Annotated in this window: 40 protein-coding genes and 2 pseudogenes (1 of these 42 running past the window's edge); 29 read left to right on the plus strand and 13 right to left on the minus strand. The window is 37.5% G+C overall.

Annotation, left to right across the window (positions count from 1 at the left end; translation table 11 throughout):
• The first annotated feature begins 865 nt into the window (after positions 1-865).
• The 4 genes from ACFIKY_RS06565 (at position 866) to ACFIKY_RS06580 (ending at position 14,738) form a co-directional block, all read left to right on the plus strand.
• Complete coding sequence (locus ACFIKY_RS06565) at positions 866-6,688, plus strand: autotransporter outer membrane beta-barrel domain-containing protein (protein WP_375661562.1); 5,823 nt, start codon at positions 866-868, stop codon at positions 6,686-6,688.
• Between the two features lie 1,124 nt (positions 6,689-7,812).
• A complete protein-coding gene (locus ACFIKY_RS06570; RefSeq protein ID WP_375661563.1) occupies positions 7,813-10,290 on the plus strand; it encodes an autotransporter outer membrane beta-barrel domain-containing protein in 2,478 nt (825 codons plus the stop codon).
• Positions 10,291-10,964: 674 nt separating this feature from the next.
• Positions 10,965-13,376: an autotransporter outer membrane beta-barrel domain-containing protein gene (locus ACFIKY_RS06575; protein WP_375661564.1), complete on the plus strand. Its 2,412-nt coding sequence runs from the start codon at positions 10,965-10,967 to the stop codon at positions 13,374-13,376.
• A 144-nt stretch (positions 13,377-13,520) separates the two neighbouring features.
• Positions 13,521-14,738: an autotransporter outer membrane beta-barrel domain-containing protein gene (locus ACFIKY_RS06580; RefSeq protein WP_375661565.1), complete on the plus strand. Its 1,218-nt coding sequence runs from the start codon at positions 13,521-13,523 to the stop codon at positions 14,736-14,738.
• Between the two features lie 257 nt (positions 14,739-14,995).
• Here ACFIKY_RS06580 and ACFIKY_RS06585 read toward each other — a convergent pair whose 3' ends face one another.
• On the minus strand, positions 14,996-15,733 hold the full coding sequence (locus ACFIKY_RS06585; protein WP_375636406.1) for a hypothetical protein: 738 nt from the start codon (positions 15,731-15,733) through the stop codon (positions 14,996-14,998).
• A gap of 73 nt (positions 15,734-15,806) precedes the next feature.
• On the opposite strand from ACFIKY_RS06585, the gene ACFIKY_RS06590 reads away from it, so the two are divergent.
• The gene (locus ACFIKY_RS06590; RefSeq protein ID WP_375661566.1) at positions 15,807-17,954 is read left to right on the plus strand and encodes an autotransporter outer membrane beta-barrel domain-containing protein; all 2,148 of its coding nucleotides are present in this window, start codon (positions 15,807-15,809) and stop codon (positions 17,952-17,954) included.
• A gap of 1,614 nt (positions 17,955-19,568) precedes the next feature.
• Here the strand turns inward: ACFIKY_RS06590 and ACFIKY_RS06595 are convergent.
• Both ACFIKY_RS06595 and ACFIKY_RS06600 read right to left on the minus strand, forming a co-directional pair.
• The gene (locus tag ACFIKY_RS06595; protein ID WP_273788300.1) at positions 19,569-19,973 is read right to left on the minus strand and encodes a flagellar protein FlgN; all 405 of its coding nucleotides are present in this window, start codon (positions 19,971-19,973) and stop codon (positions 19,569-19,571) included.
• A gap of 2,733 nt (positions 19,974-22,706) precedes the next feature.
• Positions 22,707-22,937: a hypothetical protein gene (locus ACFIKY_RS06600; RefSeq protein WP_375661567.1), complete on the minus strand. Its 231-nt coding sequence runs from the start codon at positions 22,935-22,937 to the stop codon at positions 22,707-22,709.
• Positions 22,938-23,365: 428 nt separating this feature from the next.
• Between ACFIKY_RS06600 and ACFIKY_RS06605 the strand changes: the two are divergent.
• A pseudogene (locus tag ACFIKY_RS06605) lies at positions 23,366-23,724 on the plus strand (integrase); the annotation flags it as partial.
• Between the two features lie 78 nt (positions 23,725-23,802).
• Here ACFIKY_RS06605 and ACFIKY_RS06610 read toward each other — a convergent pair.
• The 5 genes from ACFIKY_RS06610 to parA form a co-directional block, all read right to left on the minus strand.
• Complete coding sequence (locus tag ACFIKY_RS06610; RefSeq protein WP_375636402.1) at positions 23,803-24,021, minus strand: EexN family lipoprotein; 219 nt, start codon at positions 24,019-24,021, stop codon at positions 23,803-23,805.
• Between the two features lie 3 nt (positions 24,022-24,024).
• Positions 24,025-24,291 (minus strand): EexN family lipoprotein, encoded by a 267-nt coding sequence (locus ACFIKY_RS06615; protein WP_375644940.1) that lies wholly within the window; start codon positions 24,289-24,291, stop codon positions 24,025-24,027.
• 188 nt (positions 24,292-24,479) lie between these two features.
• The gene (locus ACFIKY_RS06620) at positions 24,480-24,716 is read right to left on the minus strand and encodes an EexN family lipoprotein (protein ID WP_375644939.1); all 237 of its coding nucleotides are present in this window, start codon (positions 24,714-24,716) and stop codon (positions 24,480-24,482) included.
• Between the two features lie 1,153 nt (positions 24,717-25,869).
• Positions 25,870-26,100 (minus strand): plasmid partition protein ParG, encoded by a 231-nt coding sequence (locus ACFIKY_RS06625; RefSeq protein ID WP_015856697.1) that lies wholly within the window; start codon positions 26,098-26,100, stop codon positions 25,870-25,872.
• The gene (gene parA, locus ACFIKY_RS06630) at positions 26,097-26,726 is read right to left on the minus strand and encodes a ParA family partition ATPase (protein WP_375636396.1); all 630 of its coding nucleotides are present in this window, start codon (positions 26,724-26,726) and stop codon (positions 26,097-26,099) included. Before parA ends, ACFIKY_RS06625 begins: the two co-directional genes overlap by 4 nt.
• A 1,001-nt stretch (positions 26,727-27,727) precedes the next feature.
• Here parA and ACFIKY_RS06635 point away from each other — a divergent pair.
• Positions 27,728-28,057, plus strand: a complete 330-nt coding sequence (locus tag ACFIKY_RS06635; RefSeq protein WP_375636395.1) for a TIGR01244 family sulfur transferase — start codon at positions 27,728-27,730, stop codon at positions 28,055-28,057.
• A gap of 159 nt (positions 28,058-28,216) precedes the next feature.
• Positions 28,217-28,444, plus strand: a pseudogene (locus ACFIKY_RS06640) (D-alanyl-D-alanine carboxypeptidase); the annotation flags it as partial.
• Positions 28,445-28,725: 281 nt separating this feature from the next.
• On the opposite strand, the gene ACFIKY_RS06645 reads toward ACFIKY_RS06640, so the two are convergent.
• The 3 genes from ACFIKY_RS06645 to ACFIKY_RS06655 all read right to left on the minus strand — a co-directional run bounded on the left by ACFIKY_RS06645 (position 28,726) and on the right by ACFIKY_RS06655 (position 31,943).
• Entirely contained in the window at positions 28,726-28,866 is a 141-nt protein-coding gene (locus tag ACFIKY_RS06645) for a hypothetical protein (RefSeq protein ID WP_375636393.1), read from the minus strand.
• A 1,230-nt stretch (positions 28,867-30,096) separates the two neighbouring features.
• Positions 30,097-31,098: a bifunctional riboflavin kinase/FAD synthetase gene (locus ACFIKY_RS06650; RefSeq protein ID WP_375636391.1), complete on the minus strand. Its 1,002-nt coding sequence runs from the start codon at positions 31,096-31,098 to the stop codon at positions 30,097-30,099.
• Positions 31,098-31,943, minus strand: coding sequence for a TIGR01459 family HAD-type hydrolase (locus ACFIKY_RS06655; RefSeq protein WP_375636389.1), 846 nt, complete (start codon positions 31,941-31,943; stop codon positions 31,098-31,100). The genes ACFIKY_RS06650 and ACFIKY_RS06655 overlap by 1 nt, the downstream gene beginning before the upstream one ends.
• Positions 31,944-33,182: 1,239 nt before the next feature.
• Between ACFIKY_RS06655 and ACFIKY_RS06660 the strand changes: the two genes are divergently transcribed.
• Together ACFIKY_RS06660 and ACFIKY_RS06665 are read left to right on the plus strand one after the other, a co-directional pair.
• A complete protein-coding gene (locus tag ACFIKY_RS06660) occupies positions 33,183-33,542 on the plus strand; it encodes a helix-turn-helix domain-containing protein (protein WP_375636387.1) in 360 nt (119 codons plus the stop codon).
• Between the two features lie 513 nt (positions 33,543-34,055).
• Positions 34,056-34,181 carry a hypothetical protein gene (locus ACFIKY_RS06665; protein ID WP_375636385.1) on the plus strand — a complete coding sequence of 42 codons (126 nt, stop codon included), beginning with the start codon at positions 34,056-34,058 and terminating at the stop codon, positions 34,179-34,181.
• A 190-nt stretch (positions 34,182-34,371) separates the two neighbouring features.
• On the opposite strand, the gene ACFIKY_RS06670 is transcribed toward ACFIKY_RS06665, so the two are convergent.
• Positions 34,372-34,608: an EexN family lipoprotein gene (locus tag ACFIKY_RS06670; RefSeq protein WP_375636384.1), complete on the minus strand. Its 237-nt coding sequence runs from the start codon at positions 34,606-34,608 to the stop codon at positions 34,372-34,374.
• 1,061 nt (positions 34,609-35,669) lie between these two features.
• Positions 35,670-36,410 carry a hypothetical protein gene (locus ACFIKY_RS06675; protein WP_375636382.1) on the minus strand — a complete coding sequence of 247 codons (741 nt, stop codon included), beginning with the start codon at positions 36,408-36,410 and terminating at the stop codon, positions 35,670-35,672.
• 396 nt (positions 36,411-36,806) lie between these two features.
• On the opposite strand from ACFIKY_RS06675, the gene ACFIKY_RS06680 reads away from it, so the two are divergent.
• The 19 genes from ACFIKY_RS06680 to ACFIKY_RS06770 all read left to right on the plus strand — a co-directional run.
• Complete coding sequence (locus ACFIKY_RS06680) at positions 36,807-37,133, plus strand: TrbC/VirB2 family protein (protein WP_375653154.1); 327 nt, start codon at positions 36,807-36,809, stop codon at positions 37,131-37,133.
• Positions 37,134-37,442 (plus strand): type IV secretion system protein VirB3, encoded by a 309-nt coding sequence (locus tag ACFIKY_RS06685; protein WP_273788309.1) that lies wholly within the window; start codon positions 37,134-37,136, stop codon positions 37,440-37,442.
• Between the two features lie 22 nt (positions 37,443-37,464).
• Positions 37,465-39,819 carry a VirB4 family type IV secretion/conjugal transfer ATPase gene (locus ACFIKY_RS06690; RefSeq protein ID WP_375636421.1) on the plus strand — a complete coding sequence of 785 codons (2,355 nt, stop codon included), beginning with the start codon at positions 37,465-37,467 and terminating at the stop codon, positions 39,817-39,819.
• Positions 39,816-40,337, plus strand: a complete 522-nt coding sequence (locus ACFIKY_RS06695; RefSeq protein WP_375636378.1) for a type IV secretion system protein VirB5 — start codon at positions 39,816-39,818, stop codon at positions 40,335-40,337. The genes ACFIKY_RS06690 and ACFIKY_RS06695 overlap by 4 nt, the downstream gene beginning before the upstream one ends.
• A complete protein-coding gene (locus tag ACFIKY_RS06700; protein WP_375661568.1) occupies positions 40,324-41,310 on the plus strand; it encodes a type IV secretion system protein in 987 nt (328 codons plus the stop codon). The genes ACFIKY_RS06695 and ACFIKY_RS06700 overlap by 14 nt, the downstream gene beginning before the upstream one ends.
• 197 nt (positions 41,311-41,507) lie before the next feature.
• Complete coding sequence (locus tag ACFIKY_RS06705) at positions 41,508-41,810, plus strand: hypothetical protein (protein WP_015856709.1); 303 nt, start codon at positions 41,508-41,510, stop codon at positions 41,808-41,810.
• Positions 41,764-42,468, plus strand: coding sequence for a virB8 family protein (locus ACFIKY_RS06710; protein WP_273788313.1), 705 nt, complete (start codon positions 41,764-41,766; stop codon positions 42,466-42,468). The genes ACFIKY_RS06705 and ACFIKY_RS06710 overlap by 47 nt, the downstream gene beginning before the upstream one ends.
• Positions 42,465-43,331, plus strand: coding sequence for a P-type conjugative transfer protein VirB9 (gene virB9 / locus ACFIKY_RS06715; RefSeq protein WP_375636374.1), 867 nt, complete (start codon positions 42,465-42,467; stop codon positions 43,329-43,331). Before ACFIKY_RS06710 ends, virB9 begins: the two co-directional genes overlap by 4 nt.
• Positions 43,324-44,484: a type IV secretion system protein VirB10 gene (virB10, locus tag ACFIKY_RS06720; RefSeq protein ID WP_375636372.1), complete on the plus strand. Its 1,161-nt coding sequence runs from the start codon at positions 43,324-43,326 to the stop codon at positions 44,482-44,484. Before virB9 ends, virB10 begins: the two co-directional genes overlap by 8 nt.
• Positions 44,481-45,551: a P-type DNA transfer ATPase VirB11 gene (gene virB11 / locus ACFIKY_RS06725; protein WP_375647473.1), complete on the plus strand. Its 1,071-nt coding sequence runs from the start codon at positions 44,481-44,483 to the stop codon at positions 45,549-45,551. Before virB10 ends, virB11 begins: the two co-directional genes overlap by 4 nt.
• A 65-nt stretch (positions 45,552-45,616) precedes the next feature.
• Positions 45,617-45,832: an antitoxin VbhA family protein gene (locus ACFIKY_RS06730; protein ID WP_375620165.1), complete on the plus strand. Its 216-nt coding sequence runs from the start codon at positions 45,617-45,619 to the stop codon at positions 45,830-45,832.
• A gap of 10 nt (positions 45,833-45,842) precedes the next feature.
• Positions 45,843-47,477, plus strand: coding sequence for a BID domain-containing T4SS effector (locus tag ACFIKY_RS06735; protein ID WP_375661569.1), 1,635 nt, complete (start codon positions 45,843-45,845; stop codon positions 47,475-47,477).
• A gap of 154 nt (positions 47,478-47,631) precedes the next feature.
• On the plus strand, positions 47,632-49,548 hold the full coding sequence (traG, locus tag ACFIKY_RS06740) for a Ti-type conjugative transfer system protein TraG (protein ID WP_375636367.1): 1,917 nt from the start codon (positions 47,632-47,634) through the stop codon (positions 49,546-49,548).
• A 1,022-nt stretch (positions 49,549-50,570) separates the two neighbouring features.
• Positions 50,571-50,774 carry a hypothetical protein gene (locus tag ACFIKY_RS06745; protein ID WP_375636365.1) on the plus strand — a complete coding sequence of 68 codons (204 nt, stop codon included), beginning with the start codon at positions 50,571-50,573 and terminating at the stop codon, positions 50,772-50,774.
• 10 nt (positions 50,775-50,784) lie between these two features.
• A complete protein-coding gene (locus ACFIKY_RS06750; RefSeq protein ID WP_375661570.1) occupies positions 50,785-52,383 on the plus strand; it encodes a BID domain-containing T4SS effector in 1,599 nt (532 codons plus the stop codon).
• Positions 52,384-52,696: 313 nt separating this feature from the next.
• On the plus strand, positions 52,697-53,866 hold the full coding sequence (locus ACFIKY_RS06755) for a BID domain-containing T4SS effector (protein WP_375647472.1): 1,170 nt from the start codon (positions 52,697-52,699) through the stop codon (positions 53,864-53,866).
• A gap of 321 nt (positions 53,867-54,187) precedes the next feature.
• The gene (locus tag ACFIKY_RS06760; RefSeq protein WP_375661571.1) at positions 54,188-55,018 is read left to right on the plus strand and encodes a BID domain-containing T4SS effector; all 831 of its coding nucleotides are present in this window, start codon (positions 54,188-54,190) and stop codon (positions 55,016-55,018) included.
• 325 nt (positions 55,019-55,343) lie between these two features.
• Positions 55,344-56,627 (plus strand): BID domain-containing T4SS effector, encoded by a 1,284-nt coding sequence (locus tag ACFIKY_RS06765; protein ID WP_375661572.1) that lies wholly within the window; start codon positions 55,344-55,346, stop codon positions 56,625-56,627.
• A gap of 202 nt (positions 56,628-56,829) precedes the next feature.
• On the plus strand, positions 56,830-57,671 hold the 5' portion of the coding sequence (locus ACFIKY_RS06770) for a BID domain-containing T4SS effector (protein ID WP_375661573.1). Its footprint extends 1,069 nt past the window's final position; 842 of the gene's 1,911 nt are visible here — the first part of the coding sequence; its start codon is at positions 56,830-56,832; its stop codon lies off the right edge, out of view.

Here is a 57,671-nt window from a genome sequence, read left to right on the forward strand (position 1 = left end):
ACTGTCTCACAATTTCTCCCTTCATGGTGATGTAAGCTATCAACAAAAGCTTCAGAAAACTGGTATAAGTGGTGCAAGCTTTTCAGGTGGAATACGCTATCAGTTTTAAGACAAGGCTGTAAAAATAGCCTATCATTCTATTCAATTTAAAAAAAGGCAGCACAATGTGCTGCCTTTTCGCTTTATATAAATCCTAATGACACTAAAACTACCCCCTCCCTTTTTATCAAGAAAAATATAAGGTATTTTTATCCAGAATATATTAAAACCCACAAATAATGAACGCGGAAACTTTTTAATAACAGTGCAATTTTATTGACCAAAGTACTATTCATTTAAAACCTTAACATGAATCTCTTTATTAATTACGTTTTTAAACTTAAGATATGTCTGTTTTACCGCCCTCAATAAGATAAGCGATTATCAGAAACTTTCTCCTCATCTGAAAACTCAAACAATTTTTTGTCTATACAATATTCAAACAAGAAAAAACACAAAAAACTATAAACGATAGGATAGTAAAATATATTTTTGTATTAAGTGAAAATATCTTCAAATAATTATCATAAAATATCTTAATAGTCATAAAGAACTCTCAGTAATTATCAAAAATTATTTTTATTATTTTATCAAGATATAAAAATAATCCCACTACAAACAGAAAATAAATAAACTCATTTAATAAAAAATAAACTATACATAATATACATTTTCATGAAGATTATTTAAAATATTTGACAGAAAAATTAAAATAACTTACCGAGTTAGAGGTAATGTAACAACACTAAGAACAGTAACTCATTTTCTATTCTTCTTATGAGGTCGGTGGGGAAATGAATATTGGGGACTTCAAAGGAGAATACGGATGTATAAAAAATCCCTTTTATCATATACAGCAACAGTCGCGATCATACTCTCTAGTATCTATTCCAATGCACATGCTGAATCTCTTGAAGCTTCAGGAGAAGGACCAGCCGTCACCGGAGAAACCGGTAAGTCCTATGAAATTCTTCATGCAAAAGAAAGTGGCAAAATCACTGGTGAAAATTTAACAGTAACCGGAAATAAGGATACCGACGAAGGCTCATCCACATCTTCTCCAGGATCATCTTCTCTAGAATCACCCGCTGCTGTAACAGCTGAAGGCGAGAACAGTATGATCACTTTAACGGGGGATAAAACAACCATTAAAGGAACTGATTTTAACATTAACCTTGGTCTTGAAGCAAAAAACAACGGTATAATCAAAATAACCGGTGGAACAGTAAATGCGAAGGAAATGGCATTATTTTCAGGTAACGGCGGACATATTATAGTTGAAAATGTCGTTCTAACAACGGAAGATGACGAAGGATTAGGTGTCGTCGTCGCTAGTGGAGATAAAAGCACGATTGAACTACAAGGAAATACAAAGATTGAAAATGCTGTCGTTGGATTAACTGCAAATAACGATAGCACGATCAAAATGACCGGAGGGTCTATTACAGCTTCTGGAGGGGGGGCTGCTTTCTTAAACAGTAAGGGCGATGCAAACGAACTGAACGGAGTGACGATATCCAGTCATAATGAAGTACCACTGCTATTCGGAATCAGTGCAAACAAAAGCATGGTAACTTTAAAAAATGTAACAGTCACTCAAGCAGAAATAGGCATATTTGCGAATGATTCTAAACTAGAAGTTTTTGGAGGAGAATTTAATGGAAAAAACCAAGGAGTATATGCTCTAAATGGTGGTACCGTTATTTTAAATAAAGGCGAAAAAGATGGTGCTACAATTACATCAACTGATGGAACAGGACTCGTTACAGAAGGTAAAAACTCTACAATCAAGATGACTGGAGGAACAGTAACAGGAAATCAAGCAGCATTATCTGCATTTAACAGTGGACACATCGAGGTCACGGATGTTTCTCTAAAAACAAATAGCAAAGGAGTTGGTGCACAATCTACCGGTCCTAACAGCACGATTGAATTGCACGGAAACACAATAGTTGATGATGCTGTAATCGGACTTTTTGCACAAGACGGCGGTGCAATCAAAATGAGCGGTGGTTCTATTACAGTATCCACAACTGGCAAATCTACAGTTGGTGCGAACTTCTCAAACAATAGTAAAGGAAATAAGCTTGAAAATGTGACAATATCAAAAAAAGAAGGTGATACATCCTCATTATTGGGAATAAGCGCCATCGATAACAGTCAAGTTACGTTAAAAAATGTAACCGTAAAACAAGCAAAAAAAGCTATTTTTGCGAGTAATTCTGAAATAAACGTATTTGGAGGAACATTTGAGACGGAAAATGACACAGTGTATGCTTTAAACGGTGGCAGCATCACTTTAGCTAAAAATGGAAACGATGGTACTACAATTATATCAACTGATGGAAATGGGCTCCATGCAGAAGGTGAAAACTCCATAATAAAAATGACGGATGGAACAGTAACCACGAAGAACTACGCATTATTTGCAGAAGATAAAGCACATATCGAGGTAGAAAATGTTACTCTAAAAACGACAGGGGACAAAGAAGGAGCTGGTGCAATTGCTATTGGTGACGACAGCGTCATTAAATTACATGGAAATACAACTGTTGATAATGCTATAATTGGACTCTTGGCACAAGACAATGGTGCAATTAAAATGACCGGAGGATCCATTACAGCTTCCAAGATTGGTGCTTACTTCGAAAACACTGAGAGCGAAAAGAACAAACTGGAAGGTGTGACGATATCGAGCGGTAAAAACGATGCGCCACTAATCGCTGGAATAGAAGCAGACAAAAACAGTACAGTCGCTTTAAAAGATGTAACCGTTACGCAAGCAACCAGTGCCATAATTGCAAATGATCACTCGACAATAACAGTCTCTGGAGGATCATTTGAAGCAAAAGGTATAACAATAGGTGCCGCAAACGGCAGCACCATTACTTTAACCAACGAAGCGCAAATTACCTCATCTGAAGACTATGGACTCTATGCAGAAGAATCCGGTAGCACCATCACAATGACAAAAGGAAACGTTACGGGGAAAGGTGTGACATTGGCTGCAGAAAATGGCGGACATATTACGGCCACAGATGTTACTCTAAAAACAACAGATGGCGATGGTATCGGTTCAGGTGCTGATGGCTCTAATAGTGTAATTAAGTTGCTTGGAAACACAACGATTAGTGATAGCAACATCGGAATTGGAGCAAGAAATAGTGGCGCAATCAGCATAACTGGGGGATCCATTACAGCTTCCAAGATTGGTGCTTACTTCGAAAACACTGAGAGCGAAAAGAACAAACTGGAAGGTGTGACGATATCGAGCGGTAAAAACGATGCGCCACTAATCGCTGGAATAGAAGCAGACAAAAACAGTACAGTCGCTTTAAAAGATGTAACCGTTACGCAAGCAACCAGTGCCATAATTGCAAATGATCACTCGACAATAACAGTCTCTGGAGGATCATTTGAAGCAAAAGGTATAACAATAGGTGCCGCAAACGGCAGCACCATTACTTTAACCAACGAAGCGCAAATTACCTCATCTGAAGACTATGGACTCTATGCAGAAGAATCCGGTAGCACCATCACAATGACAAAAGGAAACGTTACGGGGAAAGGTGTGACATTGGCTGCAGAAAATGGCGGACATATTACAACCACAGATGTTACTCTAAAAACAACAGACGATGGTATCGGTGCAGGTGCTGATGGCTCTAATAGTGTAATTAAGTTGCTTGGAAATACAACGATTAGTGATAGTGCAATTGGTCTTCACGCCCAAAGCAATGGCGCAATCAGTATGAAGGGAGGAAGCATTAAAGCTTCTGTAGCTGGTGCTGTCTTTTCTAAAAGTGAGAGCGAAGAAAACTATCTGGACAACGTGATAATATCAAGTGGTGAAGGCGGTGCGCTGCTAGGCTATGGAATAGAAGCAGAAGAAAAAAGTAAAGTCACTTTAAAAAATGTAACCATCTCTGATGCAATTAATGCCGTAGCTGCATATGACAATTCTACAATTAAAATCTCTGGGGGATCATTTAAGGCGGAAGGTGAAACAATATATGTAGCAGATAGCGGCACCATCAATTTAGACGATGCTGCACAAATTACCTCATCTAATGGTTATGGACTCCATGCAGACGGTTTAAACTCTACCATCACAATGAATGAAGGACACGTCAAAGGGGACCGTACAGCATTGAGTGCGGAAGATGGTGGTCATATTACGGTCACAGGTGTTACTATCACAACAGAAAAGCACCTTAGCGGATTAGGTGCAAGTGTTATCAATTCTAATAGTATGATCGAATTGCATGGAACAAATATTAGAGACACTTCGACTGGACTCCTTGCACGAGACGGCGGCGTAATCAAAATGAATAAAGGAACCATTACAACTTCTACAGGGGGAGCCACCTTTAATAACAGTAAAAGCAACGAAAACAAATTGGAAGATGTGACAATATCGAGCAATGGAAAAGGTAACTCGGTAATATTTGCAGGATTAAATTCCCAAGCAAGTAATGTCACTTTAAAAAATGTACACATTACAAAAGCATTCATCGGCGTAATTGCAATGGATCATTCTCAAATCACAATCTCTGGAGGATCATTTGCTGGAAAAAATGTGGGGATACGTGCAGAGAGTGGAAGCACCATTACTATAACCGAAAACGCCCAAATTACATCATCTAATGGTTATGCCCTCCATGCAACCGGCTTAGACTCCAGCATCACAATGATGACAGGAAGTATAACAGGAACAGAGGCAGCATTAGCTGTTGAAAACGGTGGACATATTGATCTGACGGGAATTTCTGCAAAAGCAGAGAAAAACGGCATAAAATTTGAAAATCCTGTGGAAAATACAACCTCAGAAGTTAATTTAACTAACGCAAAGCTTCACGTTGAAAACGGTGTTGGAATTAACGTAGATGAATTAACCGGCACCGTCAATCTTGGCAATAAATCAGAAATCCGTGCTGATGTTTTATTAGTAACCAAAAATTCAACTGAAGAAAATAATTTAACTTTTACACTCAATTCTGATGACTCCATATTAGAGGGTAGAGCAAAAATTATTAACAGCCCTAAAACAATCTTTAATTTGCAAAACAATACACAATGGATTGTAAAAACCAGTACAAATGAAAAAGATGATGATGGCAATCTCCTTGATATTGCTCAAAGATCTCGTTCTGATGTTTCCAAGCTTAACCTCAACAACAGCTCCATTATTTTTGAGAAACCAACAGAAGAGCATTATCACACATTGCACATAGGATCTGGAAAACCAGACAACACAGCAGTCTACAATGCAACGGGAGACGCAAAGATTTACTTCAACATTGCTTGGAGTGATGGCGTAGCAAGTGCCGATCAAAAAAACGATAGGCTTCTCATTCACGGTGATGTCTCAAGCAACACAACAGTTTATATCAAAAGCGATTCAGGGGATAAAAATAGTGTAGTAAATGCTGCTGATCCTTCGAATATCGGTGGACTTTCGCTTATTCAAGTCTCTGGGAAAGCACAGGAAGACTCTTTCAAACTGGCAAATGGCTATACCACAAGAGGTCGTTTACCTTATAAATATACGCTGACTGCTTATGGACCAGACTCAAGCCATGGACAAGCCGATATTGCGCAAAACCTGTTTGATGAAAAGAATGAAAATTTCTGGGATTTCCGCTTACACAAAGAAATTCTTGAAACTGGTTCAGGTTCTGGTGTGGACACTCTTGTACCACAGACAGCAAGCTATATAGTTATGCCAAATGCTCTCTTTCACGCTGGATTAACAGATATAGCTAAGCAAGACGAGTTTTTAGCTAATATGAGAATATCCACCATAGGACAAGAACAAGGGATAAAGAACGCATTCTTCTTATACACCTATGGAAATACAGCTACCTTATCTTCCAAGCGTGGTCCTCTGAAATATGGTTATGGTGCTGATATTCGCTATGCTGCTCTCCAAGCCGGTGTCACATTGGCAGCAATTGAAGGGCAAAATACCACAACACATCTGGGACTGGGGGGAACCTATGGACGCCTCTCTTTCACTCCAAAAGATATAGAAGATGCAGGGAAGAACACGCTGGATAAATGGGCCATTACAGCCTATGGTAGTATACAGCATAACAATGGTTTCTACATTGATGCACTCTTGTCCTACGGTATCCTAAAAGGGCATATCGCCAATGCTCTCAGAGGAAATACCGCAAAGTTGAACGATGCCAAAATGTTGAGTGTTTCCACCACTATTGGCAAAGAGTTTGCAACCGGAATGGAAGGTTTAACATTTGAGCCACAAGCACAAATTGCCTATCAACATTTGATGTTTAACACCATTGAAGATGCTGATAATTTTACTGTTGATATGAACAATCCTTCTCAATGGTTAATCCGTGTTGGTGGGCGTTTGACCAAAACCATTTCCACTGAAAACAACCGTCCTATGTCTTTCTATGGAAAAGTAAACTTGATCAAAACTTTTGGTGATGATGGTACCATTCATATTGGTAGAGACTTTGACCTTGATCCTATGGGACCTGCAATTGAAGGCGGCATTGGCATCAATGCACAACTGTCTCACAATTTCTCCCTTCATGGTGATGTAAGCTATCAACAAAAGCTTCAGAAAACTGGTATCTCTGGTGCGAGCTTTTCAGGTGGAATACGCTATCAGTTTTAAGAAAAGACTGTAAAAGTAGCCTATCATTCTATTCAATTTAACAAAAAGGCAGCACAATATGCTGCCTTTTTTAATCTATGTAAGCTACTATTCTTATTCCCTGAAACTTTTTTCTTTCTCCTCAATGATCTCCTTCCCTCCTATTTACACGAATCGCGCAGCATATTCATTATCGAATTTGTCTATAAAGCTAAGCAAAGTATATTTTTAGACAATATTAAAGAAAAGGACATTGGAAAAGATAATGATAAAAGAAGCTCTCTCTTCGTACCTTTAATCTGTTTCTTCAATCCATTAGCTTAACACCACCTGTAAGGATTCATTTATATTTCCATGTAGCGTTTTTTAGGCAAAGCATTTTGACAATGCTTATCCCTCTCATTCCATACAATATATTGATTTATAAAGATAATTATTTATTTTGCATGTTAAATGAGAGTCCCGAATATCGTAGAATTCTCTCATTTCAAACTTGTTTCATGTTGAATCAATTAAAAATTTTCTTGCACGTTACAAGCGGGGCTAGCGTGTGGAGAAAAGTTATATAAGAAAAGCTTAAGAAGCCCTATAATGAACTGTCTCAAGAACCAAGAGCTTGTCACAAACATTGGGAGCTAGCAAAGTGTGTGATGGGCTTGCTCTTTTATTAAGCTTAAAGGTATCAGCTTGCTCCTTCGTAAGCGTAAAGATGATGAGACTCTATGAGCTTTGGTACCCTTAAGGAAAAGTATCTTTAAAGAAAGCCTGTGAATAGCCCCCTCATCTCTTCTTCTTATAGCAGAGAAAATTTGCTGATCGTTTTGGTGAGTGCACAAAATAATACATCTCAACGCTATAGAGCTTTTATAACGATTATCCTTAATAGACAATTTTAAATATCATACTTCATAGTGTTTTTAGCATAAGCTTGACCAAGCTCGGTTTTATGAAATCCATCTTCGCTGCATTACGCTTTCTATTTTAAAATCTCTTCTAAGACCAATTTTTAAACGATAAATAACAAAACATAATATTCGTTTTGTTGTTTACAATAAAAACATAATAATATAAAAACTGATTGGGTACTTGCGCCATCAGGGGAATGAAGTAAGCATCAAAGCATACCAAATACTAAAGGCATATCTATGTGTAAGAAATATATTTATAAGAAAAATTTTTTGTTATGTACAATTGCTGGAACTTTCATTTTTTCTCATTTTGCTCCAACTTATGCAAATAGACAACCTCCTGAAATTATTAGTGAGTTTAAGCTGGAAAAAGGAGAAGAAAAAACTCTTAATAACGTTTTTATCCGCAATGGATTGAGCGCAGTGCACGCCTCTGAAAAAGCAATTGCCACAATTACGAACTCAACAATACATTCAGCTTCGTTTGCTTTTGCTGTATCACAAGGTGGACGTATTAATGCTAAAGAAGTAAAAGCCAATGCCCTGTATACTGGTCTATCGATTTCAAACGGTATCATTAACATTGAAGATTCATTCATAGAAAGCAAAAAACAATCCGGTATTGTTTTTCATAGCATTTTAGATTATTTTCTGAAAGATGGTGAAGAAGTTATCAATAAGGCAATTCTTAACAATACAAAACTTCTTGTGAAAAATGGTGTCGGTATTTTAGGACCATCATCTTCAAAGTCTGTTGCCGAGGTTCAACTTAGAAATTCAGAAATTCGTTCTGATGTACTATTACAAAATAATGTAAAAAAGAAAACAGATTCAGATCCTCATCCTGTGACTTTTGTATTAACCGCCGATAATTCGATTATGGAAGGAAGAGCAAGAACCTTAGCAGTAAATACAACTGTTTTTAATTTAAATAACAATAGCAAATGGTATTTAAATGTAAGTCAATACGACATAAATCGTGATTTTAGTTCATTTAATTATGCACTCCATGATATTAAGCAACGAGCACTGTCTACCGTTTCAGTACTGAACTTCAATAATAGCTCTATTGTGTTTAATGCACCACATAGGCTGGCAAAGAGTCAATATCAAACCTTGAGTGTAGGACGAACGATTGAGCTCCCTAATCCACACGAAAACAGGGATCCTACTATAAAAACCGTTTATAATGCAGTAGGCAATGCAAGAATTTATTTCAATACAGAATGGAGTGATGGTTTAAAAAGAGAACAACAAAAAACTGACCGCCTTCTTGTCCATGGAGATGTATCAGGCACCACAACAATTAGTTTCAATAGTCTTTCAAAAGGTGCGCCATCAAAAGAAGAAGCTTCTATTCCCGCGAATATGCGTGGACTGTCGCTCATTCAAGTATCTGGAAAAACAAATGAAAATGCCTTCAAACTAGCAAATGGCTATGTCACAATGGGCAGTTTGCCTTATAAATATGTCTTAAATGCCTATGGACCGACATCACGTCTTGGAAAAGCAGAGAGCACACAAAGCCATTTAGGAGAAGTAACTCAACAATCAAAAGAAAAGTCCTCAAAAACCGACACGACCCCCGTTGTATTAGGTGGTGTAGTTTTAAAGATTGAGGATAATATAAAAGGTGAATCAACACCAAATTCTGAGCAAATAGGGAGCACACAAAACCATTTGAGAGAAAATCAGAATTTCTGGGATTTCCGCTTGCAAAGTGCAACGCTCGATGATGAAGGAAAGATCAGAGCTCTCGTTCCTCAGGTGGCAAGCTATTTGTCCATGCCTAACGCACTATTCTCAGCTGGACTGGCTGATGTAAACAATCAAAACACTTTACTGAACACGATACAAGAAACAGGCTTTGAGAAAAAAGATCATAAAAACAAAGGAATCTTTTTCTCGACTTATGGCAATAAGATGACATTATCCTCTCACCGTACGCCATTGCAATATGGCTATGGTGCCGATATTCACTATGCAGCTTTACAAGCAGGATTTACATCAGTAGCTCTAGAAGATCAAAACATGACCACCAATTTGGGTCTTTTCGTGACATATGGGAAATTAGCTTTCACCCCAAAAGATATGGAAGGTGCTGACAAGAGTACACTCAATAAATGGTCAATTTCTGCATATAGTGGACTGCGCCATAATAATGGTACATATATCCATGCTCTCTTTTCCTATGGAATGCTCAAGGGAGATATCACCACAGCTCTCATAGGAAAGACTGCAGAATTGAAAAACGCTGATACATTCAGTGCATCGGCGACCATTGGACAAAAGTTCGAAACCAGTACAAAAGGATTGGTCTTTGAACCACAGGCACAAGTTGTTTATCAGCGTCTCATGCTTGGCACATTCTCAGATGTCGATGGCTTTGATGTAGATATGGGAAATCCTCATCAATACTTAGTGCGTGTTGGTGGGCGCTTAACACAAACGACGATTTCTATTGAAAAAGGCAGTATTCTTTCTCTCTATGGTAAATTGAATATTATTAAAGCTTTTTCTAACAATGACACTATACAGATTGGTGAATCATTCCACTTTGATTCTATGGGAGCTTCTGTTGAAGGTGGACTTGGTGTGAATGCACAATTATCACAAAATATCGCCCTTCATGCTGATGTTAACTATCAACATAAGCTTCAAAAAACTGGTATATCTGGAGCAAGCTTTTCAGGCGGAATACGCTATCAGTTTTAAGAAAAGGCAAAAAACAATTTATAGTCTATTCATTTTTAATAAAAAAGCAGTACGAATGTACTGCTTTTTTTGCAATCTATAGGAAAGAGCCATCAATAACGGTTCTTTCTATACAGCTTTCTTTAAAGGATTAGTTTCATTCAAACAAAATGCAACAAAATTCTTTATCTCTCAATGACTGTTGAAGTCTCAAGAGAGCCGCCTTTTTGACTTATAAAAATCGAATGGATTCAATAAAAATTGTTGTATATCGATAAAAAATACAAAATATTTTAGCTTTTTTACATCAAAAAAATTCATAGTGAATAATTCTATATACAAGAAAACCAACTGAAAGCTTTTTGTAAATGCACAACAAATCTTCTCCAAAAACTTTGTAGAGTTTTCATAACAACAGCCTTAAGCAATAAACATCCTTGCAAAATATTTTGATCCTTAGCACTTTAAAACAAAAATACTTATCAAGCTAGGTTTTCTGAAATCCATCTTCGCTGCATTGCGCTTTATATTTTAAAAGCTCTTCTAAGATCAATTTTTAAACGATAAATAACAAAGCATAATATTCGTTTTGTTGTTTACAATAAAAATATAATGATATAAAAACTGATTGGGTACTTGCGCCATCAGGGGAATGAAGTAAGCATCAAAGCATACCAAATACTAAAGGCATATCTATGTGTAAGAAATATATTTATAAGAAAAATTTTTTGTTATGTACAATTGCTGGAACTTTCATTTTTTCTCATTTTGCTCCAACTTATGCAAATAAACAACCTCTTGAGATTCCTACGGTCCAAGTAGCTAATGGAGAAGAGAAGAGCCTTCATAATGTTTTTGTTCGTGGTAAGTATGATGCCGTGATTGCTAAGAAAGGTCATATTACCATTACAAACTCAATAATGCACTCAGGCTTTACTTTGCTTTCTGCAACGTCAGGTGGTCAAATTAATGCCAAAGGAATTGTGGGAGAGGCAGAAGGGCATGGTTTGTCACTCACAAACGGCACAATCCATATTGAAGATTCAACATTAAAGGTCATAGGCCACAGCAGAGCCTATGGTATCAATTTTGGTTATATTTCAAGTTCTACAATAAAAGAAGGAGAAGAAGTTGTAAACAAAGCAATCCTTAATAATACAAAACTTCTTGTAAACGACGGTGTAGGTATTTTCGGACCTTATTATCCCAAAACGAATGCAGTGTACCTTAAAAACTCAGAAATTCGTTCTGATATGTTATTAAAAAATGAAGTCTCACCCTTCTTCGAGGTTCAACCTGCTACTTTTACATTAGAGGCTGATAATTCGATTATGGAAGGAAGAGCAAAAACGCTTCCTCAAAATACAACGGTTTTCACCCTAAACAATAACAGCAAGTGGCATTTAAAAATTAGTCTATTTGAGTTGGAAAATAGTTTTAGTCTATTTGATTATAAGCTCCTTGATCTTAAGCAACGAGCACAATCTATCGTTTCAGTCCTAAACCTTAATAATAGCTCTATTATATTTAATGCACCGCATAAACTAGCAGACAATCATTATCAAACCTTGCATGTAGGAAAACATCCACAAAAAGCAGAGCAAAACAGAAGCTCCGATGCAACAACGGTTTACAATGCATTGGGCAACGCAAGAATTTACTTTAATACAGAGTGGAGTAATGGTCTTACAAAAGAACAACAAAGAACTGACCGTGTTCTCGTTCATGGTGATGTCTCAGGTACCACAACGATCTATTTCAACAATCTTTCAAAGCATGCAGAACCATTCGATGATGAAGAAGATTCAATTCCTTTGAATATGCGTGGGCTCTCACTTGTTCAAGTTTCTGGGCAAGCAAATGAAGATTCCTTCAAACTTGCCCATGGCTACACCACAATGGAGGGCTTACCTTATAAATACATACTCAATGTTTATGGACCAACATCCAGCCGTGGGACAGCCGATAAGACACAAAGTCATTTAAGCGGAATATCACAAGAATCAAAACAGAAAGATGCACAAAATACCAATGCATCATCCCTTAAAAAAGAAAACAATGGACAAGCTCCCTTGGAAGAAAATGAGAATTTCTGGGATTTCCGCTTGCAAAGTGCGACTCTCGATGATGAAGGAAAGATCAAAGCTCTTGTTCCTCAAATGGCAAGCTATTTGGTTATGCATAATGCAATATTCTCCTCTGGCTTGGCTGATATAAACAATCAAAATACACTATTAGATAATATGCACTCAATAGTTTTCGGATTAGAAGGTCATAAACAGAAAGGGATATTCTTATCGACTTATGGAAACAAGATGACGTTATCTTCCAGCCGTAGTCCATTGGAATATGGTTATGGTGCAGATGTTCGTTATGCTGCTATCCAAGCAGGCATGACATTAGCAACGTTAGAAAATCAAAATATGACCGCGAATCTTGGTCTTTTAGGCACATATGGAAAGCTTTCTTTTGCACCAAAGGATATGGAAGGTTCTGACAAAAGCATACTAGATAAATGGTTCTTTACGGCATATGGGAACCTCCACCATGACAATGGTCTCTATGTTAATGCACTTTTCTCTTACGGCATTTTAAACGGACATATTACAACAGCCCTTATCGGCAACGCCACAGAGTTAAAGAATACGGATACATTAAATATATCAGCTACCGTTGGACAAAAACTAGCAACTGGTGTTGAAGGGGTGTCCTTTGAACCACAAGCACAACTTATTTATCAACACATTGCATTTGGCACTCTTTCAGATATTGATGGCTTCCAGGTTAATATAAAGACCCCTCATCAATGGTTGGTCCGTATTGGAGGGCGTTTAACGAAAACAATGCTTCCCATTGAAAAAGATCGTGTTCTTTCTTTTTATGGTAAATTGAATGTCATCAAAGCTTTTGGTGAAAAGCGCACTATCGATGTTATTGAATCTTTCTATCTCGATTCTATGGGCTCTTCCCTTGAAGGTGGGCTTGGCATTAACGCGCAACTTTCTAAAAATATCGCACTTCATGCTGACGTTAATTACCAACATAAACTTCAAAAAGCTGGTGTCTCTGGAATTAATTTTTCCGGTGGAATGCGTTATCGCTTTTAAAAATCTTAGCTCTCTATTTTGACGCATAAGCAGCGCTGAGATGAAAACAGTGCTGCTTATATTTTACTACATTACAAAAATTGTAGTGTGTCAAAAAGTGGTTCATTTTTAGCAAAACAAAAAAATATCTTAAGGAACATCTCTATGCATAAGAATCTTTTATGTACAGCCGCTTGTGCTTTGTTTTTTTCTTCTTTTAATTTTACGTCTACCAGTACCGCTTCTGGCTTAAACCCTCAAACACGCCATACCATTGATTTAATAAACACACCAACACAAGCATCGAAAACGACTCTTAACACATCCGCAAAAGCTCATGTGAAATTACCCATAAAAGTTAGGAGAACCGCTACCGCTGATACCGAAAGCACCTCTAAACTTACAGATAATGAAGCAGCCGCAACTTCTGCTTCTCTTGATTTGGCAGAAAAAAGAACAATTCTTACGCCACAAAAAGAAAGCTCTTTAGTCATGCCTATCGCGATGTTTTCTGTCGGTTTTTCTGATGTCAACAATCAAAATATCTCGTTAGACAATATGCAAATAACAATGTTTGAACCCAAAGATCATCCAGAGAGAGGCGTTTTCTTATCCACTTATGGCAATAAGAGCACCTTTTCTTCCAGCATTCAAGCAAAACAAGATGGTGTTCAAGCAGATATTCGCTATGCTGCATTTCAAGCAGGGGCAACATTAATAGCGCTAAACGATCAAAATATCAGCAGCAATTTTGGTCTTTTCGGAACATATGGGAAATTGTCTTTTACTCCTAAAAACAAAGAAAGCTCTCATAAGAAAATGCTTGATAAATGGTCACTCACCGCATATGGAAATATTCAACATAACAGTGGCCTCTATGCAAGTGCATTTCTCTCTTATGGAATTTTCAAAGAAAATAACACCACAGCTTTCATCAAACATACCTCAAAAGTAAATAATAGTAAAACATTAGGGGCCGCTGCAACTGTTGGTCAAAAACTGTCAACCAGTTTGAAAGGTGTAATCCTAGAACCGCAAGCACAACTTGTTTATCAGCGTCTCATGCTTGGCTCTTTCTTAGATGACGATAACTCTAAAATAGACATAAGCAAACCTCATCAATGGTTGCTCCGTATTGGCGGACGTTTGACGCAAAACAAAGGCCATGCCCTTTCCTTCTACGGCAAACTGAACGCGATCAAAACTTTTAGTGAAAACCTTCCGCTTGCTGCTATGGGATTTTTAATCGAAGGTGGTTTTGGTATTCAAGCGCACTTATCTGAAAATATCGAGTTTCATAATGATCTCAGCTATCAACATAAATTTAAAAAAGATGGCATATCTGCAATAAATATTTCCGCTGGAATGCGTTATCACTTTTAAAAATACTGGTATTCCTATCTTGAAATATAAAGCACTCTCATTATGTTTCGTTTTGTCTCTTACAAAAGAAACATAATGAGGTCAAAGTTTTATCTTTTATGAGAGAGGGGAAATATTTAGGAATACATCCATATGAAAAAAAGTTTTTTACTATACACAGTTTCTGGAGTTCTGTTTTATTCTTCCACCAGCTTGTCTTATGCTCTTCATGATACGAATGCACAACCTACGATAGATCTCCCGTCTCCACAACCCGCTCATTCAAATGCATCATCTTCATATCCACCTTTAACATCTAGCTCTACAAGAACGATCATAACCCCTCTTGTTACAAAGAGTGAATCTACAACGCCTACTCCTACGAGCACTCTACCTTCCACAACCCAACTTGAAGGAAATTTAGTTGGAAATACAATTTCTTCTTCAAAACAAAACTCTGATCTTAGCCAAGGAAGTACACAAACATCAAAGACTAAAGTGGCAAAAGGTGTACAATCTAACCCTACAGCCACACAAGATATTCTTACACAATCTCCAACGACAGAAATAGCTCCAACAGCAGGAATGGAAGCAAAATCTAGAAGACGTTCAGGTGTTCTCACCTCTTCTACAGACTCTTCCAGAAAAAAAATGCCCGAAAATTCTGTTGTATCATCACAGTCAGAACCTCCACAACCTGCACCCAGTTTACGACCAACACTTACAAACTCAGAACCTATAAGAGTGGAACTTACAAAACCAACAACAGAGCTATCGCCAACGCCTAAAGAACCAGAACTCGCACAGCCAATATCTTTAAGACCAGAAACTGGAAAACCAGCATTATCGGTACCGCCAAAATCTGTAAAACCAGCGCCCGTACAATCTGCCTCTGCACAAAAAATATCTGAAAAATCAGAGCTTGAAAAACCAATATCACCAATAAAACAACCTGAAAAGTCTACACAAATTGAGGATATAAGCTCTAGAGTTGAGGCTGAAAACGGTAAGACCATAACGCTACATAACAAAAAAATTCAAGACAATGGTTTTGCTGTACATGCAGAGGGAAATAATTCAAAAGTCAACATGATAGGGGGAACAGTTGATGCGCGTTTTGTTGCATTGAGTGTATCAGATGGTGGAGAAATTGATGCTACAGGTATTACTGTAACAGCAGAAACAGCTGGTTTGGTCAACATAGAAGGAACAATCAAACTGAAAGATTCAAGCGTACATGTCACGGGCAATCATGAAGCGGACGGTATTATTTTCCGCAACAATCCGTATAATGCCCCTAGAAAACGATATACACGCAATGCTGAAAGGAATGCCAACGCCGTTCAAGAACAAGATTTAGCCAATATTGCCGATAAAGTAACTCTAGAGAATACAAAGATTTTCGTTGAACATGGTAGGGGTATCAACCTTTATGGAACAGGCATAAACGGTGAAGTCAGCCTTAAAAATTCAGAAATTCATGCCGATATTTTATTAAAAAATATAAAAAACGAAAATGCTTTCACAAACACCCTTACACTGGTTTCTAACCACTCTTCTTTAGAAGGTCGAGTAAAAACTTCTAAAGATAATAGAACTGTTTTTGATCTAAAAGAGGGGACGAAATGGCTTTTAAAGGCGAATAAAAACGCTGGAAATAATGATAATGTTTCAGATGACCGTGTACAGTTTGGTGTTGATGAAAAATCATACTCTAACCTTTCTGGATTGCGCCTTACAGATAGTGTCATTATGTTTGACAAGCCAATGGAGGGACATTACCAAACTCTGTTTATAGGACCTAATCTTCCGAAAGCAGATGGAACAGCTCATACAACAGCGGTTTATAGTGCAACAGGTGTTGCAGAAATTTATGTAAATACTCAATGGGATAAACATTCTCCTATCACGGAGCAACAGACCGATCGCATTGTGATTAATGGCGATGTCTCAGGCCGTACTGTTGTTCACATCAATCTCCAAGAAACAGATAAAAAAACAACCGATAGCTCTGCTGTTTGGGGAGAACACATGGCGTCACTTCCTTTAGGGACACATGGGATTTCAATCATTCAAGTTTCCGGACAAGCAAACGAAAATTCCTTCACGTTAGCAGGAAACTATATGACAATAGGGAAACAGCCTTATAAGTATGTACTTACAAGCTATAAACCTGGGACATCTCATGAGAGCCAAAATCTTTTTGGTAAGAACAGTAATTTCTGGGATTTCCGCTTACAGAATGCCTACATTGATAAGGATAAAAAAGTTCGAGCACTTTTACCACAGGTAGCAAACTATTTAACCATATCTAATACTTTATTTTCTGCTGGATTTACTGATGTAAACAATCAAAACACGTTGTTAGACAATATGCGAACAACAGTATTTGGGGCAGACGACAATAAAAAGAATGGTATCTTTTTCTCTTCCTACGGCGAGAAAGTCACCTTATCTTCCAACCGCGATCCACTGCATTATGGTTATGGTGCTGATGTAAACTATACTGCTTTACAACTGGGTGTCATATTAGCCGCCTTGGAAGGCAAAGACATAAGCACACATTTTGGTTTTGTAGGAACATACGGGAAACTTGCCTTTACGCCAAAAGAGATGCAAGATTCTGAAAAGACGACACTTGATAAATGGTCTCTTGCCGCTTACAGCGGCATCCAACATAGCAATGGTATATATGTAAACACCCTTCTTTCTTACGGAAAGTTAAAAGGAAATATTACCACAGCTCTTGTTGGAAATGCCGCACAACTGGATGGTACGGAGATGCTTAATATATCTGCAACCATTGGTCAGAAATTAGCGACCAACACAAAAGGATTGGTATTTGAACCACAAGCACAATTCATTTATCAAAATCTCATGTTTGATATCTTCTCAGATGCCGATGGCTTAAAAGTAGACATGGGAAACCCGCATCAATGGTTGATGCGTATTGGTGGACGTTTAACAAAAACTATAATGGCTGTTGAAGAAAGTAAGGCTGTTTCCTTCTATGGTAAAGTAAATGTTATCAGAGCTTTTGGTGATGGAAAAACAATAAAAATTGCTAATACCTTTCATGTTGATCCTACCGGCTCTTCAGTTGAAGGAGGCATGGGGGTGAATGCATATCTTTCTCAAAAAATCGTACTAAACGCCGATATCAGCTATCGGCAAAAACTGCAAAAAGCCGGTGTATCTGGCACCAATTTGTCTGGCGGGATACGTTATCGTTTCTAAAGCAGAAGCTAATTTTAATTTAAATAAAATGGCAGCACAAAGTGCTGCTTTTTTATTTAAACTTATATTTTTTAAATTCTCAAAAATCATTATCACATTAAAGAAGATTTTGACTTATAACTTTTCTTTTGCATATTGAATAAAAAACTGAATACCATAGCATTCTCTCATCAAAACACCCCATGCATAAAGTTTTATGTCTTACACCACACCTCAAGCGATGATGTTTTTACAGCACAACAGAATAAGCATTCATGCGGATTTAAAAAAGTTAGCCCCTTCTTCGCTGTAGACGCTCCATTTATTTTAGATGATGTACATTTAATATACCTGCTATAAAAACTTGCTATCTGTTATAAATTCTTAAAAGCGTGTTTTTCCTCTAAAATCTCAATGCCACACCAACTCCACCATAAGACAAAATATTGATTTATAAAGATTGTTCATTGTTTTGCATGTTAAATGAGAATCCAGAATAGCGTAAGATCCTTTCATTTCAGACCTGTTCCATGTTGAATCAACCAAAATCATGTCTCTTGCAAGTTACAAGCGGGAAGAGCCCTTGTGGATAAAAAACTATTAAGAAAGGATTAAAAATGCCCCTGATGAACCGTCTCAAGTGCCAAGAGCTGTAGCAACACCCACGAGCTGGCAAATATGCACCAGCTTACTCCTTTATGAAGCGTAAAAATCGTGGTGCTCTATAGATTTACCGTTATACCATTCACGGACACCACCGTGAAATGGGATTGGGTGCCTTAAGAGATGTTTCTTTAAAAAAGCACGTGAATTGGCAACACAATGACGTTCTGTTTTACATGAGGGGCGCGTGCCCCCATTAAAGAACGAGAGAAACTGAAGCGTGAAATAATGCGTGATCTTCATCATTTAACAGATAGTGCTTTAGATGCTTTTGAACAAAATAAAGCTAAATTAAAGGATGGTGGTACAGAGGAAAGCTGATTTCTAGCCCTTTATTCTTTCCCAATAAGATCGCCTCCCCATTTAAAATATTACGCCAACAAAGATATAAGCAATCTATTCACTCAAATCTGGATGCTCTCTCCAATCTGGCATACAAAAACTAAAAACAGCAGAAGAAAATATTAAACCGCTTTAATTTTTGTCTCAAACATATAGATTTAAACAACTAACCGCTTCATATCACCACACTTCAAAGGACAGTGCTCTATAAGGCTTATAGGCAATATTCATCACATACTCTCAAAAGACTAATGCATAAAACCTTACATTACCATAGCTCCAAGCAAGCTGTTTTTAAGGCATCACGGGCTGGTCTAAATATTCCCTTGATCGCCTCCCTAAACTAAAAAATGAAGCTCCCTATTAACTCAGTCTGCAAACAATACTCCGTAAATATTCCCCCTTCTCTTAGTCCTCTCCCAGCTAGCTTCCCACAGCACGCAGTTCACATCACTACACCTTAAAAGACACTGTTTTAAGAACAGCGTTTTACAGTACAACAGGATAATAATTTAAATACCCAAATGCGCTTAAAACAAGTCTACTCACTAAACGCATTATTTATCCAAATAAACTGATCTACCTAATCATTGTCATCACTTAGAACAGCCAATATTCATCAGATTTGAATCATTCCTCTGTTTCTTTTACGCGTCCAGATAATTGCATAGCTCTAGAAAGATCATTAACTGCATTTAAATGCGTCTGAAGCAATTCACTATTACGCTGTAATTTTTCTTGTAAATCAGACAACAAACTTTCAACTTCATGCTCAATATCTTGATTCATGTAGCGCTTCACATCGCTCATGGATTTATTAAGATCACGCAAACCACGTATTTTACATAAATTTATTTCTTCGTAATCTGGAACACCACTGCTCTCTAGCATATTGCTTTCATAATCAACAACTTGAGCTAATCCTTTAACAGCAGCAACAAATTTTGTCATCGCCCAATCACGATCAATAAGATTATTATCAAGAACTTTTGCTTTTGATGCAAAACTATCATCACCATATTGCACTACAGACATTTTTACTTCCCCTTCAACACTCTTGTTCAATCTTTCAAATGAGGGAGATTAAACAGGTTCTCTTCAATGCTGATACACTCAATAAAGCTCGTGGTGCAAACATCGCTCAAACAACAGCACGACAATCCTTCAAAGCGTATACCACTTCAACTTTCAACGCATTCTCTCAAGTATTTTTCTTGCTTTGCTCCAAAACCATCATTACGGCTATACTAATTCACCAAAACGCTATAAACTTAAACCTTACGCAGCAATATCGAAAGTTCTACATTTGCTCTGTCTATTTTGGTCTATTTCGCCTTGCCGATTTTATCTTTGCCTATTTCGTCACCAGCATGCCTTCAACAGAAAACAACAACGCTCTCACGAGAACTTTGTCCATAAAAAGACCACCTGCCGACAAAAACCCACAGCATATCTCGCAGCATATCAAAGACTTAAGCTCATTAAAAATTTCAGCATTTTAACGATAGCAGCATCTTACCCTCCATAACCTTATGGCTTTTTTTGCACCTAAACTTGCATACCTTCCGGCACCCCATAAGATGGCACCCTACAAAATTAGTTGCACCCATTCAAAAAGACACACCCTCCCCCATGCTCCTTCTGCACATATGCAGTACTTCGCATAAAAAACAAAAAGAATGCTCTTTTGAACAGATTAGCCATACAGCAATATTAAAAAAGACATCTTAAAACAGCTAAACAGCCATCAATCTCCCTTTTTTTAATTATCATTCGCTTTTCTTTGCAATGAACGACTATATAAGATTTTTTGAACCTTTTCAAGAGTTTCTTAGCCAATCAATTCGATACGTCTTCAATTGCATATTCACGCGCTTGTTTTAAAGAAACATCTCTTAAGTGTACCCAAGCCTATTTCGCGCCATAACCCATGAATAATATAATGATAAATCCCCCATGACATGTATAAAATCCATTGAGCACTGTCCATCTTTACGCTTAATAAAAGAAGCAAGCCAGCACACCATCACATATTTTGCTAGCCCCTCATGTTGCGATATCCTTGACATTTAAGTGCGGTTCAAAAAGCATGCCTTTCTTGTACAGTTTCGCTCCGCATGGACCCTCCCCACTTGTAACTGCAAAAGACATGGTTTTGGTTGATTAAACCTAGAGCAGATTTGGAATGAAAAAATTTTACGGTATTCAGGACTCTAATTCAAGTTGAATAACGATAGATTATCATTATAAATCAAAATATTATCCAATGCATAATGCTTAACGCTCCCCACATTGATATTTTCAGAATTTCCACAGCATCTTCCTATAGGTTATTTCACTCCATAACACAGTTTGCTCTTAATATCGCGGCTTTACATGTGCTACTGGTATAAAAACATAGAAACAATCATTTTATAATAAAGGTACAATTTTTGTTACGAACTTTCTCTCATTTTCAACCTTCTAAATGCAGCTCTTCTCTTTCATACTCATCACATTTCAAATCTATCCCATGTTGAATAAATTAAATTTACTTGTTTGCACATCACAAACAACGCCCTGATGTGTTGATAAAATACACTGAAAGAAAAATGCCTCTTATGAACCGTCTCAAATGCCAAGGGCCATAGTAAACATTGGAAGCAAGCGTACGATGACAGTGACTTGCTATTTCATAAGTGTAAAGATGGTAGCATTCTATAGATTTTTATATTATTCAAATTTTATATTATTTCACGAGAGCTTTACTGTTATACCATTTACGAGTGTCATCGTAAAATGTTTGTCGTGTGCATTGAGAGATGTTTTCTTACAAGTACATAAATATGCAATACAAATATATTAATATACAACATAAGTATATTTCGTTTGGAACGTTCTGTTCTTTTGTGCAAAACATGCCCATTAGAACAGCATTAACCAATCTTACTATGAGATAAACGATCAGAAAACATTTTTGTCTTCTTCTGTGCACCTTAAAGGACAAAGATCTTAACTCAATCTGCTCTGTACGCAGTCCGAATTTTTGTCAAGCAATCTTCTCTTGACTTCCTACTCATGTGAGTCACTTAAACGAAAGGCTCAATAAATCAACCTACGAATATTCATCGCACACTAAAAAATACTTAAACGTTACAAGAAAACTTATATGCCTTATATTACCGCTATAAATGATAGTGTTTCATAGCATAACAGGATAAAAAAGTTTTCTGCAACACAAAACCTACAAAATCAATTAATATTCTCTTTAAAACTTTCTTTTTTAAGATTTACAGTGCTCTAATTCCTCAAGCCTTTACAAAAAAGAAACGATTTTAAGCTTGCCTAATATATTGTATCAACATATACTACGGTTTGTAACATATTGTTATTCATAAAATCACCTCAAAAAGAACAGAAAGAGGTTTTTATGGCTGATCTCGTAAAAGCCGCAGTGCTTTATTCAACCTTGATTATCACCATGAATGCTTTTGTTGTTATTTTAGTTCTCGTAATAGAAATATACTAAACATACTCTCTTGGCTTTTTGTAATTTGCGCAAACGATCATTTTAATTTTACATAAGATCAAAGCGAAAATTTAACTCTACAGATAAATTACACACCTAATTTCAAACATCGCTTGCAACTATTTAAGTGTTAACTCTGCTTTTTGTATGCATTTTTAACCATCAGTTTCCATCTTTTCACGCTACTTGAATCTCAACTTCATTCCCGCCTTAAAGAACTAAATTTTCTACCAGATCCGATCTGTAAATAATTTGTCTCCTTATCGAGTAAGTTCCTCTTGCTTCTCCCCTTCAGGGCATATCACAATTCTAAAGGAATATTTCAAGAAGCTTATGATAAATCCATTGAACACCATCATCACACACTTGCGAGGGAATAAACCAGCACCATCACATACTTTTCCAGCACCAAATGTTGCAACAACCTTTAATCCTTGAGATAGTTCATAAAAGACATTTTTACTTCTTTCTTCAACAGTTTTTATCCACACGGCTCTCCATGCTTGTAACGTGCAAGTAGATGGTTTTAATTGATTCAACCTAGAACAGATTTTGACGAGATCCTTATTCAACATAAAATAATTAAATTATTTTTATAAATCAAAGTATTATTCAAAAAACAACTCATACATAAAGTTTTGCATGAGCTCCACCACTCAACATGATAATATTACAACACAATTAAAATAAAAAATAACAAGGAAAAACCTTACAAACTCAGAAAAGAGAGGGGGAAAATGAAAAGATATGGAGAGCGCTCAATTCCTCACACATCCAACAAAACCGTCCTAGCAAAACTGCCTCACGTCTTAACTAATGTTATAATATTCTCAAATCAAAAGCAATTTTTTAAAAATATTTTGAGAAAAACATTTAAGTATAAAACGATAATAATTCCATTCAGAATATTTTTCTCTTTATTAAGACAGAGAAAAGTAAATTCCAAACAAATGTTTCCTCCCAATTTTTCCGAAATTAGCCGCAACGCTTAAAGCCGGTCTTAGTGTGATGAAACATTTATTTGTGATGAACGCAGAAAAACACCCCAAAGGTAGATTCAATCTCATGTTTTAAATACATGCGACCAAAACATTAAACAATCAGCACATAGTTTGAAAAATTAGCAATAACACGTAGCAACTCATTCGGATGCAATACTATCACAATTGAAAGCACTTTTTGGCTGGACAAATAGACAGTATAGCATCCGTTTACACAAAGAGTACAGATCGTAAACGGCTAATTCTTGAAGCCATCAAAAGGCTCTCTAAAAGTTAGAGAGAGCCTAAAAAACGTAATAGAATCAACAATTAACCAATTCCTTATTGATAGAATAATTTATTGAATTTTATGTTTTTAATTAATGCCAAACATAAGTTCCATATACGCTTGTCTGGCATGTTGACAATTTTTAGATTTCTTTATAGACGATGGATCCATCTTTTCACACTTTTTTACCCACTCTTCGAGTAATGTTTTATCTTTCTTGAATTCCGCCACGCTGTGATTTTTTTCGCAAGCAGCAAGGACAAGTCCAGTACAAAGCAGCACTGCTGTAATAATGACTTTATTCATGATTTAATTCCCTTCCTTTTTATCTTCAGTTTTTTCTTGGTCGTCCTTTCCAGAGCCGAAAACTCCCCATTTTTTACGAGTTTCTAATTCAGCTTTTTCTGCGTTTTTACAATTTTGAGAATCAAAACTCCCTGCAATAAAACATTTCTCTAACCACTGATTGAGTAATTTAGGATCTTTCTTAAAATCTGCTACGCTATAGTTTTTCTCGCATCCAGCAACAGCAAGTCCAGCACAAAGCAGCACTGTTGTAATAATGGCTTTATTCATAAATAAATTCCCCTTTTTTCAAATTTACAAAGTTTAGGACACAATTTAGGGTTCCATTAAATTTGTACATTCGGTTCATTGGTGCATTTTCAAAAATTTTAAAATCGACTTCTGTACGCAATTTTTTCCAACCTATGATGATAAATCGCGTACAAAGAAAAACACCGCTATCAATATATTTTTATGATTTAATTGTTGTCCTGCTTTTTTTCAGTTTCATTCCCTTTTTTGCCACTTTCACGAAGTTCCTTTGCAAGATTTCTATAATGCTCTTGAAAAAGCTCCATATCGGCTTGCATGACATTTTGACAATTCTTGGTTGCAAAAGCAGAGGTCCCGATTTTATCGCATTTCTTTCCCCATTCTTGCATCAATTTTTTATCTTTCTTAAATTCCTCAACACTGTAGTTTTTTTCGTGAACCAACAGTAACAAGCCCCGTGCAAAGCAACAGCGCTGTTATAATGATCTTGTTCATGATTTAACCCCTCTCTTTGTTTTATATTTTATTAACAATATCTTTGGATTCACATCCCCTCCTATATTGTGACCTTGCGTCTAACTTTCCTTTGCAAATACGCAAACTTGCAACGCAAACATGTTAAATCATGAAAACTGCTTTTATTTATCAGACTTGCATTTGTAGCATTATCTGCACGGCTGCTCTTTGTATTTGAAGTATTTAAACTTCAGCAGTAATTTTGATATCTTGGCATTTTTCAAAAACCACTTCATCATGAGAAGTCGCACAAAATCTTATCAAAAATTCGTAATGCCTATATCCATTGCAAATTCCCTGCAAAAGAAAGAATACACCTTTTAACCAACTGATTGCGCTCTTATCATTTCTTAAACCACCGGAAAAGAAAGAAAACTTTAAGTCCCCCTGCACTTTTTAAATGCCAATAGAAATGCTAAAAAAGCGATCTTATACATTATCAATTGAAGCAAAAAAGCCTATTTCCTTGCGTACCATTACGACTGGCATTAACTATTTAAGACTATAAAATCATATAAATGTAAGAAATACTGTCTATAATATGCTCAATGACTTCTTTTGTTTATTAGGAAAACTTATAGCGCGCCAATATCAGTAAATTTTACTTATTTATATCCCCCCTTTATAAACATGAATATAATTTAATAAAATAAATCGCTGCATAACAGAAAAAAATAATCAACGCTACTCTTAATTACATTATTTACGCATGTATTAAGTGAAATAAACAAAGAAATAACCTGACGTTTAAAATCATTATCAAGAAAATTTTTATGGAAGAATAAACTTATCTATTCATCTAGCGGATAAGATAGCGATATAAGATCACAAGTAGTATGATGATTATCATACTTATAGGGAAAAGTTTGTATAGGGAAAAGTTTGAAACGGAGAATTTTTCGCAAACTCATAGCTCTTTCATGAAATGATACAGAACCTTATGAAAAACAACTTAAATGAAGCAGCCCTCGTGAAAAAAGAAGGGAGATTTTATCATTATTAACTTCGTATAAAAACAAATGATATCATCTCTAGAAAAAGTATTCAAACCAACGAAAACTTATTATCATATATCACTTTTTACACTTTTCCGTATTTTTGTGAAAGCAATTCGCGCACCTCATCGGCTATTTTAGTTCCACGACTTGCACAACTTACCTTAATCAATCGATGCAAACTTTCTGGTATATCAATCGTGAGGCGCTTCATACCTCCACTCATGCTCCCTTTGGGGCTTCCTACCCATGCATCTGCTGTTAAAGGAATTGATTTATTCGTTGGTTTCGTGCCGATTTTAATTTTTTTATTCATCGCGCTAACTCCTTGATTTCCGCTGCAACAGCTTCAATCTCTGCTGTTGCTGGTCCTTGCTTATCAACTTCATAAACCGCCTTCCCCTGTGCTGCTGCTTCTGCAAAAATCACGCGCTGCGCAACGCTAGAAGAAAGAACATGCACGGGGTATATGCCAAGAGCTTCGTTCACATCACGCCCTATCGCTGTATTGACTATTTTACGATTAATAACAAAAGCAGATTCAAGATTTTCTTTATAAATACGTGCTTCGTCAATCAGCTTTACAATTCCATCGGCTGCCCAAATATCATAGGGACTAGGCAAAACAGGTATAAGCACCAAATCCGAAGCCATAAGAGCACTACGAGCAAGATCAGTCACACGTGGAGGACCATCGATAATAATATGATCATAACCATGACCAATCTGTGTAATCTCTTTGTGAACCGTTGCACGTGGTAAACCAATAACCGAAAACAAAGGTGCATCTTCACGCGCTGCAGCCCAATCCAATGCGCTCCCCTGTGGATCAACATCAATAAGCAATACCCGTGCACCGGTACGCGCAAAACTGGCCGCAAGATTAACACTCAACGTAGTTTTTCCTACGCCTCCCTTTTGATTCAAAAGTCCAATGATCATTTATTACGCCTTTCAGCATTATCGTTTTTACGATTATACAGAAAGTAATAAAAGAAGCAAGCATCCAATACGTGCAAAATAACCATTTCTCCTATTTTTAGGATAAAACGACAGCCCGCAATTTTGTCTTTATAATATTCTTTTAGCATAAGAAAAAACATTATGAAGATGATGTTTTTGAGAATAACAAAAATAAATCTAAACAAGAGACACGATCTTCTTCCCCCACCCTAAAACGAAGATTCTTACATCCATGTCGATCTGTGAACAATGCTCTGTAAATGATCCAGCTTCTTATCTCGCGCCTGCCATTTGGGCTTCTCCCTTCATGCAGTCCACTTAATGCAACTCTACAAATAAACTCCACTCTGAATATACAACAAACTATAAGAAGCATTCATTGTTTTGCACGTTGAATGAGAGAGCCGAAATCAGGAAGATTCTCTCATTTCATGCCCTCTGATATTAAATCAATCAAAATCATGTCTCTTGTACGTTACAAGCGGGGCTAGCGTGTGGGTAAAAACTGTACAAGAAAGGATTAAAATACTTCTTATGAACTGTCTCAAGAGCCAAGGACTGTAGTAACATTGGGGACTGAAAAATATAACAATGGTACCAGCCTACTTCTTCATAAGCGTAAAGAGGGTAGTGATCAATGAATTTTATACTCTTATACGCTCGACAGGGTAAAATAGGCTTAAGAGAAATAAGGATACCTCTACCAAACGTGTGAACAAGCAACACAATGGAATGTCTATGCTTGGTAAACATAATAGATTATGCATAAAGACCAAACAGCCGTCTTGCATAAGGTCGAATAACGAACATATTGCGGAGTGAGATATTTTGCATCTTACAGCTCATTTTCCCAAAATAGATCTTCTCGACAAAAAGAATATTTTTGTTAAGATACCATTGAAAAACTTACCTTCACTATGTTCTTTTATATACCAAACTAGGGGGGATCGTGAAAATCGTGCAATTGAGAATAAATAAAGATGAATTTACAACAAATTGAACCTGATATTTTTATCAGCGCCCAAATTAGCATAGAAAATATCAAAACATTGGCACAAGCTGGTTTTAAAACAATTATCTGCAACCGCCCCGATCACGAGGAGCTTCATCAACCTGACTTTTCTAGCATTAAAACGGTCGCAAATGAATATGGCATAAAAGCCTATCACATTCCCATTTCTCCTCCAACTATAGAACAGTCAGCTGTTGAAGCTATGCAAACAATTTTAAAAACCGCCTCTCTGCCTCTTCTCGCTTATTGCCATCACGGAGCACGCTCGCTGCATCTTTATCGTTTAGCGCGTCTTTAAACACAGATTTCATACGCTTCCTCCTCGCCTTAAAAGATAAAGACTCTTAAATACACATCGATCTGTAAAAAATAATCTGTCAATAATCTTTGTCTTGCGCTTTCCACTCAGGCTTCCCACTTCATAAGACTCTACACGCAAACTTTGCTGTTAAATATACAACAAACATGCACACCTGAAGCCATAAAAATGCATGAAAATTCATATGATGATCAAGGAAATCTATTTTCACCTCACCTTTTATCACTGCTTCACCTTCTTTGTCTCTCCCTTTACCAGTACGAGCTCATTCGTACACCATAGACACCTAAAACAACAGTAAAGCCACTAAGAAAACCCCATATTCCGTATAAAAGGCATGCAGAATATTTTATAAAAAATCCGTAAGCCATAATCTATGGTTAATTGCAAAATATTGATTTATAACAATTAATTATTTTGCACGTTGAGTGAGAAACCCTAATACCATAAAATTATCTCATTTTAAGTCTATTTATAGTGAATCAATCAAAAGCGTGTTTCTTGTATGTCACAAGCAGGAAGGGTTCGTATGAAATAAAACGAGTTAAGAAAAATCCCTCTCATAAACATAAACGCTCTCAAATAGCCAAGGCTGTACAACACTGAAGGCTTGTCAATATAACTGATGATACCGGATTGCTCTTTTATTAGACATAAAGATGATAGCGCTCAACGGAGCTTGCAAGATACCATTCATGAGTGCCATCATGAAAATGGATATAGGAAGCGTTGAGAGATATTTCTTTAAAACAGGCGCGTAAATTAGCAACACAAGTATATTCCAGCATTTTATTTTACCTGTAGAACGTGATTATCCTATTCAAAAAACAACAAAGCCTGAAACTGTTATTTTCATGATTTAAGAGATATTGCTCTAGACACTTTTGAAAGTGGCAAAGCCGAATTTAAAAAAGACAGTCATCTGGACTGATTTCCCCCTTTATAACTTCATATTTTTCCCCAATAAGGCTGTAGATTGATTTCAGAGATTATCCAAATGAATATAGGCAATAGGGCTGTCCCCATCTGGTATACAAAAGCTGTAACAGCAGAGAGAGCACTAAAGCGCCTTAATCTTTGTCTCAAACATACTGCTCGCGTTGAGGATTGCTAAAGCAAAAGTTTTATGAGAAAAGCAACAAGACATAATTGGCTTTGCATTTTCATATCCTTACAAGACTGCCTTGCCGTTACATTATAGGCGTTATATTTGTGAAGGACAAAGGAGATATATGGACAGTTCTTTGCTTGAGAATCTGAAAGATTTACGTATTACGACAACCAAATTGTGCCTTTATCAATCAAAAGCATTAAAAATTTTTGAAACAAGTACACCTGCTTTCTCACAATGATTTCTTTTTATCTGCAATCGATCATAGTCTCCTTAATGTAGATTTCCTATCACAATATACGAGAGAAACGAGACTTAAAGCATTTTCCATCAGCTTCATTCTCGTTTACGTGATTGGTTAGCACAAAGCCGCTGCTGACCACCGCTCTACTTCACGAGGCTCAACAAACGAACCTTTTTTTTAATATTCATCATATGATACTAAATATCACATGCGTAAGATTTTACATAAACCCAATCCCATCATAAAAGACGATATGTCATAATAAAACAAATTAGAAAAAAGAGACCATAAACTTTTGAAATAAAAGAGTTATCGATTAAATTTTATCAAACTATAAGCTTAAAATCGCAAAAAATTTTAAAAACAGCCTTTCTCTCTCTTCACGTCTATTATTGCCAAATAGGCTGAGGCTTATTCTTTACTGCATCTTTTATGATGGGTTTTAACGGATCAGAAAGAAACAAGCAGTAAACTTTTGAATGACAACAAAAGCCATAAAATGAACTTTGAAAAAGATAATGCCAAAATCAGATATTCAGATATTCGATTCTCCCTCTCAACAACGGAAACAACATATATTCCACGATGTTTTGGAATATATCTTTGTGATTATAATCACTTTAAGTGCTATTTTTACAGCTCTTTTATCTTTTGCAGATAAGTTTAGGGCATATTTTTAAAAGTAAGCAGCCTATCCAACTTTGATAATGGTTGTGCTATCTTTAAAATTTCTTTTGCTTTTTTTTCATCACGGTGCATTTGCGCAATCAAAGGTTCAAGCCCATCAAATTTTTCTTGTCCTCGCAAAAACTGGAAAAAAGAAACGGTACAGCTTTCCCCATAAAGGTCGTCGTTAAAGTCAAACAAATAGGTTTCCAAAAGTGGCGCACCATCTTTAACAACCGTTGGACGACAACCAAAGCTTGCAACACCATCATACAAAACACCGTTCGCACGACGTAAACGCACCGCATAAACACCATGAGCCAAACGAACTTGGGAAGGCAACATTTGATTGGCGGTAGGAAATCCCAAAAGACGTCCAAGTTTATCGCCTTGAATAATATTGGAGCATACCCGATAGTGATACCCTAACAAATGAGCTGCTTTGTCCACTTTTCCTTGTGAGAGAAGCTGCCGAATAAAACTAGAGGAAATAATCAACTGTTGTGAATCTTGAAGACGCGAAACGCAAGGAACTTGCACAACCTCAAATCCATATTTCTCTCCCCTTTGGCAAAGAAGCTGCACATTTCCACTTTTCTGATGACCAAATTGAAAATTTTCCCCTGTCACCACAACTGAAACATCAAAAGCCTGTTTTAAAATCGATTTGATAAATTCATCCGCTGAAAGCGTGGCAAAGTGCGCATCAAAGGGCTGTTCAATCACACCATTAAAGCCAAGGACTTTAAAAATTTCAGCTTTTTCAGCTGCCTCTGTCAAACGATAGACAGGAGCTGAACGTTGAAAAAAACTTCTTGGATGTGGTTCAAAGGTTAAAACAACTGCTGGTTTCTTTTTTATCTGCGCGAAATCAAGCGCTTTTTGCAACACCATCTGATGTCCGCAATGAACACCATCAAAATTTCCAAGTGCCAACACGGCTCCCCGCCAAGCCGAGGGAAACATGTGAGTCCCCTGAAGACGCAAAAAATTAGCCATTACTGAAGTGCCCACATGATTGCTTGTGGTTTATAACCATGACGTTCAAGAAAAGAATGCAAAGCTTGCTTATCCACCACACCATTTTGCGCATAATCATAATGATGAATCCCCCCCATAATATAAAGGGCATCAAGACCAAAATGAGCCGCCCCCTTAATATCCGTCAAAAGACCATCACCAATAGCTAAAACTTGACTTTTTTCCACAATTCCACGAATGTTTTGAAGTTTTTCAAAGGCACACTCATAAATAGGCGCGTGAGGTTTTCCAGCAATGCGTACTTCCCCCCCTAATTGTTGATAAAGACGCGCCAATGCACCAGCGCACCAAAATTCTTTATTTCCATAATGGACAATCACATCAGGATTAGCACAAATAAAAGGTAAATTCCGCGCCCGCATGCGAAGAAACATCTCCTCATAAGCAGAGGGTTCTTCGTCAAAATCTTCAAGAAAACCGCTGCAGACGACAACAGAAGCCTCCCATTCTTCAACAAATTCACACTCTAACCCTTCAAACAGCACCAAATCACGTTGTGAACCAATAAAAAAAACTTTACGCGGAGCTGTCCGAATGAGATCGCGCGTTACATCCCCTGAAGTGATAATGGCATCATAATAGTCACGATGAACATTCATGCTTTGTAATTGAGCAGCAACATCTTCCCGTAGCCGAGGAGAATTGGTCAATAAAATAACATTTTTTCCCATTTGTCGAATTTTATACAATGCTTTCAACGCTGGTTCAAATGCATGTACACCGTTATGCACAACACCCCACACATCACAAAAAACAGCATCATAATGCGTTATAATAGTCTCAATATGGGTAAGTTCATTCATGGTGCACCTATCTTTATTTATCATTTAAAGCTGTCTTTTATTTCAAAACTACTTACCGAAAGATAATACTTGTGTCATCTGCTTTCTCAAACCATATTCCAACTTTGCATCGCTTATAGCAATCATAAGAAATGACAAAATAAATAAGTTATCGTTAAGTTGTGCAAAATTCTAAAACGCTTTATATCAAAAGCTTATCATTCCACAATGCTCATTTTTCTCATAAAAACTTTAATTCTCACAATAACTGCGTTGATACAGTTTTTTATCTAAAACACGCACATTCTTAAAAACGAACAAAAAAACTCCTTAAAAAAACGCTTCCTTAAGTATAGAATTATTGATTTATAATAATAATTTATTATTCATACATAATGAGAAACCAAAATATCTTTTCTCATTTCAAATCTGTTGATATTGAATCAATCAAAACTTTTCGCTTGCACATTATAAGCAGGATGAGCGTATAAATAAAAACACGTGAAGAGAGAAAAATAGCTCTTATGCTCCCTTTCAAAGGTAAAAACTGTCGTAATATTTTAGACTGACAAAGAGTATGTGCCCTCCAAGCATCTTTTTTTCAGTAAAGATAGAAATATAGCTTTTATCCCATTCATCGAAGCTTTTACGTTATACACTTTACGAAACGCCATTTGTGAAATGGGCGCTAACATTGAGAAATATCTTCTCAAAACAAACATGTGAATATACAACAACCAAATCTATTCTGTTTTGATTTTATTTTGCATGAGGGCTCTTTACTCATAAAAGGTTTCCCCTATCATCATGATATCTCAGACGCATCAAAACAAGCCATTTTGGTTATTGGTTAAGAACAGCACCATAGACGGTGCCTTGACCTTAAAAACCAAGGTTTACCTTTGAAAAAAGCGAATCTGAAAACGTGAGTTTAGTAAGAAAACCTTAAAAATTTGAAAGGCAAACAACCTCCTATTAAAAAAATCTATCCGTCTTAAGAAAAACTATTTTTATTGCCAATCTCCTAAAATTACTTTACTAATTAGAAAATGTATTGGTCGTATACGCAACGACCAATAGGGCCTTGAAAACCCGAAACCCTAGCGTAAAAATAAACCCAGTGTGTGGGTATCCCGGAATTCCGGGAGATTTTGCTATGTCCAGGTGCTCCAAGCACTAAAAGCAAAATGCTGACTAGGGTTCAGTGTTTTCAAGCTCCCGGAATACCAATGCGAGGGCGCTCGCAACCGGAGGGGGAAAATGCAAACTCAAAATCTTAATGTTGATCTTTTTGTAGGCAAAAAAATTCGCTTTAGGCGAAAAATGCTCAAAATGTCTCAAAAAACATTAGGGCATCATTTAGGTGTCACTTTCCAACAAATCCAAAAGTATGAAAAAGGCTTAAATCGCGTGAGCGCAGGACGTTTAAAGGAAATCTCCGATATATTGGATGTCCCTATTGCCTTTTTTTACGCTGATATCATCAAAAAAGAACATACCCCGTACCATCATGATGAAATTGTAGCGAGCAAAGAGGAATATTTGCTTTTAAAAAGTTTTAGAATTCTTACATCTGTCAAACAAAAAGCAATTTTAAAATTAATTTCTGATCAAAATTAAAACCTTTAAAAACATAAGTATAGGGTGCTACACGCTCTGTTCTTGGCTTCCTTCCCACACATCAAAGGATGCAAATCCCTCCTCAAACTGGTTGATACCCAATCCAACTTCTCAAAAACAGCTCCCTCTCGGCTTCACATTTCATATGGTTCCTTTCACAAAATTATACAAGAAAGCCCTCTCTTGAATATTCACTACACTCTCTTATCAAAACACCCCATGCATAAAGTTTTTATGCCTTACACCACACCTCAAGCGATATTGATTTATAAAGAGTATTCATTGTTTTGCATGTTAAATGAGAATCCAGAATAGCGTAAGATCCTTTCATTTCAGACCCGCTCCATGTTGAATCAACCAAAATCATGTCTCTTGCAAGTTACAAGCGGAAAGAGCCCTTGTGGATAAAAAACTATTAAGAAAGGATTAAAAATGCCCCTAATGAACCGTCTCAAGTGCCAAGGGCTGTAGCAACACCCACGAGCTGGCAAATATGCGCCGGCTTACTCCTTTATGAAGCGTAAAGATCGTGGTGCTCAATGGATCTACCATTATACCATTCACGGACACCACCGTGAAATGGGATTGGCTGCCTTAAGAGATGTTTCTATAAGACAATGCTATCCAGTTTTCTCATGATCATAATCCTCAATCTAACAAAGATGAAACAAACAATAGGATTGCAAATATGATTTTGGAAGCTCATCTGAAAGATGAAAAATGATAAAAATCTCCGCTATAAAATTTAAAGAAGCAACTATTCGTTGAACCGTAACTTCTTTATTTTAGAATTTTTATATAACACTTTACTGTTGAGTATGCATAACCGTTAAAACGCATGACCACGATCTATAGAATTAAGCTTTGGCGAGAAAAACATTTCAGTATCTGCTTGTAAAACATTTTGACAATTTTTAGATTCCTTAACAGCTTGTCCTGAAAGAAAACACTTCTTTCCCCATTCTTCCCTTAATTTTGCATCTTTCTTAAAATCCTCTACGCTATAAGTTTTTTCACACCCCACAGCGAATAATAGAGCCATGCATAATAAAATAATTTTTTTCATTTTATCCCTCTTTAAATACCTTATCTGTTAACATCATCCCCCAAATGAGTTTTAAATTTTCATACTGTATGAGAAGACAGCCTTACTATCACTTGCTTTCTTTCAAAGTGAACACTCTGAGTAAAATAATGCAAGAAGAACTCACGACAGCCATCGTATGAGTTTGTCATAAAATATAATGAGAAGAAAAAAGCCCAAACTGAGTAAAAATGACGAAATTAGAAGGCGCACTAATGTTTTTGTCCAACTGATTTCAATAGTGACATTGCGATAGGAACCGCGCCCCGCGCCCTATAGAAAGCCTATGAGCATTATAATACTTAAGTATCACGATCAATAGACTACAAAGCTATTACAAAAAAGTATGAGCTCTTTTCACCTATTTGTATGTTGATTATTGTTTCCCCCATCAAATGCTTAAATAAAAACGTCTTGTGATATATAGAAACAATCAACAATGCAAATCATTTTTACGAAGATTTCTTCGTGTAGCGTCTGTTTGAAATCCATCTTTTCGAAGTCTGAGTTTAGAAGCAGATAATTATGAAAGCTTTTCAAGGAATTAAACAGATTGATCACTTTTAAAGAAGTAAAAAAACGTGATCCAATCTTGAAGACAAAATTCTAATGAAAAAAACTTTTGCTATGAATTCTTTTAAGGCACTGTAAAATATTCTATCCGTTATATCAAATGTTACGCCATTTTGGGATCTATTCATTTTTCACTTTTATCAACTCCACTCTAGAAATCCATTTCTTGAGCGTTTTTTATCGTCTCATTTTCTCCTTCAAACACAAATACTCAAAAATGCTTTGCCACTAACAATGACATTTTCCTGCTTTTATAAAACACATAAGTAAAAATAGAGGAGGGATTTTGAGAGCAAACCTCCCTTGAAAAGGGAAGTATTATTCATTTACTTCACAAATACTTCACAAACGGAAATAATCTCACGGTTTATTCAAATTTGCCCTATGGTCTTTTGCCCTATGGTCTGGTGCAATTTTATTGATAAAGTTTCCTTTATACAAATTTAAATAAATATGTTCGTTAAAGCCAATCACGGATTTTCAAAGGGGTTGTAAGATCCATTATCTCGCCGCCATTTTAAAGGTTCAGTGAAATCACTTGACCAAAGACCAATCTTGTTGTTGCGTGCTTTTTCTTCCGCATGATGGTACTGGGTTGGAATAGGATCTTTCCCCTCTTTTGAGAGTACCAACATACCTTCTGTAAGACCTGCCTCAGCTAAATCAACCCCTTGAACAAAACATTGCGCATAATAAACACCATTGTGCATCAAAGCCTGTTTACAGGATAAATCCTGCCCAAGTGTTTTGGTGACAAGCCAAGCCGTTGTAACCGCACCACAGGGCCATTCTTGATCATTTAATCGTGCTTTTTGGCGTGGTGCACATGTGTCTACACCATAAAGATGAATATCACGGGTGATATATGAGCGCCAAGATTGTGCAGCAGGCGTCAGCAATTTAAATGTAACCCCACTTGTAACAGAGGCCTTACCATGAAAAACAACAGTATTATTTGCAACATCGTTTGATGAAACACTCTTCTGCAAATCGAGAGCTAGTTCATTTTTTTCTAATTGCTGTTTGGTGATAGATTTAACCAAATTTTCTTCTTCTCGGTTTTCTTCTTCTCGATAAAGATTGAGAATATCTTGTATATCTTGCATCCCAAATGTTTTAAAAATGCTGAAATCTATTTTATCTTTATATTGGCTTAATCCCCACACTATGGAACCCATAATGTAAATAATAACAATCAATTTAAATAGCATTTCTTAACACGCTCACTCAAAAAATTCATTGTTTTTCTATCCTTTCATATTATATATCACCAATACCCTTGTTTTTAAAGAAAAAATCCAGATATTTGTGTTGCATATTAACTACATTTTGTAAAGAATAATATTCCTTCTTGCATTGTTTTAATATTATTGTCTTTACCAATGAATACAACTTAAAATTGCCATTTTTATGTAACACAATCTCAATTTGAAAAGACTTCTGTCTCTTTAAGAAAAAGAGTTTGAGAGTGAACAGATCCACTATCAAGGCTTTTAAAACAAACAAACGAGAAGAATTAACTGTCATCAAATAACAGCATTTTTCAGTTTTTAGAGGCAATAGAATGTCGACATATGAACAAATATTATTTGTTAAAGAGAGGTAAAATGACAGATAATAGATCCCAGAACATCATTTTTATCGTTATCATGACCATGCTGCTTTTTACAGCATTGCTTGTATCAGATCCTTCTTATGCTGCTCCTGTTGCTGATGGGAGTGGTTTCGCAAAACTTGAAGGTGTTTTAGGCAGCATTGTCACAATGATGACGGGTCCAACGGCAAAGCTTATTGCAATTATATGTGTTGCTGCTGTGGGTATTGGCTGGATGTACGGCTTTATTGATTTACGCAAAGCAGCTTACTGTGTTCTTGGTATTGCTATTGTTTTTGGTGCCCCTACTCTTGTCGGTAAATTAGCGAGCACGGCATAAATGAACGAAGACACTCTTTTCCTTGCCTGTACACGACCGTCCATGTTTGCCGGTGTCACAATGGAAGCGATGGCGCTCAATGTCATGGCGACGTCCGTTCTTTTTATTTTAACGAGTGGTTTTACCGTGATTGGTTTTGGTATTGGGATGCACTTTATTTTGCGTGAAGTGACAAAACATGATCACAACCAATTTCGCGTATTATTTGCTTGGCTCAATACCCGAGGAAAACAAAAAAACCTCAACCGATGGGGAGGAGGTTCTACCTCCCCCTTACGCCTTATCCGCACTTATAAGGAACTAAGCTGAAGGAGCCAAACCGGTGAAACAGATGTCAATAATGAAACGGGAAACTTTGCCTGAAGAATATATTCCCTATATACGCTATATCAACCAACATGTCGTTGCTTTAAATTCGCGCTGTTTAATGGTTGTGATGGCTGTTGAGGGCGTAAATTTTGACACTGCGGATATTGATCAATTAAATTCTTTACACAACCAATTAAACACCCTTTTAAAAAATATTGCAGATGAACGGGTTGCTTTATATTCTCACATCATCCGCCGCCGTGAAACGATCTACCCAGAAGGTCATTTTCTTTCATCTTTTGCAACAACATTAGATGAAAAATATAAAAAGAAAATGGTTTCGCAAGAACTATATAGAAATGATCTGTTTATTTCACTGCTTTGGAATCCCGCAGTAGATAAAACAGAACAACTGGTTTCATTTTTTCAGCGCTTAAGTAAAGCGAAGAAAACACAATCTGAACCCGATGAGGAAGCTGTTCGTAAACTCGAAGAGTTAAGTCAAGACCTTATGCAAGGTTTAGAAGAGTATGAAGTCCGTCTGCTATCAATCTATGAACATGAAGGTATTTTATTTTCTGAACAAAGTGAATTTCTCCACCAGCTGGTGGGGGGAAGACGTGAGCGTATTCCTCTCACATTTGGAACTATTGCTTCAACGATTTACTCGGATCGTGTTATTTTTGGGAAAGAAATTATCGAAATTCGCCATGAAAGTAATGAACGCTTTGCTGGCATGTTTGGATGGAAAGAATACCCTTCTAAAACACGCCCTGGTATGACTGATGGTTTGCTTACGGTACCATTTGAATTCATTTTAACACAATCCTTTGTCTTTAAAAGTAAGGCGGCCGCCAGTGCGATTATGAGCCGCAAGCAAAATCAAATGATCAATGCAGCTGACCGTGCTAGTTCACAAATTGATGCACTCGATGAAGCGCTAGATGATTTAGAATCAAACCGTTTTGTTTTGGGCGAGCATCACATTTCTTTAGCTGTTTTTGCTGATCATCCCAAAATATTGACTGAAAACTTATCAAAAGCACGAGCCCATTTAACCAATGGGGGAGCCGTAATTGCCAGAGAAGATTTAGGCTTGGAAGCAGCATGGTGGGCACAGCTTCCTGGAAACTTTAGCTATCGTGCGCGTTCAGGCGCTATTACCAGCAGAAATTTTGCCGCTTTATCGCCCTTCCATTCTTTCCCTGTTGGCAAACTAAACGATAATGTTTGGGGAGCTGCTGTCGCATTGCTAAAAACACAGGCAGGTTCACCTTACTATTTTAATTTTCATTATGGCGATCTTGGAAATACGTTTGTTTGTGGTCCATCGGGATCTGGTAAAACAGTGATTGTTAATTTTCTTCTTGCACAATTACAAAAACACAATCCAACAATGGTTTTTTTTGACAAAGATCAAGGAGCAGAGATTTTTGTACGAGCTGGAGGAGGAAAATATAAACCTCTAAAAAATGGGCAGCCCACAGGGATTTCTCCCTTAAAGGGCATGGAATACACTGAAAAAAATAAAATCTTTCTTCGTAATTGGATCTTAAAGCTGGTAAGCGCTGAAGGGCAAATCGTAACAGAAGAAGAGCGACAAGATATCGCCAAAGCCATCGATTCTTTAGAAAACTTACCCCCAACACAACGCTCTCTTGGTGCACTTCAACTGTTTTTTGACAACACATCAAAAGAAGGTATCGCCATACGACTACAACGCTGGATTAGAGGCAATGATTTAGGGTGGGTTTTTGATAATGATCAAGATGATCTCAATTTAAATGCACAGTTCATTGGATATGACATGACCGATTTCTTAGACAATGAAGAAATTCGGCGCCCCTTAATGATGTATCTCTTTCACCGCATTCTTGATTTGATTGATGGGCGGCGCATCATTATTGTCGTTGATGAATTCTGGAAAGCTTTGGAAGATGATTCATTCAAAGCTTTTGCGCAAGATCGGCTAAAAACAATCCGTAAACAAAATGGCATGATGCTCTTTGCAACACAAAGCCCTAAAGATGCTTTGAACTCAACAATCGCGCACACAATTATTGAGCAATGCCCCACCCAAATATTTTTTCCAAATCAAAAAGCAAATTACAATGATTATGTCGAAGCTTTCAAACTTACTGAGCGTGAATTTGAACTGATACAGTCAGAATTAAGCAGAGAATCCCGCCGTTTTCTCGTCAAACAAGGACAAAGTTCCGTCGTTGCAGAACTTAACTTACGTGGAATGAATGATGAGATCGCCGTTTTAAGCGGCACAACAAAAAACATTGAACTCATGAATGAAATTATCAACGAATATGGAGCAGACCCTGACAAATGGCTGCCCATATTTTATCAAAGGAGAAAAAATCAATGAAAAAATATGGCTTAGTTACACTGTTATCTTTTTCTTTTATTTCTCATGCAATATCACAAACGACACCCGATGCGGATGAATATTATAAACAAGCACTCGAGAATACACAAAAATTAGATGCTGCAAAATCAGAAACAGCTGAAAGCATATATAAAACTGCAACTGAAACTGCAAAAAAAATTAAAGCAATAAGTCATCAACTTGAACAACTTAAGTCACAAACAGATACAACAGCAACAGAAGCTGTAAAAAAACCTAGCCTTGAAGAGTTGCAGAAGCTTCAAGCTCTTCAACAAGAGCTTCAAGTAAAACTTTCTCTTCTTCAAGCCGATCTTCAAGTGGCTTCTTTAAAACTTCAGTCTCTTGATATGATTCAAGCAAGAGATACGAAAACAAAAGACGAAATGCGTGAAGAAATGGAACAACAAAAGCATAAATACCTTGAGGCACAATTAAAAGAAAAAGAAAAACAATTAAAAGAAAAACTTGGAAGTACGAATACAAATGTCAGACTTTAGTTTTTCTCCATTTGAAAGCGTTTCTGGGTATATTTTAACCCCTCTCGATAATGTGATGGACACAACGGTGAAAGGGTTATCTTCTGCTATTTCAGCACCCTTAAATCTCGCCGCAATCATTTTTATCTTTCTTTATGGCTATAATGTTATGACAGGTCGCGTTGCGCTTTCCATGCATAGTCTTCTCAATAATGTTGTTAAAATCGTTGTTGTGACAACAATGGCAACGAATGCGGATACATTTAATACTTATGTCAAGGATATTTTCTTCAATGATTTATCCAACGCTATTGGGAATGCACTTAACAGCAATCCTGCAAGCTCCAATGTTTTTGATTATATTTTGTTAAAGGCAAATGCTCGCTATCAAGAAGTTTTATACAATGCTTGGTTTTTTGAAAAGATCATTGTGGGGCTTCTTGGTTCTATCATGCTTTTAGCCGTTATTCTTTTTTGTATAGGTGGTTTTATTGTGCAAATGTTTGCACAAGTTGCTCTCGTAATGATTATAGGTCTTGGGCCTCTATTCATTAGTTTGTATTTGTTCAACGCAACGCGAAAATACACCGATGCATGGATTACAACTTTGATCAATTTTACCATTTTACAGGTTCTCGTGATCATGCTTGGAACAATTATATGTCAAGTTATTCTACAGGTTCTCAAAGTTTCATATGAATCAATCTATGTTCTTTTCCCCCCTGTCCTCGTCATTTCGATCATAGGGGTTATTATCTTCCGTGCGCTTCCCGGTATTGCAACAGCGCTGGCCTCTGGTGGACCATACTTTAACACTGGTGTCTCTTCAGGGGGACAGGTTTTCACAATGCTTGCCAATGGTGCAAGAACGAGTGCTAATACAGTAAAAAATGCTGCTTTACAAATCTCAGGTGCTGCCGGTAACGCTACTAAAGGTGTGGCAAGCGCGGCAGCAAAAGCAGGAAGATCTGGAGGTGGTCGTGGTCGGTTTTAAGATAAAGCACCTCTTTAAAAGAATAAGCATTTTTGTTTTTGCCTTGCGTGCGCCCTTTGGCGCACGCGCCATGATCCTGTTTCAGGTAAGATCTAACATCTTAGATCTTACAACAAAACCAATCACATAGACTTTTAAAAGTGTCCAGAATAAAGGCTCTCATGCATTGTATTCCAAGATATTTGTGAGTTCAAAAAATGAAACGAAAAATAACTTTTGTTATGGTCCTAACAATCGCTCTTACTGGTTGTGCCTCTTTGAGTGGCCCCAAAAAACCACCACGCTGCAATGGCAAACATACCCGTGCTTTAAATAAAGATAAGTGGAATTGGGACAATCAAAACGTTGTCCACCCAGAAAAGAGCGTAAGGACTGTTACCACTCCCATCATTCTCAATACTTTAGAAAGTGAAAAAGCAACAGCCAATTCAGCTTTATTAAAGCCGGTTATTCATGAAGCACGATCTGATAAAACTGTGGAGGTTACGCGTGAAAAGTGATGCCCTTGAAGAATATATAAAAGAAGCGCGCTCATTTGACATTGATCGCATGCATAGCATGCGCGTGCGAATGAAAATTTCCATGGCTTTAACAGTGCTTTTTGGATTGATGACGATTGCGCTGGCTTTAGCTGTCGCAGCTTTGACGCCTTTAAAAACGGTAGAGCCTTTTGTTATCCGCGTCGATAACTCAACAGGCATTATTGATACTGTAAGCGCCCTCAAAGAATCCCCTAACGACTATGATGAAGCGATAACGCGTTATTTTGCCAGCCAATATGTTCGTGCCCGTGAAGGTTTTCAAGCATCAGAAGCAGAAAACAATTTTCGCTTAGTTTCTCTTTTATCTTCTCCAAAAGAACAAAACCGTTTTGCAAAATGGTACGCGGGCAATAATCCAGAAAGTCCGCAAAATATTTATCATAACATGATTGCTACCGTCACAATAAAATCAATCTCTTTTATAAGCAAAGATCTTATCCAAGTTCGTTACTATAAAACGGTCAGAGACTTTAATGAAAAAGAAAATATTTCCCATTGGATTTCAATATTAAATTTTTCCTACGTGAACGCACACATTTCAACGTCTGATCGTCTCATCAACCCTCTTGGTTTTCAAGTATCGGAATATAGATCTGATCCAGAGGTGATAAAATGATCAGACTTTTACAAACAACCTTTTTAATTTTTACGATCACTCTCAACTTTCACACTGTCCTCTCACTTGCAGAAACAGCGCCTGTCAGTGCACGTAAAGATAACCGCATCAGATTTGTCAATTATGACCCCTACAACGTCGTACAAATCATTGGCTCCATTCGCTCTTCAGTTCAGCTGGAATTTGCCGATGACGAAGAAGTAACCTATGTAGGAATTGGAAATTCCGTTGCTTGGCAAGTTGCACCGGCTGGTCACTTTGTTTTTCTCAAACCACGTGAAATCCAACCTGTGACCAATTTACAAATTGTCACAAGCCGTCAAGATGGAACACAACGATCTTATCAATTCGAGCTGCAAATCCGTGAAGGCGATGTTTCAGCTGGCAATGAGACATATTTCTTGGTAAAGTTTCGTTATCCAGAAGATGAAGCCTTGCGTAAGAAATTAGCCGAAGCAGAAAAAGCAAAACAACGTGAAGAAAACTTTGTCAATGATGTTTTAAATATCCATGAAGATTTTGGACCACGCAATTGGGCTTATGAAGCCCAAGGTTCATCCCTCATTGAACCTGCTTCTGTCTATGATAATGGAAAAACAACAACCTTTACCTTTTTAGGCAACATTGAAATCCCTGCCATTTACATTGTATCGCCTGATGGGCAAGAAGCGCTTATTCCCAAATCAATTAAAGGCAACAAGGTTATTGTTCATGCAACAGCTGCACAATTCACGCTACGGCGTGGGAATGAAGTATTGTGCATCTTTAATAAAAGGTTCGTACCAGAAGGAATTAACCCTGAAACAGGTACGACATCACCATCTGTACAACGTAAAGTGAACCTAGGAAGCAGCCATGAATAACACCGTGGATGAAAAAAGCATTAATGATCGCGATACAATAAAAAATGCTCAAGGAAAAAGTCAACAGAACAATGCAGGAAAAGCTATTGCTCTTATTATTCTTTTCAGTGTCTGTCTTTATTTAGCCTATTCAACACTTGTTACAGAAAAAAAACAACCAATTGAATCTTCAAAAGAAGGAAAAGTTATAAAACAAACAGAGCTTTTTCGCCCTGCAAAGCCTACCCCTTCCCCCCTTGAACAGCCTCAACGAAATAACGCTCTATTGCCAAAGGTCGAGCTACCAACACCAAACATCAATCAATTAAATTCTGATGACTCACTGTTGGAAGCAGCACAACGTGCTCCTGTATTAGCTTATGCAAATACACAACAAGGCAAAATAGATTCACAAACAAATAATGGTGTTTTGCCTCACCAACTTGAAAGTAAACCTGATGAAACGACACAACGTTTTAATCATCTTCTCAAACCCACAGTGCTTGAAGGTATTCGTGCTTCAACCCTTGGCAATCGAAACTACATCATCGCGATGGGAACTTCTATCCCTTGTATTTTAGAAACAGCCATCAACAGTGATCAACAAGGTTTTGCCAGCTGTATCGTTTCCAGAGATATCTTATCAGACAATGGTCGTGTTGTCCTTCTCGATAAAGGTACCCAAATTGTTGGTGAATATCGCGCCGGATTGAAAAAAGGCCAAACACGTCTCTTTGTGCTATGGAATAGAGCAAAAACCCCTAATGGTATCATTATATCCTTAGCTTCACCTGCAACAGACAGTTTAGGGCGTTCTGGTATAGATGGAGATATTGATAACCATTGGTTAGAGAGGATTGGATCTGCGCTTCTTGTTTCCCTGATAAAAGATGTGACAAACTATGCCAATAAACGTTTAGCAAAAAAACAAGAAAAAGAAGAAACTGAAACAATCTCTTCAGGACAAAATATTGCAAATATTGTCGTCGAAAATTATGCCAATATTCCTCCAACATTATCCAAAAACCAAGGAGAAATGGTGAATATCTTTGTTGCCCGCGATTTGGATTTTTCCAGCGTCTATAAATTGAAAGTCATCGAAAATAAAAAACAGATTACCAATCGAGCTGTTTCAAGAAACTTTTACAAAAATTCTGTGATACCTTTAAAATGAACTCAAACTTACATACCATGAGCGATGAAACCATCGCGATTGTTCTCACAAAACTTGAACCCATCCGTGCTTTTTTGAAAGATGAAAGCCTTTTTGAAATTGTTATCAATCGTCCCTACCAAGTAATGACGGAAGGTATTGATGGATGGAAAACTATAGAAGCACCGGCTCTCTCTTTTAATGAGCTTATGGGGATTGCAAAAGTTGTCGCGTCCTATTCCAAGCAAAACATATCAGACAAGAATCCAATATTATCGGCTACTCTGCCAGGTAATGAGCGCATTCAAGTTGTTATTCCGCCGGCTGTCGAAAAAAACACGATTAGTATGACAATTCGCAAACCATCATCGCAAAGTTTTTCTCTCGAAGAGCTCGCGAATAACGGTCTGTTTTCGCTCTGTGAACAGATATCTTTCACGCCATTGAATGATTATCTTTCTCGTTTTAACGAACTCAAAATCATCGAGCATAACTTAGCTCATGCCTACTGCAATAAAGACTTTGTCTCCTTTTTAAATCAAGCTGTAAAATGCCAGAAAAATATTTTAATTGCAGGAAAAACTGGTTCGGGTAAAACAACATTATCAAAAGCATTAATCGCCAAAATTCCTCAAGAAGAGCGTATTATCACCATTGAAGATACACAAGAATTGGTGATACCGCACCCTAATCATGTCTCGATGTTCTATTCAAAAGATGGACAAGGCTTAGCCTCTGTTGGACCCAAAGAATTGCTTGAATCATCTTTACGGATGCGTCCTGATCGTATTCTTTTGCAAGAACTTAGAGATGGTACAGCCTTTTATTATATCCGCAATGTCAATTCAGGTCATCCAGGTTCCATTACAACTGTTCATGCCTCAACAGCCCTTGCTGCCTTTGAGCAAATGACCCTTTTGGTCAAAGAAAGTGACGGAGGAGGTGATTTAGAGCGTGATGATATTCGAGGACTGTTGATTTCAATGATTGATATCATCATCCAATGCAAACGGGTTGAAGGAAAATTTAAGGTCACAGAAATTTATTATGATCCCTTCAAACAACGAAACATCTTTGGAGGAGACTAAAAGAAGATCACATCGGCTGCTAAAGGCTCTTTTAAAGCAACGATTGCACATAAAAGGAAAAATACATGAAAACCAAAGCAACAGAAAACAGCGAAAATCTTTTATCGATGACAGTGGAAGAATTAAAACAACGCCGTGAAGCGGTTGAAGCAGCCATCAGCACTCATGCAATAGAGGGAATAGCGCTACATTCCAAAACGCTAAAAATTTTAGAAGAATATGCAAGGGGGAATATTTCACTCGAGGAATTTAATACTCTCATGGACAACGTAACATTATAAGGAAGCTACGATGCCAAAAGCAAAAGAAAAAACAAGAAATATACAGACAGTTTCTCCCCATCATTATGTCTACCCGAACACCACAACACTCAAAAATAAATATGGAATAAAAAACTTGAAATCCTTTCTGGAGAAATGCTCGCATGATACAGCAAAAGCGATGGTTAATCTGCGTGAAGCCCCCCTACCAGAAAAATTTGATACCTCCTATCTATGCTCTATTCATTATCAGTTATTTAAAAATACCTTTGAATGGGCTGGTCATCTTCGCCATCTTCCCTTTACATTTGAAGATGGTACCACAGCCGCTATGCCCGAAATGAAAAGAACAGGATGGGAAAATCCTTTTGCACTCGGTGATGAAATCCCTGAAGGTTTACAAAAATTAGATCAAACACTTGCCGAAAAAGATAATTTGCAAGGCTTAACGCGTGAGAAATTTAACTCTGAAGCAATAAGTTTATTTAACTTCCTTAACCAACTCCATCCTTTTAGAGAAGGCAACGGACGTACACAACGGGTCTTTTTTGAAAAGCTCGCTCAAGCAGCAGGCCATCAGCTTGATTTTTCACTTGTTACAAAAGAACGCATGATGCTCGCCAGTGTTGCTGTAGCAGAAAATGGTAATCTAGAACCAATGCAACATCTATTTGAGGATATCTCTAATCCCAATAAAATACTTCTTTTAAAGGAATTCATGAACAACATGAAAGAACTTGGGCGCAATGTTAATGATCGTCCCGTTATGGTTGCAAAAGAAGGTGAAACCTACACAGGGATGTATAGAGGTGCTGGTTATGATAGCTTTGCATTCAATGTGAAAGGGGCTTATATCATCGGCAATAAAGAGCATCTCACACCAGAACAACTCAAAACATTAAAACCCGGTGACAAATTTACCTTTACAGTTCCAAAAACAAAAGAGCTTGAAAGCATTCTCATTCCAGAAGAAAGACTAGCTCCTTTGACAGAAAATAAAAAAGCCGAAATGGTTGCAGAAGATTCTTGCGTCCACGCAAGCCTAAAACAGGTCCAGAAATTGGCAAAAATTGTTTATGGTAAAGAAAAAATATTAGATAAACAGATGGTAGATATCATCAAAAATCCAAGCTTAGGCCAACAGCTCGCCAACCAGATTGAAAGAGCACCACACTCTGTTTCTCATCTTGCAGGTTTCAGTTTATGCGGACTACAAAATCAAGCACGTGCAAACGCTAAAAATCATCTTGAGATGCTCTGTACTACCGTTGCAAATTTCGCCCATGCTGTAAAACATGCAGAGAAGGAAATTACTCAAGAACATGCAACAGAACAAAGTCGTCGTGCAAAAATAGTAAAAATGCCAAGCAAAAGCTTACAAGAGCTCTTCACCTTGCCAAAAGAATTACAGAAAGAAGCTTTAGTAAAAAATCCTTTACTTCAAAAAGAGCTTACCGACTTTGTAAAAAACATTAATAGCCGTCTCTCACTAACTGAACATCAAGCTGTCAAAAATAATGAGTATGAAACACTGGCTCAAAGCATTGGTGTATCAGAAAATAAAGCCAAACAAATTACACAAACCGTTAAGCAAGCCAAAGAACTACATCAGCAAACACAAGTATGCACAATGCATCGTTCCAAAGCATTTTCTATGGCTTGCTAAGAATGGATAAAAGCTTCCTACTTTATAAGAAGGGCTCATAAACGAGAACTGTTTGGCGTCATCTGCGCTTTTTCAAAAAAGAGAGAGTTTAATATCACACACCTGAAAAAAGAGCTTTTAGCAGCATAGTCTGATAGAATTGAAAGTAAATACAATGAAATATACCAAGACACAAATGGTGCTCATTTTAACACCAATCGCTTTAGGTGCTTTAACGATATTCCTTGTTCCTCATTTTTTGTTGTTTATAACAAATGGACTAAAGAGCAATCAAATTTATTGGACTCTTCGTTCAGAACCTTTACTAGTCCTAGCACTAACAGCTGCTGTGTCATTGTTTTATAGTCTCTCGCAAAAGCTGCACTTACGTAAAGGAATTACTTTCGTTTCCCTTATCTTTTTTGGAACCACAGCTCTTTACTATATTGGTGGAGAAATAAAACGTTTAGGTCCCTATGTTGGACAACAAGGAATAACGTGGAATTATGCGCTTCAATTCATGGACCCCATGGTTGTCTTTGGCATCATCATTGGTGGTTTTTTTTCCATTATTCAATTCATAACAACCTCTCCACCTAAAAATAAGGTCAAGCGTGCAAAAAAAGGTGTGTTTGGTGAATCCGCATGGATGAATTTAAGAGAGGCAGCGAAAATTTTTCCTGCCAATGGGCAAATTGTTGTGGGGGAAAGATACCGTGTTGATCAAGATAATGTGTGCAAAATTCCCTTTTCACCTGGCAATAAAACAACATGGGGAAAGGGGGGAACAGCCCCTTTGCTAACCTTTAATCTTGATTTTGGTTCAACTCATATGATCTTTTTTGCTGGTTCTGGTGGCTATAAAACCACAAGTACAGTAGTTCCCACGTGTCTAACCTATCCAGGGTCTATTATTTGTCTTGATCCTTCAACAGAAGTCGCCCCAATGGTCAAATTTGCGCGTCAAAAGATGGGAAATAGAAATGTCATTGTTCTCGATCCCAATTCATTTTTAACAAAAAATTTTAATGTCATCGATTGGCTTTTAGACGACAGCGTACCACGCACACAACGCGAAGCAAATATTGTAAGCTTCTCCAAGTTGCTTCTTACAGATAAAAAATCAGATAATTCTTCAGCGGAATATTTCTCGACACAAGCTCATAACCTTTTAACAGCCCTTCTTGCTCATGTTATATTTTCTGATGAATATAAAGACAATGAGCGCAATTTAAAAACATTGCGTGGAATTCTCTCTCAATCAGAAACAGCTGTTGTTAATCAACTACGTATGATTCAAGAAACAACACCTTCTCCTTTTATTCGCGAAATGGTTGGTATTTTTACAGAAATGGCAGAGCAAACCTTTTCAGGAGTCTATACAACCGCATCAAAAGACACTCAATGGCTTTCTTTGTCCAATTACGCAGATCTTGTCTGCGGAGATGATTTTTTTTCCTCAGATATTACAAATGGCAATACAGATGTTTTTCTCAATCTCCCCGCAAGCATTTTAAACAGTTATCCAGCTATTGGACGCGTGATTATTGGCGCTTTTCTCAATGCCATGGTTACAGCAGACGGTAACTATAAAAAGCGTGTTTTATTTGTCTTAGATGAAGTTGATCTTCTAGGCTATATGAATATTTTAGAAGAAGCGCGCGATCGTGGACGTAAATACGGTACATCTTTAATGCTTTTTTATCAATCCTCTGGTCAGTTGGTCAATCACTTTGGAGAAGCTGGAGCACGTTCATGGTTTGAAAGCTGCTCCTTTGTCAGCTATGCTGCCATTAAAGACCTCCAAACTGCCAAAGACATTTCAGAACGCTGTGGCCAAATGACTGTTGAAGTAACCGGAACAAGCAAATCAAGAGGCTTATCTTTAGGAAAGAGTTCATACAACGTCAATTACCAACAAAGAGCTCTGATTTTACCCCATGAGGTTATTCAAGAAATGCGTCAAGATGAACAAATTATTCTTATGCAAGGACAACCTCCTTTGCGATGTGGTCGCGCCATCTATTTCAGAAGAAAAGAAATGTTAGCCGCAGCTGCCAAAAACCGCTTTGCCCCACAAAAGAAAAACTAGCCTCCTATTATGAGATCTTGACTATGAAAAGAACAACAACAAAAACAATATACATTTCTGTTTTTTAAAAGCCCGTTAACAAAAAGTTTTTGCCCACTTCCTCACACACATAGGGAAAACATGATAAAAAAACCGTGTTTTTTCCTTTTTGTATTTTGTGTATTGTTTTACCAGCGCCCATCGTCTTTATAAAAAACACCAATCCCCTCAAATCACCTATAACTAAACCAACATCTCCACTGAGGAAAGTCTGTAAATACATTCCTACAAAGCTTTTTGTGTATAATTTATCCCCTACAAAAAACCCAAAATTTAATCTTTGAGATAAGAACTCTCAAGACACCTACACTCAAGAACATCGATTTTTTCCAAAAAAATATTTTAGATATGCATCAAAATGAATAAATCGTTCTTATACAAACTTTTACCCCTTTACGATATCATAAAGTGTTCTATTTTAAAGATAAAGCGCTGAAAAAAGGCTTTTCTCCCCAACTAAAGAAAGGGTTTCCTCTCTTATGGATCTTAAAGCAGCGCAATACGATAAGAGTAACAATACAAAATAAAAAACAATTTGTTTCAAAAATACACAAACAAGATGTTCATATGGCAAGATGTTCATATGGAGCAATAAGAAAAACATAATGGAGAAAAATTTTTGATGACTGCTTTTGCCCATAGATTCACTAATCTGAGTACTGTGTATGAAAAGTACCAACTCCATCCGCAAACCAAGAGCGATTGCACCCGCCATATCCACGATCTTCATCAAAGCGCTCTTGCAAATAACTTTGTTAAAAGTAAAAAACCAACAATTTTAAACAACATTTTTCTTTTTGACCTCTTCCTTACACCTCAAAGAATGAAGGTTTTATCCAGAGTCAATTTGTAGATAATCCATTTTCTGACCACTCATGGGATTCATATCAGCGCCCTCAATAACAGTATTTTACAGCACAAGATAATAAACAAAGGAAACATCAGAAAAGCTTTCCAAAAATAAATGAAAAAAGAAAATATACATGAAAACAATCACAACAGAACATTTGGCATTTCTCACACCAAAAACCTTTCAAAAGTATCACAAAACGATCGATACAACCATCCATACACTTGAGGGAAAAGCGCTCCCTCTCATAACACCAAAATCTCAAAAGAATACGCGAAGGGGAATTTTTCACATGCAGCGTTTAAGACGCTTATCAACCACCACCCCACCTACCTAGGAGAGATTATATGTTAGAGCAAAATTATTTATATAAAGGTACCCTAACACTCAAGAATAAATATGGCATAAAAGACCCCAAAAAACTGTATGAACGCTGTGCCCATGATACCGCCAGAGAAGCCATCAATTTTCGCCATGAACCACTTCCACAAAAATTTGATTCCACTTATTTAAAATTAATCCACTGGAGCCTCTTTCACAAAACTTTTGAATGGGCTGGAAAAACCCGCGATATATCCTTTACATTTGAAGACGGAACCTCTGCCCATATGCCGGCGATGCGTCCCAAAGGTTATGAAGTTCCTTTTGCTATTGGCTCACAGATAAAAAAAGAGTTAAAACAACTCGAAAAAACACTGAATGAGAAGAACAATTTAGAAGGTTTATCGCGCCAAGAATTTGCTGAAAATGCCGCTGAAGTTTTTATGGTGCTCGAGCACGCACATCCTTTCCGAAAAGGGAATGGGCGCGTAAATCGAATGTTTATGGAAAAACTTGGACAAGCAGCAGGACATCCCATTGACTTTTCTTTCATCACAAAAGGACGCATGACAGCAGCTTGTATTGAAGCCATGCAATATGGCAATCCCCAACCGATGAAAGATCTTTTTGAAGATATCACGCATCCGCAAAAATCCCTTGTTTTAAAAGAATTCATCTCCCAAATGAGAAATGCTGGACTGGATGAAATTAACAATCGTATTGTTGTTGCCGCAAAAGAAGGGATTCCCTATGAAGGCATCTTTAGAGGTTTTTCAGCAGAAGGTTTTGTCATGGAAGTAGAAGGTGCTTTCGTCGTCGGCCACAAAGATGATCTCCCCCCAGAACTCGTCAAAACATTACTCAACGGTGCCCACCTCTGCTTTCAAAAAACCAACATTCAAAGCTTAAAAGAAACACTGATCCCAAAAGAAACATTAGCACCTCTCACACATGAAGAGTTATTCACAAGGATTTCAAATGACGCTTATGTTGAAGCATGTAGAAAAGAAATCGAAAATTTATCAAAGATTGTTTATGGTAAAGCCCATGCCTTAAAGACCAAAATGGATATCTTAACGGCAGATCCAAGCTTAGGAAATCAGTTTGCCGATCAAATTTTACAAAACCCTCAATCAATTTCTAAACTTGCAGGAAGAAAAATACTTGACATGAAAAGTCCAAATCGCAGACAGGCGGAACAAACTGCTCCACAACTCAGCCAAGCCCTTAAAAATTATGCCACAATAACAGAACAAACAAAAGAAGAAATTTTAGAGCAACATCAAAGAGAACAAAAACGCCTGAGCCACACTGTCGAAACACCTGGAAAAAATTTACAAAACCTGTTTGCCTTACCAGGAGAACAACAAAGAGAAGCTTTATTGCATTCTCGTTCACTGCGACAAGAACTCCATCACTTTTCGCGCCAACTACACAATCGTCTATCTTCAGAAGATCGTAAAGCCATACAAGAAAAAGATTATACCAGACTAGCTTGCCTACTTGGGACATCGGAAAGCAGAGCAAAAGAAATTGCGAATACTGTAAGGAACACCAAAGAAGCACAATGTCAAGCTCACACCTTAAAAGTTAATCGCTCTTCATCACTTGCTCTTACCGGCTAGAAACGCGTGAACTTTTGCCTTCCAACTAACTCTTGGCGCAAATCATTTTATCTCCATTGCGCCCACCAGTTGTTTTAGAATGTTACAAAAAACAGTCCTAAAAATGAATCCTGTAATTTACTATAACTTATTGATAAAATTTCATAAAAAAGCTGTATAAAAGACATAAATATCCACTATATACAAATATGAATAGCGCAAAATCTTTGGAGGTCATTCAATTCGATATCTGCCTTGTGTCTTACAGTTATCAAAAAGTGGGGAATGCGCCAAAGCCAAAGAGGTTTTCTAAAAATATTGAAAGGAAACAGCCATGAAAAAAAGTCACCCAACCGCTTCTACCAATATAGATGAACTAAGACAACAATTTGAACAACAAAATCTAGGAGCTTCTAATGTAGAAGACCTCTACGCAAAGGTTAATAAACCACCCAAAGAACAGCGCAACTCACAACAATATACACTTCAACAACCACCAAAAACGATCTATGCTCCCCAAAAGCCACTAGAACAACAAAACCTAGGAGCTTCTAAGGTAGAAGACCTCTACGCAAAGGTTAACAAACCACCCAAAGAACAGCGCAACCCACAACAATATACACTTCAACAACCACCAACAACGATCTATGCTCCCCAAAAGCCACTAGGAAATCCCTATGACAGACTTGGTGGAGAACCAAGTGATGGGCGACGCGCCGACAGACTCGTAGATCCCTATGCAGTAACCGATCTGGAGGCAAAAGGTTGGCAAACGTCCCCCTACGACACAGTTGGTGGAGATGCACAGGGTAGGCATTCTTCCCATGAACCAGAACATCTCTATGCAGAGCTTGAATTTGGTGAACGTGGTGGTCTCTCTCCCCAAAAATCACTCGAATCTGTCTATGCAACGGTTGGCATGGGGGCTGAAGGCAGGCAAGAATCTGAACAACGAGAAAATCCCATATATCAAGGCGTTGGCTCAGGCAAGATCTCCCCTCCCAGAACCCCAAAAGATGTTGTTACAACAAAGCTTTTACAAAATACAAGCTTTCAATATGGTGTAAGAGAAATCCAAGAGCGATGCAGAGTTGTTTATGGTAACGAGCATGCTTTGAATGGACCACTTGCGAAGATCCTTGATGATCCTCAAAATGCAGAACAAATCTTATGGGATCTTGCAGAAAATCCTCAAAGCGCTGGTAAGCTTGCAGGTCACAAAATACTTGGTGTAAAATCTCCAAGCCGCAGAGAAGCTGAAGAGGAGTTTACTCACCTTTGCTCAGCTCTTGAGAGACATATGCATAACACACAAAAGCTCCATAAACAATTTACACATGAACATGAAAGAGGTCAAAAACAAGAAAGTCCAGAAAGAGACCCAGAACACAGGCATCACCACCATCATCGTCGTCATCACACAAGAGGACAAGAACAAAATAGTCCAGAGCACAGCCCACAACGGCAAAGACATGGCGAAAAAGGAATGGCTTTTGCCATGTAAGTGAGCCCCCGTAAAGTACATAAATTTTTATTTTTCATTGAATTTCTTGGCGCAAATCGTTTCATTACGATTGCGCCAAGAGTTGTTTTAAAATATTATAAAAATAGTTCTAAAAGTGGATCCGTAATTTATCATAATTTATTGATAAAATTTCATAAAAAAACTGTATAAAAGACACAAAGGTCCGTCACACTGATCCTGAATAGCGCGAAATCTTTGGTGGTCATTCAGTTGGATATCTTCCTTTGTACAAAAGTTATCAAAACTAAAAGTGGGGAATGCACCAAAGAGGTTTTCTAAAAATATTGAAAGGAAACATGCATGAAAAAACATCATCCACACCCTTCTGCAAATCCAGAAGCCCTCTATGCAACAGTTAATAAACCAAACAGAGGAAACCAGCACACACCAACCCCAGAAGAGGAAGTTCTGTACGCGTCAGTTAGCAGTATTGCTCCTTCAAGGGGTAGACACCATCATCAAAGAAGAGAAGATCCTGAAACAGACTATACAGAGGTTGCTCCCCCAAAACACGAAGCTGAAGTTACATACGCATCAGTTAGCAGTATTTCTCCTTCAAAAGGTAGACACCATCATCAAAGAAGAGAAGATCCTGAAACAGACTATACAAAGGTTGCTCCGCAACAAAGAGGAAGACCTTCATCTTCCCTCACAGCTGAGCAAATAACTGTCATACTTTTAAAAAACCCACATGTCCAAGCTTATGGAGAAGAGGTTATGCACTGGGGTAAGGTCGTTTATGGCAATGACACGCTTTTCCAACAACACTTGCAAGGAATACTTACAGATCCCAGTAAAGGAAAAGACCTTTCAAATCAACTTGCTGAAAATCCTGAATCTATACATAAACTTGCTGGCCGCTCCGCACTTGGCTTAAAAAGTCAAACACGCAAAGCAGCTGAAGACGGTTTTAAACCACTCGTTGATGCTATTGATGGTTATACAAAGGCTGTAAAAGAAGAAAAGGAGAGGCTTTTGCAAACCCCTCAAGCGGAGCAAAGACGCCATCAAGAAAATTCTCAGCAAGCTGAAAGAGCTCATCATCGTCATCATCACACAAGAGGACAAAACCAGGAGAGTCCAGAGCACAGTCCTCAACGACAAAGACACGGTATGGATTATGCCATGTAAGGGGTTATAAGCATAAAGACGATAGTTTTGTTTTTCATGTAATCTCTTGGCGTAAATCGTTTTATTGCGGTTGCGCCAAGAATTGTTTTATCTTGTGACAGAAAATAGTCCTAAAAATGGATTCAGTAATTGACTATAACTTATTGATAAAATTTCACAAAAAAACTGTATAAAAGACACAAAGTCCCATTACGATGGTGACAAATAGCGCCGATCTTTGGAGACCACTCAATTTTGATATCTTCTTATAAAAACCATAAAAATATAAAGGGCGAGAGTGTACACCAAAGAGGTTTTCTAAAACAATTCTTGAAAGGAAACATGCATGAAAAAAGATCACCCTCACCCTTTTTCATCCCCTTCAATACAAGAACTTATAGCGCTCTATGAAAAAGCGGCGGCAGAGGTTACAAGCCCAGAAAGCCTCTATAAAGAAGCTCCTTCCCAAAGCAAAAGACTGTCATCCATACCGGAAAAAGATGAGGAAAGACAATCTCTTTTAAAAGAAGAAACTGTACATGAATCAACAAATCCAACAACGCTTCTAACAAGAGGTAGCTCTACCAAAAGGCAGCAAAAACCTGAAACGACACATTCAACAGTTACTTCACAAGTTTCTCTAAAAAGGGCAACAAGAATTCTCTCAGAGGAAGAAATCATTCAATTGCTTCCACACCATTCATTGGTTCAAACATATCGAGAGGAAATCCAACGTTTATCCGCAAGTGCATATGGAGATTCAAATATTTTGCAAGAAAAAATGGAGGAAATTCAAGAAAATCCCGCTGCAGGAAAGGAGCTCTCATGGCGCATGGCAGCCCATCCTGAAAGTATCGCTAAACTTTCAGGCACCAGTACGTTGGGCTTCAAAAATCGAACGCGCAAACAAGCGGAAGAAGATTTTTCCGCCCTTTGCGTCACCGTTGATTGTTATACAAAAGCTGTAAAACAGGCAAGAGAGAGTCTATCGCAATCTCCAGAGCAAGAACTCAAAAACTATGAACGTTTAATGGGAAAGGCAGCAGTCACTGAACTTCTGCAAAAACCAGATCAACGTGAAAAAGAAACTCTTTCAGAGGCAGAAATTTCTACCAAAATTCAACAACATTCAAAAGTCAAAAGGCACCATGCCCAGATCAAATATTGGTGCGAAGTTGTTTTTGGTAACGCAAACATTTTGCAATCACAAGTGGAAAAACTTTTCCAAAACCCTGAAACAATAGAAGCGCTCGCACAGCAACTTGTCGGAAATCCTCAATCTTTTCACAAGTACGCTGGTATCAGTCTTTGTGGCTTTAAAAATCAAGCACGCAGACACGCTGAAGCTGGTCTTTCTCACTTAATTGACGCCGCTGACAATTATGCAACGGCTGTAGAACAAGTAAGAGAGAGCATTTTGCAAACCGAGCAGGAAAAACAAAAACGCCATGAACCATCTTCTAAACGGACGCAAGATTTGCATCAACAACAACGCTTATCACAATCTGTTGAACGCACTGAGCATTCAACAGTAACTCATGAAGAAGCAACAACCTCTACTCAACAAAGAGAAACAGATTTTAGTCCTCGCAAAACTGCGATACCAAAAGCGATGGCTTTTGCGAGCTAATAAGTTTTCACATTGAATCTAACGTCTTGGCGCAACACATGGCAAAGGTCATTTGCGCCAAGAGAGCCAAATCTTGTGAACAATTCAGTTTCATATCCTCTCTCATAAAAGCAAGTGAAAAAGCATACAACAGAATAAAAACCAACGTACATTTTTAAATAGTATTTAAAAACAATATTGGAAGAGTTTGAAAGGAACATGTATGAAAAAAAGAAATCCTTCCCCTTTTATCACCGAAATGATGGAAAAATTTCAACAACAGACTGAACAATCCCCCACCAGAACCCCCCCTCCCCAAGTTTCTCAAAGTTTGCCAAAACCAACTGTACAAAAACGCCCAGAAAATTTATCACACCACCCAAAGATTGCTCCACCGCCCCCCCCACGCATGAAAAACCCAGTGCAAACCAGCACAATACCTCCTAGCACCAAAAACCAAGAGACGCCTCCCCCACAAAAAAAAGTGGCTCCGCCCCCTCCTCCGCGCATGAGAGAAAAAACACAAACCGGCACAACAATCCCCAGTTCAAAAATCCCCAGCTCAAAAATCCAAGAAAACTCCTCTCCGCACACAAAAGCAGCGCCACAAAGACCTCCACGCGAAAAAGATAGGCAACAAAACAAACCAACAGTTCAAGAGTCCCCCTCCCTACAGACAAAAGTGGCTCCGCCAAAACCTCCGCGCATGAGAGAAAAAACACAAACCGGCACAACAATCCCCAGTTCAAAAATCCCCAGCTCAAAAATCCAAGAAAACTCCTCTCCGCACACAAAAGCAGCGCCACAAAGACCTCCACGCGAAAAAGATAGGCAACAAAACAAACCAACAGTTCAAGAAGAAGAAAGTCGCTATGCAACGCCTTCTCATCAGACGCCCCCACGCATGAGAGACAGAGTGCAAAACGGTGCAAAAATTCAGAATCCTGAAGCACACTACCCAAGTGTTAGACCCAAAACACCATCACATATGAAAGTCAGGCAACAAAGTAGTTCATCATCACAAGATAGTGGAACATATGCAGTACCTCCTTCACGAAAACCGCA

This window comes from Bartonella sp. CR127HXZ (genome assembly GCF_042194555.1).
GTDB lineage: Bacteria > Pseudomonadota > Alphaproteobacteria > Rhizobiales > Rhizobiaceae > Bartonella > Bartonella grahamii.

Coding starts and splice junctions, on each gene's coding strand:
- ACFIKY_RS06570 (WP_375661563.1), top strand. CDS start 7,813: ATGTGTAAGAAATATATTTATAAGAAAAATTTTTTGTTATGTACAATT.
- ACFIKY_RS06565 (WP_375661562.1), top strand. CDS start 866: ATGTATAAAAAATCCCTTTTATCATATACAGCAACAGTCGCGATCATA.
- ACFIKY_RS06610 (WP_375636402.1), bottom strand. CDS start 24,021: ATGAATAAAGTCATTATTACAGCAGTGCTGCTTTGTACTGGACTTGTC.
- ACFIKY_RS06760 (WP_375661571.1), top strand. CDS start 54,188: ATGAAAAAACATCATCCACACCCTTCTGCAAATCCAGAAGCCCTCTAT.
- ACFIKY_RS06580 (WP_375661565.1), top strand. CDS start 13,521: ATGCATAAGAATCTTTTATGTACAGCCGCTTGTGCTTTGTTTTTTTCT.
- ACFIKY_RS06635 (WP_375636395.1), top strand. CDS start 27,728: ATGAATTTACAACAAATTGAACCTGATATTTTTATCAGCGCCCAAATT.
- ACFIKY_RS06675 (WP_375636382.1), bottom strand. CDS start 36,410: ATGCTATTTAAATTGATTGTTATTATTTACATTATGGGTTCCATAGTG.
- ACFIKY_RS06615 (WP_375644940.1), bottom strand. CDS start 24,291: ATGAATAAAGCCATTATTACAACAGTGCTGCTTTGTGCTGGACTTGCT.
- ACFIKY_RS06680 (WP_375653154.1), top strand. CDS start 36,807: ATGACAGATAATAGATCCCAGAACATCATTTTTATCGTTATCATGACC.
- ACFIKY_RS06645 (WP_375636393.1), bottom strand. CDS start 28,866: ATGCTGGAATATACTTGTGTTGCTAATTTACGCGCCTGTTTTAAAGAA.
- ACFIKY_RS06590 (WP_375661566.1), top strand. CDS start 15,807: ATGATAGGGGGAACAGTTGATGCGCGTTTTGTTGCATTGAGTGTATCA.
- ACFIKY_RS06700 (WP_375661568.1), top strand. CDS start 40,324: ATGTCAGACTTTAGTTTTTCTCCATTTGAAAGCGTTTCTGGGTATATT.
- ACFIKY_RS06650 (WP_375636391.1), bottom strand. CDS start 31,098: ATGGCTAATTTTTTGCGTCTTCAGGGGACTCACATGTTTCCCTCGGCT.
- virB10 (WP_375636372.1), top strand. CDS start 43,324: ATGAATAACACCGTGGATGAAAAAAGCATTAATGATCGCGATACAATA.
- ACFIKY_RS06695 (WP_375636378.1), top strand. CDS start 39,816: ATGAAAAAATATGGCTTAGTTACACTGTTATCTTTTTCTTTTATTTCT.
- ACFIKY_RS06745 (WP_375636365.1), top strand. CDS start 50,571: ATGAAAACAATCACAACAGAACATTTGGCATTTCTCACACCAAAAACC.
- ACFIKY_RS06670 (WP_375636384.1), bottom strand. CDS start 34,608: ATGAAAAAAATTATTTTATTATGCATGGCTCTATTATTCGCTGTGGGG.
- ACFIKY_RS06660 (WP_375636387.1), top strand. CDS start 33,183: ATGCAAACTCAAAATCTTAATGTTGATCTTTTTGTAGGCAAAAAAATT.
- traG (WP_375636367.1), top strand. CDS start 47,632: ATGAAATATACCAAGACACAAATGGTGCTCATTTTAACACCAATCGCT.
- ACFIKY_RS06655 (WP_375636389.1), bottom strand. CDS start 31,943: ATGAATGAACTTACCCATATTGAGACTATTATAACGCATTATGATGCT.
- ACFIKY_RS06750 (WP_375661570.1), top strand. CDS start 50,785: ATGTTAGAGCAAAATTATTTATATAAAGGTACCCTAACACTCAAGAAT.
- ACFIKY_RS06730 (WP_375620165.1), top strand. CDS start 45,617: ATGAAAACCAAAGCAACAGAAAACAGCGAAAATCTTTTATCGATGACA.
- ACFIKY_RS06690 (WP_375636421.1), top strand. CDS start 37,465: ATGTCAATAATGAAACGGGAAACTTTGCCTGAAGAATATATTCCCTAT.
- ACFIKY_RS06685 (WP_273788309.1), top strand. CDS start 37,134: ATGAACGAAGACACTCTTTTCCTTGCCTGTACACGACCGTCCATGTTT.
- virB11 (WP_375647473.1), top strand. CDS start 44,481: ATGAACTCAAACTTACATACCATGAGCGATGAAACCATCGCGATTGTT.
- ACFIKY_RS06585 (WP_375636406.1), bottom strand. CDS start 15,733: ATGGTCTTACCGTTTTCAGCCTCAACTCTAGAGCTTATATCCTCAATT.
- virB9 (WP_375636374.1), top strand. CDS start 42,465: ATGATCAGACTTTTACAAACAACCTTTTTAATTTTTACGATCACTCTC.
- ACFIKY_RS06625 (WP_015856697.1), bottom strand. CDS start 26,100: ATGAATAAAAAAATTAAAATCGGCACGAAACCAACGAATAAATCAATT.
- ACFIKY_RS06575 (WP_375661564.1), top strand. CDS start 10,965: ATGTGTAAGAAATATATTTATAAGAAAAATTTTTTGTTATGTACAATT.
- ACFIKY_RS06765 (WP_375661572.1), top strand. CDS start 55,344: ATGAAAAAAGATCACCCTCACCCTTTTTCATCCCCTTCAATACAAGAA.
- ACFIKY_RS06755 (WP_375647472.1), top strand. CDS start 52,697: ATGAAAAAAAGTCACCCAACCGCTTCTACCAATATAGATGAACTAAGA.
- ACFIKY_RS06595 (WP_273788300.1), bottom strand. CDS start 19,973: ATGTCTGTAGTGCAATATGGTGATGATAGTTTTGCATCAAAAGCAAAA.
- ACFIKY_RS06735 (WP_375661569.1), top strand. CDS start 45,843: ATGCCAAAAGCAAAAGAAAAAACAAGAAATATACAGACAGTTTCTCCC.
- ACFIKY_RS06665 (WP_375636385.1), top strand. CDS start 34,056: ATGAAGCGTAAAGATCGTGGTGCTCAATGGATCTACCATTATACCATT.
- ACFIKY_RS06710 (WP_273788313.1), top strand. CDS start 41,764: ATGAAGCACGATCTGATAAAACTGTGGAGGTTACGCGTGAAAAGTGAT.
- ACFIKY_RS06705 (WP_015856709.1), top strand. CDS start 41,508: ATGAAACGAAAAATAACTTTTGTTATGGTCCTAACAATCGCTCTTACT.
- parA (WP_375636396.1), bottom strand. CDS start 26,726: ATGATCATTGGACTTTTGAATCAAAAGGGAGGCGTAGGAAAAACTACG.